The following is a 57,671-nucleotide window of genomic DNA, read 5'->3' as shown; positions in this document are numbered from 1 at the left end:
AAACTTCACTAAATAGTAAGAATTAAGAGTAAGTTAGGAAACGCCTGTTTGATAAAATGAAAAAGTATAAGAATATTAGGAAAGGGGTGAATCAATAGATGAAACGAATGACAACTTTCTTCTTCCTTTTCATTCTATTAGCCATTATAGCTGCAGGATGCAGCTCAAAGCTTGAGGACCAAAGTTGGAAACTAGATAAAAAACATAATCCACTCCCTGATTTTGTATTAAATTCTTCAGAAAAAGTTCAAGAAACTTATATAATGGCATCGACCTATCCAGATGTGGTTGCTCAAGTACCATGTTATTGTGGTTGTGTGGCAGATGGACATAAGAGCAATTTAGATTGCTTTGTTAAGAGTGTTGGTGAAGATAACGCTGTACAACAATGGGATTCACATGGCATATCGTGAGATACTTGTGTCAATATTGCCCGGGAGGCAATAGAAATGCATCTCAACGGTAAAAGTCCTGATAAAATTTATCAATTGATAACTGAAAAGTATGAAGAACTTGGGGAACCAACCCCAACACCTCAGCCGAAGTAGGGGTAACCCATGAAAAAAATATTAATTGGATTTTACATTTTGGTGATAATAGGTATTGTTGTTTGTATCAGTAATAGTAATATATTTGGTCACCGGAATTCACAGGCGATTGCAGCAGGTGAAAAGGTATACAATAAAAACTGTCTAGTTTGTCATGGTGATACTGGAAAAGGTGAAGGGGTAGAAGCTGGAACGGCTTTAAATAATCAAAATTTCCTAAACTCTGTAACGGATAAGAATTTATATAATTATATAAAATTTGGAAGAGTAGGAACTGGTATGCCAGCCTATGGACCTAGATTATCAGAGAAGGAATTAAAAAATATTGTAGCCTTTATCCGTAATTGGCAAAGGGAAAATATTGATTTTAATGTCCCAAAAACCATTGTTGGGGATCCTGCCACTGGAAAAAAACTGTACACTTTATATTGTCAGAACTGTCATATGGAGGCAGGTAAAGGTATGCTGCGAATGGGAACCGCTCTTTCACATCGTGACTATCTATCGTATACAACTGATAAGCAAATTTGGATTAGTACAGCTTATGGTCGAGAAGAGACAAGAATGGGTCCGTCTTTAAAAGGTCTTGACGGTGTCCGTCAACTAAAAGAACAGGAGATTTCAGACATTGTTAGCTATATCCGTTCTTTGGAAGAAAAGAAATAGATTAAATAATAGATTTTTGTAAAACCTGTATCCTGCTATTTTAGGGTGCAGGTTTTTTTTACTATTAATACGATTTCGGAATCCTTCAAATTGCTCAAATAAATCAATGTAATTTTAAAAATGTGAACATTTTGTGGTGGTTTTTTGTCAAAAACTCAAACGTTTCCTCCGTTTAACAAAATGTTCAAGAGTCATTCAACTTTCAAGGTTGTAGAACGGATATATTTATTTCAAAGAGGACTATAGTGAAAATTGAGTGTTTAAGTGAGAGTTTTCGGAAGCCAAGGAGGATAATTATGCTAAAGAAAAAGTGGTTAGCAATGTTCGTTATTACAACATTTTTAACTAGTTTTATAGGTACTAAAATTAGTGCTGCAACTGTATTTCAAGCAGAGAAATTTCCGTTTAAGGAAATGCAGGTACAAGTGATGCCGGAGTTTGATTACCCCGAAGATTGGGGATCAAGGGATGTTCCATCATTATTAGTAGGCAAGTACGGAACCATTACCAATAAAAGTGGCCAAGACTATGATGGGAAAATCGAATTTCCTGTTCCTGCTATGGAAAAGGGATTTGAAGCCTATTTAGTTGCAGAATTTCCAGAAGAAAATAAACCAGAAGTTCAACGTCCCTATGATGTTGATAAGGAAAAGGGAATTGTTTCATGGAAGCCGGCAAAAGCAATTAAGAATAACGAAACCTATCAATTTGTAATTGAATACTACACTAAAACTATAGAAGTAAAGGACCAAAAAAACTTTACATATCAGATGATAAATAACGCTGCAATTGGTCAGTTAGATGTCATTTTTTACGCTCCAATGGATGCAAAAAATATAAAGCTAGTACCCAAAACAGCTAACAATACGAAGAGTGAGTATGGCGAAGAGTTGTATTACTACCAATACAAGAATGTAAAGGCAAAAGAAAATCTTAACTTTTCCTTTTCGTACAAAAAGGATGGAACAGAATCAACTATGGAGGCCATTAATAAACAGCAGCCGCCAAATGATGAAAACCATAGCAGTGTAACAGCAACTGACCAAGTAAAAAAGGGAACATCAAGCAGCAACACTGAAAAGCCGCTTATTGGTATTGGCGGAGCATCGGTCATTGGACTAGCTTTAATCATCGCAAGTGTCTTCGTTTATTTGGGATTAAAAGGTAATGTGCAAACAGGAAGGCGTTCTTCAGCAAAAGGGGCTAATCATAAACCGAAGTCTTCAAAGCATCCAGCTGGGAAAAAAGATCAAAAAACAAGTAATGCCGAAGAAAAGAAGGAACTTCGTAAAAAGCTGTTAACTGGAAAAATTGATCAAGAAATGTACGAGGAAGAAATGAAAAAATTAATCTAATGAGGTGGGTTGAATGAAAAAAAATACGTTAGTGATGGTAGGCGGCTTTATTATTGCAGGTGCTATAGTATTCTTGTTAATGGCTGCGACTCCAGGCTCTAGTGGTGTGGAGCTGACCATGAAAGAACTTTTGGCCACCCAGAACCAGCATAAAGACGATTTTGTAACGGTTGAAGGATTATTAAGGGAAGATACGATTAAATGGAATCCGGACAAAATTCAACTGAAATTTGACGTAAAAGATAACCACGGCAATGTTATGCATGTTATCTATCACGGTACAAAACCTGACAACTTCTCTGAAGGTGTAATTACCATCCTTCAAGGGGCACCAACTAAAAAAAATACGTTTGAAGCAGAATCGGTCAAAACTAGATGTCCTTCTAAATATGAAGGAAAAGATATGAAAAACTATGATCCAGAAAAACATAAACAACTGTTAGATCAACCAGTAAAAGAAAAATAATAGTCAACGTAAGAAGGTGACGAAATGTATTTATTTGCCAACGCAACGATATATATAGGTTTAGCCATAGCAGTCTATTCGCTCCTCATTACAACATTAGGGATTAGCACAAAAAATCAAAAACTCGTCAACAGTGGAAAGGGCGGGATGATTGCTTTATTTGTTTGTGCAGCAATGGCAATGATTTCATTGTTTTCCCTTTTAGCAACTTCTCAATTTCAATATGAATACGTTGCCGATTACACCAGCAGTGAACTGCCAGCAATTTATAAACTGACCGCTTTATGGGCTGGTAATGCAGGATCATTGTTATTATGGACATTTTTCTTAACTCTTTATATGCTCATGATTGCGTATTCCAGAAAGATGAAAGGAAACCCAATGGTTCCTTACATTTCTGCCATTTTAATGGCCAATGCCGTTTTCTTCTTCTTCATCTTAGGATTCGTCGCTAAACCTTTTGTTTTATTGGATACTGTACCGACAGAAGGAAAAGGTCTAAATCCAATGCTGCAAAACCCGGGGATGATTATTCATCCTGTCACATTATACTTGGGCTATGTGGGTCTCTCCATCCCATTCGCATTTGCGATGGCGGCATTAATATTAAAAAACGTAGATGATTTCTGGATAAAGATGACAAGACGTTGGACAATCGTCGCCTGGTTATTCTTGAGCCTTGGAAATATCTTTGGGGGACAATGGGCATATGTAGAGCTTGGCTGGGGCGGTTACTGGGCTTGGGATCCGGTAGAAAATGCGTCCTTTATGCCATGGTTAACAGCAACAGCATTCTTACATTCGGTCATGATTCAAGAGCGAAAAAACATGCTGAAGATATGGAACATCAGCCTAATTATTGTTTCTTATGCGATGACATTATTTGGAACATTTCTCGTGCGCAGTGGTGTTTTAACCTCTGTTCATGCTTTTGCAAACTCAAATCTAGGTTTATATTTCCTAATCTTCATGGGTGTAGCGGTCATTTTATCATTATATGTATTAATGAGCCGCAATAACCTGCTTAAACGCAGTGCCGGGGAATTTAATTCTTTTATCTCAAAAGAAAGCAGTTTCTTAGTGAATAATCTATTACTGGTTGGAGCGGCATTTGCAGTATTTTGGGGAACTATTTTTCCGCTTGTTTCTGAAGCTGTCCGTGGTACGAAAGTAACAGTAGGGATGCCATTCTTTAACAAGGTAGAAGCACCGATCCTATTGTCGATGATGTTTGTAATGGCTGTCTGTCCACTGCTTGCATGGCAGAAATCTACTGTGAAAAATCTTAGAAAGAACTTCATGATTCCAGCGATTCTTGCCGTAATTGGAATGACTTTAATGGTTGTACTAGGCATCCAAAAGGCATGGGCTGTCATTGGTTACGGAGTGATCATTCTATTATTAACTACCCATTTCTTAGAGTTTTATAGAGGTGTAAAAGCTAGAAGAAAGATGACAAAAGAATCCCCAATAGTAGCTTTATATCGGTTAATGATCCGTAACCGCCGCCGTTATGGAGGATATATTGTCCACCTCGGTATTGCCTTTATTACGATGGGGATTATCGGTTCACAAAACTATGATGTAGAAACAATGAAAACTGTTGCTTTAGGACAATCCATTGAACTTAGGGATTACCGGATCAATTATGATCGCCTGGATCAAAAGAAAGAGGGAATTAACGATATCGTCTATGCCGACGTTACTGTATTTAGAAAGGGTAAAAAACTAGGTACCTTCCAGCCGGAAAAGGTATTTTATGGTAATTGGGAACAACCATCTTCAGAGGTAGCGATTATTTCCTCTCTGAAGGAGGACTTATATATTGTATTAAGCGCTTGGGAAGATGATGGGAAAGCAACCTTTGTGGTCAAAGTTAATCCAATGATGGATTGGTTATGGGTAGGTTCTTTTATGATTGTAATTGGTGCACTGTTTGCAGTTTGGAACGGAAAATATGGAAATGTCACTCCGAGATACACAGGGGTACGCAAAGAGGTATCATAAAATGAGAAATAAACTATATCTTGGGCTCCTTTTAATTGCACTTATTTTTCAGGGTTCATTCATTCGAGCGGAAGCAAAAGAGATTGATTATAAATCGGCAGAGTTTAAGGCTGTTGCCCAGCAATTTGCCTGTACATGCGGCTGTGGTCAGGATCATTATGAATGTGATCCTAATACATGTAATCTTACGACTGAGTTTAAGAAAGATTTAGTTGAGATGATGAATAAAGGCTGGGACAAGGATAAAATTCGTCAGTATTATGTCAATATTTATGGTGAAGAAATCTTAACATCCCCTGAGAAAAGCGGTTTTAGTTTAACAGCTTGGGTTCTTCCGTTTGTCGTAATAGGGTTAGCAGCTTTGGCTGTATTCATCATTATCCGTAAGTGGGTGAAGAAAAAAGGTACCGAGGTTGAAATCAATGTTTACGAAAGCACTGCGGATGAAGTAGAGGGAGAAATCCTTACCTCGATGATCGATGAAGAACGCAAAAAGTATCTTTAGGATGTGAAAAAAATGCCTGATATCTCAATCATTTCAATCATTTTTACTGCAGCTTGGGCGTTAATAGTTTTGTTTTTAATATTGGCTCCATTTTTTAAGTTGGATACCTTTATCCAAATTGGTTCAAAGGACCAGGATTTAGTCACAACGAAACAGGCACTTTTAACCACACTCAATGAAATTGAGTTTGAGTACAAAATGGATAAAATCTCACACGCTGATTATAAAAACTTAAAAAAGCAATATGAAACAGAAGTTGCCAAAATTATGAAGGAAGAAGACCAACTAATAGTAGATACAAATATCGATAAAGATTTAATGGCAGAAGTAGAAAAAGAAATTGAGGAACAAATGAATTTCTATGTAAAGAAAAAGGGGGAAGGAAAGTGATCAAAAAAATCACCACATTCTTCCTTGGACTTCTGCTGCTAGTACCATTTCATGGATTAGCAGCAACAGATACAAATATATCCATTGACTTGCACTACCTTGTGGTAAGCCCGGCAGAAGATGGGTCAACTAATATGATGAATATGGTCAATTATACGAATACATCTTCCGTGGAATATAAAGGTGATGGTAAGAGTGACGCTGTTTTAAAAGTGACGCTGCCGGAAAACGCCAAGGATCTTAATTTTTTAGATAGTAAAATCGCCTATAAACAAGTAGATAAAGGGTTTATTACCACAACCCCGGTTGCAGCAAATCAAACAACTGTGCTCCCATACAGTTATCGAATTCCAAAAGGGAAAGAAATCAAGTTAACAATGAATTACCCTGTTGGAATGATGCAAATCCTTGTACCAGAAGGCATGGGCAGTGTTGTAGTGACTGGTGCAGAAGCTACTAGTCAAGGTTTATTTAAATTTGATGACCAAAACTATTTTGGATACAGCATCGAAGGTTTGAAGGAAAACCAGGCATTTACGCTAGTCTACAATAAAGATGTACAACCGCCGTCAGATGAAACAAAACAATCTGCAACAACTACTGATAAAGAAAGCATCAGCGGTGTAACTCATACCGCACCAGCATTTCATAACCCTGGACATCTAAGGATGTGGGCACAATCGCCATTACACAGTTTTAATCCACACATCTTTCTAATTATTATTGGAGCAATCATTATTACTGGTATTTCTTATTTTATCTACTTTAAAAGAAAAGCGAGATTGGAAGAGGAAAGACTAGGGGCTGATAAGGAAGAAAAAGCCTTCAAACAATTAATGGCAAAACAAAAAGCAATTATGGAAAAGATTATTGAACTAGAAGAAACTTTTGGTGAAGGTAACCTCTCAGAAGGTGAGTATCATGCGAAACTTGCTGCCTACAAACAGCATCTAGTACAAGTTAAGCTGAATTTACGGAGTTTTATTGAGTAACAGCTGGGATGGGAGGGACTGCACAATGATTGAATTGAAAAAGTTGACGAAGCAAGCTGATAATAAGCGGATCTTACGTGGCGTAGAACTCTCAATAAAAAAAGGGGAAACTATTGCAATTTTAGGGCCAAACGGTGCGGGGAAGAGTACGCTTCTAAAGGTACTAGCTACCTTAATTAAACCGACATCCGGTCATGTCTTGATTAATGGCATGGAACTCCGAAAAAAACAGATAGAAATAAAAAAATTATTGGGATATTTACCCCATTCCAGCTTACTTTATGATCATTACTCTCCGCTTGAGAATCTCGTATTCTATGGGAATATATACGGGGTGAAAGATGTCGAACAAAAAGCGAGTAAGCTTGTAAAAGATGTTGGATTATCCTTTTTCTTGAACGAGCCAGTCAAAAATTTTTCCCGAGGCATGATTCAACGGATTGCGATTGCAAGGGCTATAATCCATGATCCACAGTTCCTTCTTTTAGATGAACCACACACCGGATTGGACCAAGGGGCCATTTCAATTTTAAACGATGTCGTCTTATCTATGAAAAATAAAGGTACCACAACACTGATGGTTACTCATGATTTTAAACAAGCAGCGGAAATTTGTGACCGGGTAATCATTGTGAAGAATGGAAAAATTGTTGATGACTTTAGGATTCAAAATCACAATCTTGGTTTTGTCACAGAAAAATATGAACTTCTTGTGGAGGGTGTATCATGAACCTTTTTCGAACAGCCCTCTTCTTAGCAAAGAAGGATTTATATTCAGAGTTAAAAACAAAACAAATTCTGACAACACAAATTATTTTTGCCGGACTTGTTATTGTAGTTTTCAGTTTTGCCTTTGACCCCGCTAACAATACAACAAAGGCTGTCATTCCAGGAGTTATTTGGGTCATTATCGTATTTGCCGGAATCCTTGGTCTTAATCGATCATTTATTTCCGAGCAGCGAAATGATACCATGCAGGGTTTGCTGGTAGCCCCAATGGAAGCGGCAAGTATCTATTTAGGTAAATTCCTAGCAAATTTCACGATGATGTTAGTGGTTGAAATCGTATCAATACCCTTTCTGTTTTTGCTATTTGATTTTAAATTTCTTGGCAGTCTCCCTTTTTTCATCTTAGTCGTCTTTTTAGGGAGTTTTGGCTTTATCGCAATTGGGACTTTTTTAGCTGCTCTTGCTGCAAATTCCAAAAGCAGTGAAATGCTGCTGCCATTATTGCTCTTCCCAATCACAACACCAATCTTAATTGGTGTCGTGCAAGCAACAAAGATTATCTTAACGAATATGGAGAAAATCTCAAGTGCAATAGCTTGGATTCAGCTTGTTACTGCCTACGATATTATCTTCTTTGTTGTTTGTTTCTTATTAATAGATTATGTGCTGGAGGTTTAAGTGATGAGTATGAATCTCGAACGAGAGAAAGCAGTACTTCCTGGAGCTGATTTAACTAAAACAAAGACAAACAATATATCGAGTATTTTGTTTGGCGGGACAGTTGCTTCGATGTTAATTGCTCTCTATTTTATTTTTATTTATGCTGCCGAAGAACAAACAATGGGCGCAGCACAAAAAATCTTTTATTTCCATGTAAGCTCTGCATGGCTGGCATTTATGGCCTTTTTCGTTACATTTGTATTTAGTATTTTATTCTTGATTAAGCGAAAAAAAATTTTTGATACTTATGCATATGTGTCTGCAGAGATTGGTATTGTTTTTACGATCATTGTGTTAACGACAGGACCAATTTGGGCAAAATCATCATGGAATACTTGGTGGGTTTGGGAACCAAGGTTAATCACCACGTTAATCTTATTTTTTATCTATATTGCTTACATTATGATTCGCCAAATGGATGGGGTTTGGGATAAAAAAGCAAGACTTGCTGCTGTATTTGGAATTATAGGTTTTGCAGACGTTCCGATTGTATTCTTTGCAATTCGATGGTGGCAGACAAAATTCCATCCAATCGTTTTTGGCAGTGGGCCTTCACAGCAAGGTGGAGGTATAGAGGGAACGATGCTGACGGCATTGTTTGTGTCCCTTGCAGCTTTTACCATTCTTTATTGTTACCTTCTGCAAAAAGGTGTTACCTTCGAAAATATGAAAATTAAGATTGAACTTTATAAAGAAAAATTAAGAGCAGACATGGAAAAATAGGAGGAATGAATCATGGGTTATGAATATATGTACGGTGCTTATTCTGTTGCTTGGGTGGTTATTTTTGCTTACATGTTAATTTTAGGAAAAAGACACACAAAGCTAAAAAAGGAAATTGAGTTTTTAAGGGAACTGGATAAGTGATTTTATGAGGGGCCTGTGAAGAATTTCCAAGTTCTTTATAAAAAAGCCTATCGGTGTCAGGGGGAAGCATGATGAACCAGCGAGTCATCAAATTACTCGTATTAATTCTAATTGTAGGTATGTTTGGTTTTTTTGGTTATAGTCTGATTACTAAAGGTAAAAACACCGATGTTGGCGATCAAGCTTATAACTTCGAACTGCCAAAATATGAGGGGGGTACTGCGAAGCTTTCTGAATACAAAGGAAAAGTGGTTATCATCAATTATTTTGCGAGCTGGTGTGAACCTTGTAAAGAAGAATTCCCAGAGCTGGCAGCATTTCAAAAGGATTATGGAGACAACTATCGATTTCTTATGATAAACCGAGGCGAAACAATCGATCGAATAAAAAAGTCAACCAAAAACAACCAAGAAGGAATGAACTATTTATTTGACTATAATGCCAAGGTTTCAAAAATGTATAATGTAACAGGGCAGCCTGAGACCTTTGTCATTGATAAACAAGGAATCATCAGAGAGCATTTTAATGGCCCTGTCACGGAAATGCAATTATATAACTGGGCAAAGAAATATGATAAATAATTTATACTTACAAAAAAGGATTGAGACCTATATGGTTCAGTCTTTTTTTGTTGTCGGTCATACGGTGGTATGATAGTGGAATTCAGCTGATATAACGGCCTTAACTTTTAGCTGCCCTGGCTCAAGTTGAGTCGAACTAAACCCTTTTGCCAAGGTTTCAGCTGGATAATGGATAGGTTGCACGCTAGAACCGCTCTCAACTACCGAACTAGGTGTCGGATTTAAAGTGACATGAAGTGTTGTTGCAATCGTTTTGGCTTTTTCACTTGCATTGTTAAGTGCAAGTGCTAAGGCTTGTAAATAAAAACCTTCTTTATTTTTTAGGGTAAATTGGATGTTTGAAACATAATTCACCCCATTTTGAACCGCAGTGTCCACTACTTTTCCTACTAAAGATAGATCGTCTATCTTCACATTTAAAAGATGAGTAACTTTGTAACCACGAAAAAGTTGTTTCCCTTGTTGATAATCGTACTCAGTGTCAATTTGATAATCAGACGTTTGGATTGAATTTTGGGGGATACCCAGTGTCTTAAGTGCATTAATCACTTTTTTTATCCCAATAGTATTTTGCTCCTGAGCGGGTATAAGTTCTTTCATTTCTGTTATTACTCCTAAGTTTACCGAAGCCGAATCGGGTGACAGGAGCAGTTCCCCTTCGCCAATCACTTTTATTAAATGACCTTTAGAATGCAGTCCATTTCGAGCTGGTACAGGATATCGATACATTTTACTTTTCCTCCCTTCCTACTTTTCATATGGATTTGACATTGAGAAGTGTCCAGCTCCAGCACCCAGAGACAATTGGACTTCACTAAACGGGCGCTTACACTTTTTCTATATAAAATATGGCTGTCCCCGGATAATGTTCCTCGTATCTTACAATCTAGTACATGCAGTATTTTGTTCTATTAACATCAACTAAAAAATAGAATGAAATTAACAGACGTGCATGTCATATTGTGTCCAAGCAGGCATACATTTTAAATAATGAGAAAGGAAATTTGAGGAGGATGTATACGTGGAAACGATTCTCAACTTTTTACCTAAAACTCTTGCCAGCCTAATCAGCCAAATCCCTCCTAATCAAAAAGAAGAAGTAGAGGAAATTCGCATCCGGATTAATCGTCCAATCGAAATCACTCTAAAGGGTGCTCCGAGGTTTTTATCGTATATTATTCAGCCTGAGGATGCCCAAAATCTTCTGAATAAAATTAGTCAATTCTCCATTTATACATTGGAAGAAGAACTTAAACGCGGTTATATTACCATATCCGGGGGACATCGTATTGGACTAGCAGGAAAGGTCATTCTCGAAGCTGGAAAGGTTAAGGCGATAAGAGATATCTCCTCGTTCAACATTAGAATTGCCAGAGAAAAGATTGGAATAGCGGAGGCGATTGTTCCCTATATTTTTCAAGAAGGTTGGATGCATACCATGATTATTGGACCGCCGCAAACAGGAAAAACCACATTGTTAAGAGATATTGCGAGGATCATTTCATCTGGGAATCATCCAGCTGGAAATAAAGCAAGTAAAGTGGGGATTGTTGATGAACGAAGTGAGATTGCAGGCTGTGTTAATGGAGTGCCACAGTTAACCTTTGGCCATCGTCTTGATGTCTTAGACGCTTGTCCGAAAGCTGAGGGAATGATGATGATGATCCGTTCGATGAGTCCGGATGTATTGATTGTTGATGAGATCGGCCGCCGAGAAGATGCTGAGGCCATTCAAGAAGCAGTACATGCAGGAATAAAACTAATGATGACAACCCATGGATCAAATATAGAAGAAATTAAAAAGCGCCCATCTTTAATGGAAATCATGGAACAAAAGATATTTGAACGGTTTGTAATTCTGAGCAGGGCATCGGGACCTGGAACGATAACCCGCATCGTGGATGCCTACGGCAATGAAATGCCTCAAAAAGTGAGAGTGACATAAATGATTAAGTTAATTGGCGCCATTATTATTATTGTTGCGACTACATGGACAGGGTTTGAAGCGGCACGAAATTTTAGTGACCGCCCTAAGCAGTTAAGGGCTTTACGCTCAGCACTGCAATCACTCGAGGCTGAAATTATGTACAGCCATACACCACTACATGAGGCTGCAAGAAGATTAGCCGCCCAGCTTGCTAATCCGCTGTCAAAGTTCTTTGAAACCTTTGCGAGTAGATTAACGAAAACAGAAACAACGGTAAAAGATGCCTGGGAGACTAGTTTACAAGAGATTTGGAAGTTAACTGCTTTAAAACAGGGAGAATTCGAAATAATGAAGCAGTTTGGGGAAACATTAGGCCGTCATGATCGCATTTCCCAGCAAAAGCATATTTTGCTTACGCTTTCCCATCTTGAAAGAGAAGAAGCAGATGCTGTAGATCGCCAGGCAAAATATGAAAAGATGCTCAAGAGTTTGGGATTCTTATCCGGATTGTTACTGATTATCTTATTATTTTAGGGGGAAATGCAATGGGGTTAGAAGTGGATATTATCTTTAAAATTGCTGGAGTAGGAATCGTTGTTGCTTTTTTGCACACAGTCTTGGATCAGGTAGGCAAAAAAGAATATGCCCAATGGGTAACGTTATTTGGGTTTATCTATATCTTGTTCCAGGTAGCCACCATTGTGGACGATCTTTTCCAAAAAATAAAATCTGTATTCTTGTTTCAATAGAAAGGGGGGCTCAGCTATTGAAATCATCAAAATTGTCGGTGTAGCCCTGATCGCCACATTTCTTGCCTTAATTATTAAAGAGCAAAAACCTAATTTTGCTTTTCTCTTAGTTGTTTTTGTAGGCTGTGTGATTTTTCTCTTTTTAGTCGATAAAATATTTGAAATTATTCATATGCTTGAAAAGCTGGCCGTAAATGCAAAGGTAAATATGGTTTATGTCGAGACAATCCTTAAGATTATTGGAATTGCGTATATTGCAGAATTTGCCACCCAAATTACAAAGGATGCCGGTCAAGGAGCCATTGCTTCCAAGATAGAATTAGCCGGAAAAATCATCATATTAGCCATGGCCATCCCTATTTTAACCGTATTAATCGAAACCATTATAAAACTTATTCCTAGTTGAGGACAGCTCCTAAAAGAGGTGTAGTAATGAAGCAAAAGCTGCAGTTTATTCCTATTATGATTCTCTTATTCTTGTTTTTTTATATTCCAAGTGTACAAGCTGCGGAAGAATCTAAAGACACTCAAGAAACACTCTCGGCTCAGGATTTGGTAGACCAGCAGTTAGAGTCGCTGGATATAAGTGAGCTTCAACAATATTGGGAGGATATTACCAATAAATATGGAGGCTTTCTTCCGGAAAGTCAAAAGGGCAGTCTCTATGATTTTGTAAAAGGAGATAAAAAATTTTCCTTTAAACAATGGGGACAAGGAGTACTTAAATTCGCCTTTCATGAGTTTATTGCGAATGGAAAATTGTTGGGTTCTTTAATCATTTTGACCATTTTCAGCATGTTTCTACAGTCGATGCAAAATGCCTTTGAGAAGAGCACGATTAGTAAAGTAGCATATTCAATCATCTATATGGTCCTTGTCATTTTAGCTCTAAATAGTTTCCATATTGCCATCAGCTACACAAATGAAGCGATTGGAACGATGATCTCCTTCGTCCTGGCCCTTGTTCCTCTTCTGCTCGCCTTAATAGCGGCGTCAGGAGGAGTTGTCTCTGCTGCCTTTTTTCACCCTGTCATCCTATTTTTAATGAATTCAAGCGGATTAATTATGCAATATATTATTCTGCCTCTCCTTTTTTTAGCTACTTTACTGAGTATTGTCAGTACAATGTCTGAACAATACAAGGTGTCGCAGTTAGCGGCGTTGTTACGAAATTGGAGCATCGGGTTAATGGGGCTTTTCTTAACCGTATTTCTTGGTGTGATTTCGGTCCAAGGAGCATCAGCGGCGGTTACTGATGGAGTAGCAATCAGAACGGCTAAATTCGTTACTGGCAATTTTATTCCTGTTATCGGAAGAATGTTTACAGATGCAACAGATACGGTTGTTAGTGCTTCTGTGTTGTTAAAAAATACAGTTGGTATTGCAGGTGTCGCGATTTTGTTAATCATTGTGGCGTTTCCGGCATTAAAAATATTAATGATTTCGTTTATTTATAAATTTGCAGCTGCCATTCTACAGCCATTAGGGGGCGGTCCAGTTATAAAATGCCTTGATATTATCAGTAAAAGTGTCATCTATGTATTTGCAGCCCTAGGGATTGTCTCTCTTATGTTCTTTTTAAGTATTACAGTCATTGTTGCGGCAGGAAATTTAACTATGATGATGAGATAAGGGGGAGAAGTCATGGATTTCTTAAAAGAATGGGTAACTAATATTATCCTTTTTATCCTGCTAGCCACTGTCATCGATATGCTTCTTCCCAACTCGAGTATGCAGAAATATACCAAGATGGTTACAGGGCTTCTTTTAATTGCGATCATTCTTACACCAATCTTTAAGCTTATTTCCAAGGATTTTGAAACAACCATGAGTTCCATCCCGTCATATCAGGCTCCTGGTGAAAAAAATATGAAAAATTCAATAGATTTAAAGAAAAAAGAAATACAAGCCTCCCAACATGCATATATTTTAGAAGAAATGGCTGTCCAGCTAAAAAAGGATGTTAAGGAGGAGTTGATGAATCAATACGGATTGGAGATAGAAAAAATTGACCTAGCAGTTAACGCAGAAAGCGACAAAGCATTTCCTGAAAACCTCCAAAAGGTTACGGTTCTTCTTAAACAGCCAGACAGCGGCGTGAAGACAGTCGAAGCAATTAAACAAATCGAAATAAACACCGAAAAACCTCTTCCATCTGAAGGATCAACAGTAGAAACAGAGAAAATTGCTTCATTTCTGTCACAGAAATGGAATGTAACAGAGGAAACAGTAGAAGTTTCGATTGAAGGGGGGATTAAAAAGAATAATGGATAACAACCAAGGACCGTTATCATGGCTCAAAAAAATATTTAAACCAGAAAATAAGGGCGAAAAAAAACCCGGAAAATATCAGTATATGTTATTAGTCCTGTGTATTGGAGCTGCCTTTATGCTTGTAGGAAATATTGTTTTTAAAGATAATTCGACAACACAAGCAGAGCCTGCAGCGACAAATGAAAAAGTCACAACTGAAGATGTTCCCGCTTTTGGCTTGAAAAAGTCATCTGAGAATAAAGCAATCGCCGATTATGAGGAAAAATATGAAAATCAAATGAAGAAGGCTTTAGAGGCAATGCTGGGTGTTGATGATGTTACCGTGGTAGTTACGATTGATTCCACCGACAAGAAGATACTAGAAAAAAATACAGTGACAAAATCGCAAACAACCGATGAAACAGACCGTGAAGGCGGCCAGCGTAAAGTAGTTGATTCTTCGACTGACGAGCAGCTAGTGATTCTCCGTCATGGAGATAAAGAGGTTCCTATTGTCGTAGAAACTAAGAAACCAGATATCCGCGGGGTGCTAGTAGTAGCCAAGGGCGCAGATAATATTGAAGTTAAAAAGTGGATTAAGGAAGCAGTTACAAGGGCATTGGGAGTACCTAGCCACCGAGTGGCCGTCATGCCTAAAAAATAAAGGGGGAAAAGAATATGCTTTTGAAAAAACAAACAGTATGGTTATTAACAATGTTAAGTTTAGTCGTGGTCTTATCGGTTTATTACATTACATCACCGGAGCAAAAAAGCAACGATCTTGCAGCTGTTCAACAAAAGGCTAAAGATCAAAATCTAGGCAAAACCACAACTGAAACAAAGGAAAATAGTGGGAAAACTGTCGTATCCAGCGTAGCTGGTGATGGAGCATTTGAAGAACTCCGTATGAAGCTTGAAGATCTACGCAGTCAAAAACAGGAAGAGTTAACAAGTCAATTAGCCTCAACTGATCTTACTCCTGATGAAAAAAGTAAGGTGAAAGATCAAATGGATAAACTAAATCAAGTAGCTCAAAGTGAAGAATTGCTTGAAACATTTATTAAAACAATGGGATATGAAGATGTTCTAGTAAGAGCAGATGGACCAAAGGTGATTGTTACAGTAAAAGCCAAGAAGAAGCCATCTGTTTCCGATGCTAATAAGATTATGTTAGAAGTGAAAAAAGAGATTGATGAAACAAATTATGTAGCGGTTGAATATCAGCCTGCAAAGTAAATAACCATAAAAAAAGGAGAGTTAAGCTTTCCTTTTTTTTATGGGTAAATCCCTTATGAGTAGGGAAAAAATCATCATTGGTAAGGAAGTAAGCCGTAAATATTTCTTTTTTTAAGCAAAAAAGATTAATATAAAAGGGACGGCATTCAGCATTTATCAATTTGTCAGGGTCATTTCAATTAAGATGATTGAACTTTTACTAGCTATTATCGTATAGTATTAGTAGTTAGTCCTAATTAAAGTTGTACAAGGAGTGTTACTCAATGTTAAAAGTACAAGAAATTCGCGAATTGATTAAACTGGTTGATCAATCCAGTATCGATGAATTTGTATATGAAATTGATGGTTCAAAAATCCAAATGAAGAAAAATAGTCAAACGACCATTATTTCTCAGCCAGCTTCAGTAACACAGGCAGCTAACGCAGCAGTACAAACTGTTCCTGCGGCACAGCCAGTACCAACTGCTCATGTCCAAGAAGCAGCACCCGAACCAGTGAAAGCAACAGGAAATGAACCAGCAGCAGTGCAATCCAATTTACACAAAATCACTTCGCCTATGGTTGGAACCTTCTATTCTTCACCAACTCCAGATGCTGACAATTATGTGAAAGCAGGAGATCGGGTATCAAAGGATTCAATCGTTTGTATCGTTGAAGCGATGAAATTATTTAATGAAATTGAGGCAGAAGTAGACGGAGAAATTGTTGAAATACTGGTTAAAAATGGCCAATTAGTTGAATATGGACAGCCGTTATTTCTAGTCAAGCCAGAATAAGGAGCGATAACAGGATGATAAAGAAACTGTTAATTGCAAATAGAGGAGAAATTGCTGTCAGGATTATTCGTGCCTGTCGGGAAATGGGGATTGAATCGGTTGCCGTCTTCTCTGAGGCCGACCGTGAAGCCCTGCATGTTCAACTCGCAGATGAAGCCTATTGCATAGGACCAACATCATCAAAAGACAGTTATTTAAACGTTACAAATATAATTAGTGTTGCAAAATTGACCTCATGTGATGCCATTCACCCGGGATATGGCTTCCTTGCTGAAAATGCAGACTTTGCAGAGCTTTGTCGAGAATGTAATATCACTTTTGTTGGACCAAGCCCAGAAGCAATTACAAAAATGGGCACCAAGGACATTGCCAGGGAAACCATGCGCGAAGCTGGTGTACCAGTTGTTCCAGGTTCTAAAGGGATTATTAATGATATTGAGGAAGCACTTGAGCTTGTTAAACAAATCGATTACCCTGTCATCATTAAGGCAACAGCAGGCGGAGGAGGTAAAGGGATCCGTGTCGCCAAAAGTGAGCAGGAATTAATTAAAGGAATCAATATCACTCAGCAGGAAGCGTTGACGGCCTTCGGAAATTCTGGTGTGTACATAGAAAAATATATTGAGGATTTCCGTCACGTTGAAATACAAGTACTAGGTGATAAACATGGAAATACGATACACTTAGGTGAAAGAGATTGCTCTATCCAACGCCGCCTTCAAAAGCTGTTGGAAGAATCGCCGTCACCGGCTTTAGATGGTGAGATTCGTGAGGAAATGGGAACAGCAGCTGTAAAAGCGGCAAAAGCAGTTGATTATTCAGGTGCCGGAACGGTAGAATTTATATATGACTACCGCAATCGCAAGTTTTATTTTATGGAAATGAACACAAGAATTCAGGTCGAGCATCCTGTGACAGAAATGGTCACTGGAACTGACTTGATTAAAGAACAAATCCGAGTTGCAAACGGTGAAAAACTAACCCTTAAACAAGAGGATGTTACTTTTACAGGCTGGGCCATTGAGTGCCGTATTAATGCAGAAAATCCAGAGAAGAACTTTCTTCCTTCAGCAGGAAAAATTAAGATGTATTTACCGCCAGGCGGGTTAGGAGTTCGTATCGATTCAGCGGCGTATCCAGGATATACCATTCCGCCTTACTACGATTCCATGATTGCAAAGGTCATCGCATATGGCAGCACCAGAGAAGAAGCAATCTCAAGAATGAAGCGGGCATTAAGTGAGTTTGTTGTGGAAGGTATCCATACAACGATACCGTTCCATTTAAAATTGTTAGAGCATGAGAAATTTGTGGAAGGCAATTTTAATACAAAATTTCTGGAATTGTATGATGTGATGAAGTCTGTCTAATATCTGGAGGTGTTTAAAATGAGCGAATTTAGTGTCTTGGAAATGGATCAAGGAAACAATGGACATGGTAAAATTGAAATAGCCCCTGAGGTTATTGAAGTGATTGCCGGAATCGCTGCATCCGAGGTGGAAGGTGTCTCCGGGATGCGCGGTAATTTTGCAACAGGTGTTGTAGAGCGTCTTGGGAAAAAGAATCACGGCAAAGGTGTTAAGGTAGAACTTACTGAAACAGGAATTAAAGTCGATGTTTATTGCTTAATGAAGTTTGGTACGTCTATCCCGGCAGTTGCTGGAAAGGTTCAGGATAATATTCGTCAAGCCTTGTTGAATATGACTGCCTTAGATGCAGAAGAAGTAAACATTCACGTAGTGGGGATTGCATTTGAAACCCAAAAGAATGAACAGGAAATTGACACTGAACTTTAAGTTTTTGAGAACCAAAGGTATAGAATCCTTTGGTTCTTCTATTTTCACTATAAGTTTATGAATAACATATTATGGATACAACTTATTACGTATTAATAAAATGCTGGCTGCTCTTTTATAAAATAATAAGACATACCGTGCGATTCCATTTTAGTTATGCTATTATCTTTTTATGTGCAAGCTAGTTTTAAGTGCTTAGTGCCAGTTCATAAACAAAAATTATAAAGAAGCAGTTAAGTTAATATATGACTAAAGGAGTTAACGGTAGAATGAAAAGAAGAACAGCTAGGGAAAAGGCGTTACAAGCACTTTTTCAAATTGATGTTAGTAACACCGAACCATCATTAGCAATTGAACATGTCTTAGAAGGTGAGCCGAGTGATGACTATCTAAACCGGCTAGTTCAAGGGGTCGGCGAACAAAAAGCTGAAATCGATAACCTTATTATCGAAAACCTTGAAAAGTGGACTTTAGACCGATTGGCTACTGTTGATCGGAACTTATTAAGAATGGCCGTATTTGAATTGAAATTTTGTCAGGAAATTCCCGGCAATGTTATATTAGACGAAGCGATAGAAATTGCAAAAATATACGGTGATAATCAATCAAGTAAGTTTATTAATGGCGTTTTATCTAAGATAAAAGATACACTTCAAAACAATTAATTGATATTTTCTAGGGACAGCGGGAGGAAAAGTGATGACAGCACAGATTATTAATGGTAAAGAGATAGCAGCAAAAAAAAGAGTGGAAATTGCTGAAGAAGTTGTGAAATTGAAAAATCGTGGCGTAACACCAGGCCTAGCGGTAATTCTAGTTGGAAATAATCATGCATCTAGGACATATGTGAACAACAAAGAAAAGGCCTGTAAAGAACTAGGCATGAATTCATTATTAATTGAAATGCCAGAAGAAGTCTCCGAACAGGAGCTATTAGCTAAAATTGCGGAATTAAATGAAACGCCGGACATTCACGGTATATTAGTACAGCTGCCGCTGCCAAAGCATATTGATGAAAAGAAAGTAATTGAATCCATCTCTCCGTTAAAGGATGTCGATGGTTTCCACCCAATCAATATTGGTAGAATGATGACCGGGCAGAATGCCTTTTTACCTTGTACACCATACGGGATTATGGTGTTACTGGAGGAGACTGGTATTTCTATTCCAGGGAAGCATGTAGTCGTAGTGGGAAGAAGTAATATTGTTGGTAAACCAGTTGGTCAATTATTCTTAAGTCAAGATGCCACTGTTACCTATTGTCATTCTAAAACAAAAGATTTGCCGTTACATACAAACCAAGCGGATATTCTTGTCGCTGCGGTCGGAATACCGAACTTTATTACGGCGGAGCATGTTAAGAATGGCGCCGTTGTTATTGATGTTGGTATCAACCGGAATGAAGCTGGAAAACTTTGTGGCGATGTGGCGTTTGAAGAGGTTGCAGAAAAGGCAGGGTTTATTACCCCAGTTCCAAAAGGTGTCGGTCCAATGACCATCACCATGCTTATGTACAATACGGTGAAGTCTGCTGCTGAAAGTCATGTCCGAGATTAAGTAAATGATGTCCTTATCTTATACATTTAGGAGCGATTTGTTTTTTACAGACAAAAAATCTCGCTAAATGTATAATAGATAAGGACAGTTTTATTCTTTCTTCAAAAGGAGCTGCACATGCAGGAACAAAGATATTTATCTGTGAATGCTTTAACAAAATATATCAAGCGGAAATTTGATGCTGATCCCCATTTACGAGAAGTCCATGTAAGAGGCGAAATTTCAAATTTTAAGCAGCATTCAAGCGGACATATGTATTTTACATTAAAGGATGAGAAAGCCCGAATTCTTGCTGTGATGTTTGCCGGGCAATCTCGATTTATGAAATTTTCACCTGAAAACGGTATGAAAGTGATTGTTAAGGGTGAAGTCAGTGTCTATGAACCAAGCGGCCAATATCAAATATATATTAGAGAAATGCAGCCTGATGGCATTGGAGAATTATTTCTAGCATATGAACAACTAAAAAAAAGATTAGAAGCCGAAGGGTTATTTGCTCCCGAAACAAAAAAAAACATTCCTCTATATCCAAGAACGGTTGGTGTGATTACTTCCCCTACAGGAGCCGCCATACGGGATGTCATTACCACAATTAAACGACGTTATCCCATTGCAAATATACTTGTGTTCCCTGCTCTGGTTCAAGGAGAGAACGCTGCCCCTTCAATCGTTAAGGCCATCGAAAAAGCCAACAGCATGGAGGAAATTGATGTCTTAATTGTTGGACGGGGAGGAGGTTCTATTGAGGAGTTATGGGCCTTTAATGAGGAAATGACAGCCCGTGCTATTTATTCATCTAAGATTCCGATTATTTCAGCGGTAGGTCATGAAACTGACTTTACAATTGCTGATTTCGTTGCTGATATGCGGGCTCCTACACCAACCGGTGCAGCAGAATTAGCTGTTCCGCATATTGAAGAGTTGATGGATCGAATTTTACAGCGGCAAACTCGTCTGATCCGGGTCATGAGCGGAAGGTTTAATTTTGAAAAAGAACGGTTAAATCGTGTTCAAAAATCATATGCATTTCGATATCCGCACCGGCTTTACGAGCAAAAACTTGAGCAGGTGGATCGGTTAACTGAACAACTGGTACGTGGAACCTCTCGATTAACCGGAGTAAAAAATGACCAGTATGAGATTTTAACAAAACGATTACAGCGTAGACATCCAAACGAGGGACTGCAGGAGGCTAAAAGGCGTTTTGACAGGACGCAAAAGGATCTAACCCGAGCAGTAACGCAGATTTATGTAAAAAAACAGACAGAATTTGATCGGATGGTTTCTACACTACAGGCATTAAGCCCACTTAAAATAATGGAGCGGGGATATAGTTTAGCCTATACAAAGGATAACCGGCTCGTTAAAAGTGTCAATCAGGTAAAAGCGAATGAGCAAGTTCAAATTCAATTAACGGATGGAAGCCTTTTCTGTAAAGTGGAAACTATAAAGGAGAGAGAAAATAGTGACAAATGATAAAACCTTAACCTTTGAAGAGGCCATGACAAAGCTTGAGGAAATTGTTGAGAAGCTTGAAGAAGGCGATGTTCCCTTAGAAGAAGCAATTACTTTCTATAAGGAAGGTATGGAACTTTCAAAACTATGTCATGATAAATTAAAAACGGTGGAGGAACAGCTTACGCAAATTATTACGGAGGACGGACGTACTGAGCGTTTTTCTATTACAGAGGAGGATTAGGCTTGGAAACCAGGGTACTAGACGCATTTAGAAAAGAATATCAACAACTGTTAAATCGGGAACTTCGAGCGCTGGTAGAAAAACTGGATGCCCCTTCCGTAATAAAGGATTCCATGATTTATTCTCTAGAAGCAGGCGGTAAAAGAATACGCCCCTTATTGTTGTTCGCAACCTTAGATGCTTTTGGAATTGACCCTAAAAAGGGAATTCCGGCTGCAGCCGCAATCGAAATGATTCATACCTATTCTTTAATTCATGACGACCTGCCTAGTATGGATAATGATGATTTGAGAAGAGGAAAGCCAACCAATCATAAGGTGTTTGGTGATGCGATTGCGATACTCGCTGGTGATGCTTTATTAACCTATAGTTTTGAAGTAATAAACATGCTTTCCGAAGATTTTGCTCCACCTACTGTAAAAACGAAGTTGGTAATAGAAATGGCAAAAGCAGCCGGAGCTGAAGGAATGGTAGGCGGACAAGTAGCTGACATGGAAGGGGAGAACAAAATTCTATCCCTTGATGAACTAGAGTATATACATATTCACAAAACAGGTAAGCTGCTAAAATTCAGTGTTGTTGCAGGAGCCATTATGGCTCATGCAAATGAAAGCTTATTACAAAACCTATCGTCTTTTGCACATCACCTTGGACTTGCTTTCCAAATACAGGATGATATTCTAGATTTGGTAGGCAATCAACAAATAATTGGAAAGCCAGTTGGCAGTGATACCGTTAACCATAAAAGCACCTATCCACAATTATTATCCTTGGAAGGGGCAAGAGCCGCCCTTCAGAAACAGATTATGCTGTCCAAAGAATACTTAAAAAAGACAGAGTTAAATACTATTTTTCTTAACGAAATAACGGATTTAGTGGCATCAAGGGATCACTAGCGTGCTTTTAGGCTGAGTATTAGTATGTTCTAATTGTTCTCATTGTAGAGGAGTTGTTAATTGCCGTTATCACTTACTGTGTTAGCGGCTATTTTTTCAGATGAGATAGAAATACTAGGAATAATATATGTAGAACGAAAAAGAATGAAAGTGAGTGGTCCAGAAATGGATTTATTATCAATAAAGGACCCATCCTTCTTAAAAAGGATGTCGAATCAGGAGCTTGAGGCTCTTAGTCAAGAAATTCGTGAGTTTTTAATTCAAAAATTATCTGTAACGGGAGGGCATATCGGGCCAAATTTAGGTGTGGTGGAACTAACGCTCGCATTACATAGATGTTTTGATAGTCCGAGGGATAAAATTATTTGGGATGTTGGTCACCAATCCTATGTTCATAAAATTTTAACTGGCAGGGCCAGTGAATTTGACACGTTAAGACAATTTAAGGGGTTATGCGGTTTTCCGAAACGGGAAGAAAGTGCGCACGATGTTTGGGAGACGGGACACAGCTCCACTTCTCTTTCAGCTGCTATGGGTATGGCAATTGCAAGGGATCTGAAAAAAGAGAATTCCTTTGTAGTCCCTGTAATTGGCGACGGTGCCTTAACGGGCGGAATGGCACTTGAGGCCCTAAATCATATTGGACATGAGAAAAAAGATATGATTGTAGTCCTTAATGACAATGAAATGTCCATTGCTCCCAATGTCGGTGCACTTCATAATATTTTGGGTCAATTACGGACGGCTGGAAAATATCAATGGGTAAAAGATGAACTTGAAGTACTGTTAAAGAAAATTCCCGCTGTTGGCGGAAAACTGGCTGCAACGGCTGAAAGAGTAAAGGATAGCCTGAAGTATTTAGTGGTTTCCGGTATGTTCTTTGAAGAGCTGGGCTTTACTTATTTAGGACCGATTGATGGTCATAATTTTGATACTTTATTTGAAAGCCTCCAATCAGCAAAAAAGACCGACGGACCTGTGATTCTCCATGTTATTACAAAAAAGGGGAAGGGGTTTAGACCGGCTGAAAGTGACAAGATTGGTACTTGGCATGGAACGGGACCATATAAAATGGATACAGGAGATTTTGTCAAACCAACAAAAAAGCAACCGCCTGCATGGAGCAGTGTTGTCAGCGAAACGGTCCGTAAGCTTGCAAGGAGTGACGAGCGAATTGTTGCAATTACCCCAGCAATGCCGGTAGGTTCGAAGCTAGAAGGTTTTGCCAGCGAGTTCCCAGACCGAATGTTCGATGTGGGGATTGCCGAGCAGCACGCTGCAACTGTTGCAGCAGGATTGGCCACTCAAAATATGAAGCCTTTTTTGGCCATTTATTCAACCTTTTTACAACGAGCCTATGACCAAGTGCTTCATGATATTTGCCGGCAAAATTTAAATGTTTTTATTGGAATTGACCGTGCTGGTTTAGTAGGTGCGGACGGTGAAACGCATCAAGGAGTATTTGATATAGCTTTTTTAAGGCATATCCCCAATCTGGTCTTAATGATGCCTAAGGACGAAAATGAAGGTCAGCATATGGTTTATACCGCATTAAATTATAATGATGGACCGATTGCTATGAGATTTCCACGCGGTAATGGATTAGGGGTAGAGATGGATGAAGACCTCCAGAACATTCCGATTGGCACTTGGGAGACCATAAAAGAAGGAACAGATGCGGCGATCTTAACCTTTGGTACCACCATTCCAATGGCAATGGAGGCCGCACAAAGTCTTGAAAAACAAGGATTATCCATTAGAGTTGTTAATGCTAGGTTTATTAAGCCGATTGATGAAATAATGCTAACGGAGCTTCTTGATAAACAAATCCCTATCCTGACGATTGAGGAGGCTGTTTTGCAAGGTGGGTTTGGCAGTGCAATCCTTGAGTATGCGGGATCCCAGGGATATCACGATGCATTTATTGACAGAATAGGGATTCCAGATCGATTTATTGAACATGGTGATGTAGATTCCTTACTTGAGGAAATCGGTTTAACAACAGAAGAAGCAGTAAAGAGGACTTCTATTTTAGCGCAGGCCAGAAAAAAACAACAAAGGGCATAAATATGAAAAACAAAGAACGTTTAGATGTTTTATTAGTTGAAAGAGGACTCATTGAGACCCGGGAAAAGGCAAAAAGAGCGATTATGGCAGGTTTAGTTTATACAAATGAGGAACGACTAGATAAACCTGGTGAGAAGGTTAAAGTAGATATACCCTTAAATATAAAGGGGAATGTACTTCCATATGTGAGTCGTGGTGGATTAAAGCTGGAAAAGGCATTAAAGGTCTTTGATGTGAATGTCGAAAATAAGGTTTTATTGGATATCGGTTCTTCCACTGGTGGGTTTACAGATTGTGCATTGCAAAATGGTGCAAAGATGTCCTATGCCCTCGATGTAGGTTATAATCAGCTGGCATGGAAACTGAGGCAGGATGAACGTGTAATTGTAATGGAAAGAACCAATTTTCGTTATGTCACACCAGCAGATTTAAGTCGTGAAATGCCAAACTTTGCCACCATCGATGTATCGTTCATTTCATTAACATTGATTTTACCAGTTCTAAAAACATTATTAATTCCTGGCAGTGATATTATTGCTTTGGTTAAGCCGCAATTCGAGGCTGGACGAGAGCAAGTCGGTAAAAAAGGAATTGTACGTGATGAAAAAGTACATCTACAGGTTATTGAAAAAATTATTAACTTTTCCATCAAGGAAGGCTATATTGTTAAAAACTTATCCTACTCCCCTATTACAGGAGGAGACGGAAATATTGAATTTTTGCTTCACCTAAGATGGGAAAATGAACGAGAAGCGGGGATTAATCAACTGCAAATTCAGCCTGCTGAAATTGTCGAGCAATCCCATAAGGAATTTCACACAAAACGGGATGAAGGGTAGGCAAATAGCCTATCCCTTTTGTATGTGAATGTATTTTTATGAGAAAAAAATGTACATTCCTTTGGAAATGGGCTAACATATTGGTAGATAGGACATACACTGATGTTCTTTTATTAGATTCAAAAGTAAAAAGCTTTTAACTTTGAGAATTGTCTAGCTCCAGTGCCTAGCCCCTCGATGGTCTACAGCCTCGTCCAAAAGGTTAAAATTAACCTTTCGGCCGGCTTGTCTTATGCTTGTCGGGGGTGACCAAGGCGCTTGCGCTTTTCTTATGAGATAAGAAAGTATAAAAGTTTTTGACTTTGAGAAATGTCTAGCTCCAGCGCCTAGCCCCTCGAGGTCATAAGTCAATCCGTCCAAAAGGTTAAAAAGCAACCTTTCGGCCGGCTCGTCTTATGCTTGTCGGGGCTGACCAAGGCGCTTGCGCTTTTCTTATAACGAGGTGAAAAAATGAATAAAGGTCAACGCCATATTAAAATAAGAGAAATTATTGCCAGCAACGATATTGAGACGCAAGATGAATTAGTAGATGAATTAAAGAGTGCAGGATATAATGTAACGCAGGCAACCGTCTCTAGAGATATTAAAGAATTGCACTTGGTTAAAGTTCCATTAACAGATGGACGCTATAAATACAGCTTGCCTGCGGACCAACGCTTTAACCCTTTGCAAAAATTAAAACGATCGCTTATTGACGCTTTTGTCAGAATTGATTCCGCGGGTCATTTACTCGTCATGAAATGCCTGCCTGGTAACGCTATGGCAATAGGTGCATTAATTGATAACCTTGACTGGGATGAAATACTGGGAACAATTTGTGGTGATGATACCATGTTAATTATTTGTCGAACACCGGAAGACACTGAGGTCATTACAAACCGGTTCCTTGACATGCTTTAAATGGGGGGAAGTACCTTGTTAGCAGAATTATCAATAAAAAACTTCGCCATTATTGAGGATTTGTCGATCTCGTTTGAAAAAGGGTTAACGGTTCTAACGGGTGAAACAGGTGCTGGTAAATCCATTATTATCGATGCCATCCATTTATTAGTGGGTGGCAGAGGGTCTGCTGAATTTGTCCGTCATGGTGAAGAAAAAGCCATTATTGAAGGGTTATTCCAAATAGATGATCCTAACCATCCAGTTAAGTCAAAAGCGTATGAATTTGGGATTGAGATTGAAGAGGGCATGCTGATTTTACGGCGTGATATTGCCCGGACTGGGAAAAGTGTTTGCCGGATCAATGGAAAACTGGTGACTATTTCAATTCTCAGAGAAATAGGTGCAACACTTGTAGATATACATGGTCAGCATGAACATCAGGAGCTTATGGATGAAACAAGACACTTGACATTACTTGATCAATTCGGGGCAGAGTCAATTTATCCTGCTCAGAATGAATATTCACAGGTATTTCGCCGTTTTGAGCAAACACTACATAAACTTAAATCCTTGAGCGAGAACGACCAGCAGACAGCACATCGGCTGGATCTAATTCAATTTCAGTTAGATGAAATCCAAAAGGCAGATTTAAAACCAAATGAAGATGAAGAATTGTCTGAGGAAAAAAGAAAATTAGGGAATTTCGAAAGGGTATTCGAGGCCATTCAAACTGGATATAACGCTCTAAAGGGAGAACAAAAGGGACTAGATTGGATTGGGATGGTCATGGGCTCCCTTGAAGAGGCTGCTGCACTTGATTCTACCTATCAAGACTTATCTGATTCAGTTTCAAATAGTTTTTACCAATTAGAAGATGCCGCACATACATTAAGAAATGAATTAGATGGTCTTGAATATGACCCACAGAGATTAAACGAAATTGAAGGTCGTTTGAACGAAATTAATCAGCTTAAACGGAAATACGGGAAAACCATTACGGAAATATTAGAATACGCTGCCAAGATTGAAGAAGAAATTGAAACATTGCAAAACAAAGAAACGCATATCGGAGAACTCGAAAAGGAATTAACATCTATCAAAAAAGACTTGGTGCTTGAAGCACAACAATTAACGGAACTTCGCCATAAATGGGCAAACAAGCTGACAAAATTAATTCATAAAGAATTAAAAGAACTGTACATGGAGAAAACTATTTTTGAAATAAGATTTGAATCCGAACGGCATCATTTTGCAAAAAATGGTGTCGATCATATAGAGTTCTATATTTCAACTAATCCTGGAGAACCCCTAAAACCATTGTCAAAAGTGGCATCGGGTGGAGAATTGTCACGAATTATGCTGGCATTAAAAAGTATATTTTCTAAACATCAAGGGGTAACATCGATTATTTTTGATGAAGTAGATACCGGTGTCAGCGGTAGAGTCGCTCAATCGATTGCTGAAAAGATATATAAGGTCGCAGCAGGTTCTCAAGTTCTTTGTATTTCCCATTTACCGCAAGTGGCAGCAATGGCAGATACTCACTTGTTTATTGCAAAAATTATAAAGGGCGGACGTACCAAGACATCTGTTACACCATTAAAGACAGAAGAGAAAATAAAAGAAATAGGTCGAATGATTTCTGGTACGGAAATAACCGATTTAACGAAGAAACATGCAGAAGAATTATTGCAATTAGCTGGTAAAAATAAGATAAAATGAAATGCTATCCAAATTGGGTAGCTTTTTTATGTTGAACGAAGTTATAAATGATTGTCAAGGAGGCAAAATTATAGATGTAGCCATTTTTATAAGTGCAATGAAAAGAAGCGAGGAGAGTGAAGGATTTGAAGTTAGAAATAATTAGAAAGATTATTGGTGGAATTCTCCTTGTTTCATTAATTAGCCTTATTTTTTTTCAGCCCTTACAGCAATACCTTTCAATACCAAAGTCAATAACCGTTTTTGAAGGACAAGATTACACGTTCCAAAAGGCTGCACCGGTAACAGCCGCCATAGCTTCTCACAATTCAAATATCACACTTAATCAGGAAAAAAAGTCGGTATCAGTTAAAGCAATTGAACACGGCAAAAATGAAATGCTTCTAGAGTATGCAGGGATTCCCATTAAAAAGGTTGATGTACGTGTCTTAAAAGATTTCCGTGTCTTACCCGGAGGTCAATCAATTGGTGTAAAACTAAATACAGTTGGTGTGTTAGTGGTTGGTCACCATTTAATTAACACAGAAAATGGAAAAAAGTCTCCAGGTGAAATTGCAGGAATTAAAGTTGGAGATATCATAACAGAAATCAATGGCAGTAAAATTGAGAAAATGACAGACGTAGCCCCTTTTGTTCAATCGGCAGGACAAGATGGTAAAGCCCTTGATTTAGTCATAAGCCGAGAAACTGGAAAATTTACCACCAAACTAACTCCTTTGAAAGACAAGGGAGAGAACACTTATAAGCTTGGACTATATATCAGAGATTCTGCAGCTGGTATTGGAACCATGACCTTTGTTCATCCACAATCTAAAAAATATGGTGCCCTTGGGCATGTAATTTCAGACATGGATACAAAAAAACCAATCGTTGTAGAAGATGGGCAAATTGTCCGTTCTACTGTAACATCGATAGAAAAAGGAAGTAATGGAGATCCAGGTGAAAAGCTTGCTCGTTTTTCTTCGGATCATGAAATTGTTGGTAACATTCAAAAGAACAGCCCGTTTGGAATTTTCGGGGAATTAAACCGTGAATTAAAAAATGGTATATTGGATAAACCACTTCCAATTGCCCTATCTGATCAGGTAAAAGAAGGACCTGCAAAAATTTTAACAGTGGTTGATAGTGATCGAGTAGAAGAATTTGATATCAAAATTGTTAGTACAATCCCGCAAAAGTTTCCGGCAACAAAAGGCATGGTTATAAAAGTAACCGATCCAAAGCTGCTTGAAAAGACAGGAGGAATTGTACAGGGGATGAGTGGCAGTCCGATTATTCAAAACGGTAAGCTTGTCGGAGCTGTAACACATGTCTTTGTCAATGATCCTACATCCGGCTATGGAGTCCATATTGAGTGGATGCTAAATGAAGCTGGAATTAATATATATGAAACGCCAAAAGAAAAAGCAAGTTGAATTCCAAGCAAAATAGGTGCAATGACCTATTTTGCTTGTTTTTTTTATAAGGAAAATTCGACAAAAGGCAGTAATAAATTGGTAATGATGCGTTTTACGTCGAATAAGGAAGTAAAACAAAGAAAAGATAAGATTTTATCACTATTTTAACAAATATTTAAAAAATGAAAGGAATTTTTGTTGCATTGTCGAATTTCTAATTTAGAATAGAATTAAGAGAAAAAAAACGATTTGAATGTTCGATTGAAAATAGAGACACGATTTGTATGAGGGAGGAACAGGATTTGAAAAAGATAAAGGTATTTGTTGTTGATGATAATAGAGAGTTAGTAGGATTATTAGAGGACTATATTTCCTCCCAAGAAGATATGGAAGTTGTCGGTATAGCACACAACGGTCAAGAATGTTTAGATATGCTTGCTTCCGTAGACCCAGATGTACTTGTGCTGGATATCATTATGCCGCATCTTGACGGATTAGCTGTTCTTGAGCGTTTACGTGATGTAAAAAAAGGAACGATTCCAAATGTTATTATGCTAACTGCATTTGGTCAAGAGGATGTTACCAAAAAGGCGGTTGAACTTGGTGCTTCCTACTTTATCTTAAAACCTTTTGATATGGAAAATCTCGGCAGCCATATTCGTCAAGTTAGCGGTAATGCGAATACTTTTACTAGGAAGGCTCCTAGTGTAAGTTATCGGTCTCAGTCTGAACAAAAACCAAAAAATCTTGACGCAAGCATCACTAGTATTATTCATGAAATAGGCGTTCCAGCGCATATTAAAGGATACTTATATTTGCGTGAAGCCATTTCAATGGTATACAACGATATCGAACTTCTAGGTTCGATCACAAAAGTACTATATCCGGATATCGCTAAAAAGTATAATACAACAGCAAGCCGTGTAGAGCGGGCCATTCGTCATGCAATTGAAGTGGCTTGGAGCCGGGGGAATATTGACTCCATTTCCTCTCTATTCGGTTATACAGTCAGTATGACGAAAGCAAAGCCTACTAATAGTGAATTTATTGCCATGGTAGCAGATAAATTACGCCTTGAACATAAGGCTTCTTGAAAAATCACTAAAGCAGCGAAGGCCTTCATTCCAGTGAATGAAGGCCTTTATTAGTTTTTTATCGATTAATTTTTTTCCTTCTTTTCTAATTCCATAAGTTTTTGTAATAGAATATGTTGAGGTAAAATGCATAAGCTGTTCTAACGGTATTTTAATCCACGAAATAGCTTTAGGCAGTTTTTGTTAATAATTGTAATGGTTACAAGTCTATTCCTCAATTTAAATGTTGGGAAGTGAAAATATGACACAAATATTTGCACATCGTGGATATTCCGCTTTATTTGCTGAAAATACGATGGGCGCTTTTATAGAAGCTGAAAAAGCTGGTGCCGATGGACTAGAACTGGATGTACAGTTAACGAAGGATGGTGAAATAGTCGTAATCCATGATGAAAAAGTGGATCGAACAACCACCGGAAGCGGGTTTGTTAAGGATCTCTTATATAAAGATATTAGAAAATTAAATGCCAACAAAAAAGGGTTAAGGAAAGAACAGATCCCATCCTTAATAGAAGTATTGGAATGGCTCCAAACCAACAAATTAATCTGTAATATTGAGTTGAAAAATGGACTCATTCCCTATGATGGAATGGAAAAAAAAGTAGTCCAATTAGTTAGAAACTATGGGCTGAGTGATCGGATTATTATATCGTCCTTTAATCATTATAGTATAGTTTACAGCTACAGGATTGCACCAGAGATTGAAACAGCACCACTGTTTATAGAAGGAATTTATATGCCTTGGATTTATTCTCAATCAATACGTGCAAAAGGGATTCATCCTAAACACTCTGCTATGTCCGATAGTATACTTATTAATACCATGGATAATGGTATTGCAGTACGCCCCTATACAGTTAACAAAGATATAGATATGAACCGGTTTTTTAAAATTAATTGTACAGCTATAATAACAGATGATCCCGCTAAGGCTCTTCGGATTAGAAAACAATATGTGGACAAATTGTGACGAATCGATCTGCTAATTGAAAAGGAGAGGGCTGTTCAGTAGAACGGCCTCTCCCTTTTAAGTTACGAACGAATCATCATTTCTTAAACTTAGGCTGGACTTTATTGCGCTTACGGTCACGGTGAAAAATAAATCCGGCAACAAATCCAAGACCCCCGATAAAAAAAATCAATCCTGTTAAGAATTGCAATAATAAATTTGGAAATGGCGTTTGCAGAATTCCGAATGTCATATCACGCATTAATTTAATGCCTAAAGCCGCTAATGCACCTGGAATGACTAAAATGATGAGAGCGATAATACGTATCATAAATAAATCCTTCCAATTACTAGATAATTTTCTGACTTCTATATCATTATATCTCAACAAAATATTTTTTTATAGATGAAAATTGTCAAGATGAGTCTTTTAGTTATAAAATTGGTAATGAAGAGAATTGCAGAGATTCTTCTTTGGTGAATGCAAAAAATTTCCTAATACCAAAAGGGGTAAAATAAATGCAGAACATTATGATTGTTGGAGCTGGTAAAGGTGGAACGGCAATCTTAGAAATTCTAAAAGAATCCGAAGTGCTTAACGTTCAAGTTGTTATTGATCGAAACGAAAATGCACCCGGGATTATCCTCGCTCGCAAAGAGGGAATTAATACAGGGACAAGCTGGCAGACGTTTTTAAATGAGAATATTGATATCATTATTGAAGTGACAGGAAATGATGAAGTTTTTCATGAAATTCGAAATGCCAAAAATAAGCAAACGGTATTAATTCCCGGGAGCGTTGCCTTCTTGGTATCAAAGCTTATGGAAGAAAAGGAAGAACTTGTGGCAAAGCTCCAAAATGATTCATATAAGCAGGAACTAATTTTTAACGCTGCCAATGATGGTATGGTGGTAATCGATAATCATGGAAAAGTAATTCTTTTTAATAAAAGAGCTGAAGAAATCATGGGTGTTAACAAAGAGCAGGCAGTTGGTAAGGATGTTCTAGAAGTTATTCCGACGAGCAGGCTTTTATTAATTTTGAAAACAAGAAGAGTGGAATCTAATCAGGAAATGGAATTAGGTAATGGACGGAAAATTATTACGACCCGTATTCCGATCGTTGAAGAAAATGGAACATTGATGGGGGCATTTGCTGTTTTTAAGGATATAACAGAAGTGGTCAATTTAGCGGAGGAAATCACTAATTTAAAGGAAATTCAAACTATGCTTCAGGCCATTATTCATTCGAGTGATGATGCCATCTCCGTTGTTGATGAGAATGGCCGTGGAATCCTTATTAATCCAGCTTACACCAGACTAACTGGCCTTACCAAAGATCAAGTCATTGGAAAGCCTGCAAATGCTGACATTTCTGAAGGTGAAAGTATGCATATGAAGGTTTTACAGACAAGAAGGGCTGTACGTGGTGTCCCAATGAGGGTAGGCCCCAATAAAAGGGAGGTAATTGTGAATGTAGCCCCGATTATTGTAGAAGGGAAATTAAAAGGCAGTGTCGGTGTGATCCATGATATGTCAGAGATGAAATCGTTAAGCAGAGAATTGAATCGGGCTAGACAAATCATCCGGACTCTTGAAGCAAAATACACATTCGAGGATATTATCGGCATATCAGAGGAAATGGTGATTGCCATTGAACAGGCAAAGCTGGGGGCAAAAACTCCTGCAACTGTACTGCTGCGAGGCGAATCGGGAACAGGGAAAGAGTTGTTTGCCCATGCCATACATAATGCAAGTGATCGAAAATACAATAAATTTATTCGTGTAAATTGTGCCGCAATTTCTGAATCGTTATTAGAGAGTGAATTATTTGGCTATGAGGAAGGTGCCTTTTCAGGTGCACTAAGGGGAGGAAAACGCGGTCTTTTTGAGGAAGCGAACAACGGCAGTATCTTTCTTGACGAGATAGGGGAATTGTCTGCCAATACCCAGGCAAAGCTCTTAAGGGTACTGCAAGAAGGTGAAATTATCCGCGTGGGTGGTACAAAGCCTATCAACATAAACGTCCGAATCATTGCTGCAACAAATGTAAATCTGGAAAAGGGTATTGCTAAAGGTTCGTTTAGGGAAGACTTATATTATCGATTAAACCGCATGCCAATTCAAATTCCACCGCTCAGGAAGCGTAAAGAGGAGATCCCTGTTTTATGCAGCAGGCTGATAAATAAAATTAATCGGGATTATGGAAGAAATGTCGAAGGAGTAACGAAAAAAGCACTAGTTCAAATAATGGAATATGACTGGCCGGGAAATGTGAGAGAATTAGAAAATATCCTTGGCAGAGCGATTATTTTTATGAATTATAACGATACCTTCATCGATATTAACCATCTTCCGGAATTAAGAAACAATACGATAAGGATAGAATCTTCTGGAATGAAATCCCGAGAACCCTTAAATTTAGAAAAGACCTTGCCAGAAATGGTGGAGGAATACGAAGCAAGGATTATCCAGGAAACTCTTTTACGTTTACACGGAAATAAAACAATGACAGCTAAAACATTAGGTTTATCAGTAAGAAACCTTTATTATAAACTAGAAAAATACAATCTTGAAAAAAATAGCATGCAATAAATTTCATGGTCTGAAATTTATTGCATTGTTCTGATGATTAAAATAAAACGTTTACATAAAAGAGATATGGCATAAAACTTGCATATTTTTAAGTGGGATTGAGGAAGAGAGGAAAGGGTTGATGACAGCTTGTTGCTAGACTCACTGATAAATCAAGCAACACGCAATGGCCATCATACGGTTGCTGTAGCCGCTGCAGACACGGCAGAAGTCATTGAGGCCGTACTTAATGCGTTAAATCGAAATCTTGCTGAATTTATCCTTTATGGTGATCAGGAAAAAATCATTTCACTGATTAAATTGCAAAAGCAGGAGCTCTTGAATAATCATAAATTAAAAATTGTTCATTCTGATTCTGTAGTCAGTGCCGCAGAATCCGCGGTTCAAGCGGTTTCCAACAAACAAGCAAATGTATTAATGAAAGGAAATATTCCATCCAATACCTTTTTAAAGGCGGTTTTAAATAAGGAGTATGGACTCAGAACTGGGAATGTTTTATCACATACAGCGTTCTTTGAAGTCCCTGGTTATAGTCAACTACTCTTAATTACAGATGCAGCTATGAACATTGCTCCTAACTTAGAACAAAAAGTGCAAATTATAAAAAATACGGTTGTACTTGCCAAATCAGTCGGGATCGAAATGCCTAAAGTAGCGGTTATTGCTGCTGTTGAAGCAGTTAATCCCGATATGCAGGCCACCCTTGATGCTGCTGCATTAACAGTGATGAATAGACGGGGGCAAATTTCCGATTGCATTGTTGATGGGCCACTTGGCCTTGACAATGCCATTTCTGAATTAGCTGCTGAACACAAAGGGATTATCAGCGACGTAGCAGGTAAAGCAGATATTTTATTGGTACCCACAATCGAGGTTGGGAATGTGTTATATAAATCATTAATTTATTTTGCTAAGGCAAAGGTAGGCGCTGTCCTTGCGGGAGCAAGCGCTCCAATAGTGCTAACATCAAGAGCTGATACAGCAGAAAGCAAGCTGTATTCACTAGCGTTAGCTCTATGTTGTGTAAATAAATAGGTTTTTACCCATTTGAGGAGGAAATTTCATGGAAATCTTCAAGTATTTAGAGAAATATGATTATGAGCAATTAGTTTTTTGTCAAGATAAGCAATCAGGTCTAAAAGCTATTATAGCTATTCATGATACAACACTTGGTCCGGCGTTGGGTGGTACCCGCATGTGGACTTATGCCTCTGAGGATGCAGCGATTGAAGATGCTCTTCGTCTAGCTAAAGGGATGACCTATAAAAATGCAGCTGCAGGTCTAAATCTCGGAGGAGGAAAAACCGTTATCATTGGCGATCCTCGTAAAGATAAAAGTGAGGAATTATTCAGAGCTTTCGGCCGTTACGTCCAAGGTTTAAATGGCCGATACATTACAGCTGAAGATGTGGGGACAACTGTGGCGGATATGGATTTAATCCACGAGGAGACAGATTTTGTTACAGGTATTTCTCCGGCATTTGGATCTTCTGGTAATCCGTCTCCAGTCACTGCCTTTGGTGTATATCGCGGCATGAAAGCAGCGGCAAAGGAAGCCTTTGGTACGGATTCACTTGAAGGAAGAGTGGTTGCAGTACAGGGAGTTGGCAATGTAGCGTATACACTTTGCGAATACCTGCATAAAGAAGGGGCGCAGCTTATTGTAACCGACATTAACAAAGAAGCAGTAAATCGTGCCGTTCAAGCATTTGGTGCTCGTGCAGTTGATCCGGATGATATTTATGGAGCTGAGTGTGACATCTATGCTCCTTGTGCCTTAGGGGCAACGATTAATGATGACACAATCCCTCAATTGAAGGCTAAAGTAATTGCAGGTTCTGCTAATAATCAATTAAAGGACGCTCGTCATGGAGATATCATTCATGAAATGGGCATTGTATATGCTCCGGATTATGTAATAAACGCTGGCGGCGTTATCAATGTGGCAGATGAGCTTTATGGATATAATCAAGAACGTGCAATGAAAAAGGTTGAACAGCTATATACAACGATTGAAAAGGTCATTGAAATTTCGAAGCGGGATGGCATCCCAACCTATGTTGCTGCTGATAGAATGGCTGAAGAAAGAATCGCACGAATTCGTAATTCAAGAAGCCAATTTTTACAAAATGGCCATCATATCTTAAGTCATCGGATTTCAAGATAATACAAGGCCCTTACGAGGAAAATGATGTTAAGGCAGAGCGCTGAATTGGATTCAGCGCATTTGCCTTTAGATAGATCTTTTAAGTGGAGGATACGACGTTGCCAGATTATAAAGATCGGATACTTACCATTAACCCAGGATCAACATCCACTAAAATTGGTGTTTTTGATAACGAAGTTTCTATTTTTGAAACAACTATCCGTCATGATGTGGAAATTATTACTACTTTTACTACTATTATTGACCAACATCAATTTAGAAAGGCTGTAATTTTGGAAACACTGGATAATGAAGGAATTAACATATCAAAATTATCAGCTGTTTGCGGACGTGGCGGCTTACTTCGTCCTATTGAAGGGGGAACATACCAGGTCAATGATTTAATGTTAAAGGATTTAAGATCTGGCTATGCGGGGCAGCATGCATCTAATTTAGGTGGGATTATAGCCTACGAAATTGCTTCAGGTTTAAATATCCCTGCCTTTATTGTCGATCCAGTTGTTGTTGACGAACTCGCCCCAATTGCTAGGATCTCCGGTTTTTCCTTAATTGAAAGAAAAAGTATCTTTCACGCCTTAAATCAAAAAGCAGTTGCTAGGAGAGTAGCAAAGGAGCTGGGAAAGGAATACAGTGAATTAAATTTGATTGTTGCCCATATGGGCGGTGGCATTACGGTCGGTGTCCATCAACAAGGAAGAGTTGTTGATGTAAACAATGGTTTGCACGGTGATGGACCTTTTAGTCCTGAACGGGCTGGGACTGTGCCTGCAGGGGATTTAATTGCCCTTTGTTTTTCAGGCGAATATTATCGGGAAGAAATGATGAAGAAACTTGTAAGGCATGGTGGACTTGTCGGATACCTTGGAACAAACGATACAGTAACGGTAGAAAAGAGAATTGCTGCAGGCGACAAAGTGGCAGAGTTAATCTATGAAGCAATGGCCTATCAGGTAGCTAAAGAAATAGGGGCTTGCAGTGCGGTTGTTTCTGGCAAGGTGGACGCTATCATCTTAACAGGCGGACTCAGCTTTGCAAATGGATTGGTGAAATCAATTAGCGATCGAGTCAATTGGATTGCGGATGTCATTGTTCAACCCGGGGAAAATGAACTTCAAGCCTTGGCAGAAGGGGCACTTCGGGTTTTAAGCGGTGAAGAAGAAGCAAAGGTATATCCGGGGAATTATTCTACTGCAAAAATCTAACGACTATGGGGAGGAAACATAAGTGGCACAAGAATATGATTTGGTCATTCTTGGAGGTGGAACAGGCGGCTATGTGGCAGCTATTCGCGCTTCTCAGCTTGGCTTAAAAACAGCCATTGTAGAAAAAGGGAAATTGGGAGGTACCTGCCTCCATAAGGGCTGCATCCCAAGCAAGGCCTTATTAAGAAGTGCAGAGGTTTTTGCAACAACAAAGCGCGGTGAGGATTTTGGTGTTATCACGAGCGATGTTTCATTAGATTTTGGAAAAGTTCAAGCTAGAAAAAATAAGATTATTGACCAGTTACATAAGGGCGTCCAACATCTAATGAAACAGGGGAAGATTGATGTCTATGAAGGGATTGGACGAATCCTCGGACCTTCGATTTTTTCACCGATGTCGGGTACTATTTCTGTTGAAATGAACAACGGAACGGAAAACGAAATGCTGATTCCAAAAAATGTGATTGTGGCCACTGGTTCAAGACCAAGAACGCTTCCAGGGCTAGAAGTCGACGGTCAGTTGGTAATATCATCTGATGAAGCGTTACAGCTTGAAACTTTGCCAAAATCAATCATTATTGTTGGAGGCGGTGTTATCGGAATAGAATGGGCTTCCATGCTTTCTGATTTTGGAATAAATGTAACAGTTATTGAGTTTGCTGACCGTATCATTCCAACAGAGGATAAAGATATTTCTAAAGAAATGCAGCGGGTCTTGAAAAAGAAGGGGATAAACCTTGTTACCGGTGCTAAGGTGCTTCCTGAAACAATTGTAAAAGATCAAGAGGTTAGTATTTCAGCAGAGGTTAAAGGGGTCCTTAAACAGTTCAAGGCTGAAAAACTCTTAGTCTCAGTTGGCCGCCAAGCAAATCTAGAGGGAATAGGACTTGAAAATACTGATATCCAAGCTGAAAATGGCTTTATCGTGACCAATGAATTTTATCAAACGAAAGAGTCCCATATTTATGCGATAGGTGACGTTATAGGCGGTTTACAACTTGCACATGTTGCCTCGCATGAGGGAATTATTGCAGTTGAGCATATAGCAGGAGAAAAACCATCGCCAATGAATTATAACTTAGTATCCAGGTGCATCTATAGTAACCCGGAGGTCTCCAGTGTAGGAATAACTGAGGAGCAGGCAAAAGAAAAAGGCCATAAATTGAAAATAGGTAATTTTTCCTTCCGGGCAATCGGGAAAGCTCTTGTTTTCGGCGATTCAGATGGCTTTGTAAAAATTGTTGCAGATTCCGAGACTGATGATATTCTAGGGGTGCATATGATTGGTCCACATGTAACTGACATGATCACAGAGGCAGGGCTGGCCATGGTATTAGATGCAACACCGTGGGAAATTGCCCATACCATTCATCCACATCCCACTTTGACAGAAGCCATTGGGGAAGCAGCTTTGGCAGTGGATGGGAAGGCCATTCATTCATAATAAATGTAACGTATTAGCTTTTGATAATTTGTTAGTATTTATCGAACAATTGGGAGGTAAGAAATAAATGGCAGAGAAGCGTCATGTAGTTTTAGGATTAAGCGACCAAAAGGTATTGGAAATGTATGAGACAATGCTTTTGGCCCGACGCATTGATGAGCGGATGTGGTTATTGAATCGTGCTGGGAAAATTCCATTTGTTATTTCATGTCAAGGCCAAGAAGCTGCACAGGTGGGAGCGGCTTTTGCTCTGGATCGGGAGAAGGATTATGTACTTCCCTACTACCGAGACATGGGGGTTGTGTTAACCTTCGGGATGACACCAACAGAATTGATGCTTTCCGGTTTTGCTAAAGCGGAGGATCCGAACTCAGGAAGCCGGCAAATGCCTGGCCATTTTGGGCAAAAGAAAAATAGAATCGTAACGGGTTCTTCACCTGTTACCACACAAGTTCCCCACGCTGTAGGAATTGCTCTTGCAGGAAAGATGGAGAAAAAAGATTTAGTAACATTTGTTACGTTTGGAGAAGGTTCTTCTAACCAAGGGGATTTCCATGAAGGGGCAAACTTTGCAGGTGTGCATAAACTTCCGGTTATATTCATGTGCGAAAATAATAAATATGCTATTTCAGTCCCAATTGAAAAACAATTAGCATGTGAAAGGGTGTCAGATCGTGCGATTGGATATGGGATGCCAGGTGTAACTGTTGATGGTAATGATCCTCTCGAAGTGTATAAGGCTGTAAAAGAGGCGGCTGACCGGGGCCGCCGTGGCGAAGGTCCAACCCTTGTTGAAACAATTTCTTACCGGCTTACTCCACATTCTTCGGATGATGACGATCGTTCGTACCGTGCACCGGATGAAGTGGCAAAAGCAAAAACAAAGGATCCGTTAATGACCTTTGGAGCCTATTTGAAGGAAACAAATGTCTTAAATGATGACCTAGAAAAAGAAATGAATGATCGTGTGATGAAACTGGTGAATGAGGCGACAGAATATGCAGAAAATGCTCCTTATTCTGCACCAGAAGATGCATTGAAATATGTTTATGCGGAAACGGAAGAGTAAGGGGGAAGTAAAATGGCGATTATTTCATATATTGATTCAATCACAATGGCGATGCGTGAAGAAATGGAACGCGATCCCAAGGTGTTTATCCTTGGTGAAGATGTAGGGGTGAAAGGCGGAGTATTTAAAGCAACCCAAGGCTTATACGAACAATTTGGTGAGGAACGGGTCATTGATACGCCACTTGCAGAGTCAGCTATCGCAGGAGTAGGAATAGGGGCAGCGATGTACGGGATGCGTCCAATTGCTGAGATGCAATTTGCTGATTTTATTATGCCTGCTGTAAACCAAATTATTTCTGAGGCTGCAAAAATTCGCTATCGTTCTAATAATGATTGGAACTGTCCAATTGTTATTCGTGCCCCTTACGGCGGAGGAGTCCATGGAGCACTCTATCATTCTCAATCAGTCGAAGCGGTTTTTGCTAATCAGCCGGGGTTAAAAATAGTAATGCCCTCAACACCATACGATGCGAAAGGACTATTAAAAGCTGCTATTCGCGACAATGACCCGGTTCTCTTTTTCGAGCACAAACGGGCATATCGTTTAATCAAGGGTGAAGTCCCAGCGAATGATTATACACTGCCAATCGGCAAAGCGGATATAAAACGCGAAGGCGATGATATTACAGTTATTACTTATGGTCTATGTGTTCATTTTGCCCTTCAAGCGGCAGAAAAATTAGCCCAAGATGGAATTTCTGTTCATATCCTTGATTTACGAACTGTGTATCCGCTTGACAAAGAAGCAATTATTGAAGCAGCTTCTAAAACCGGCAAGGTGCTGCTAATAACAGAGGACAATAAGGAAGGAAGTATAATAAGTGAAGTCTCAGCCATTATAGCGGAATATTGCTTATTTGATTTAGATGCTCCTATTATGCGGCTCGCTGGACCAGATGTCCCGGCCATGCCTTATTCTCCTACCATGGAGAAATTCTTTATGGTTAATCCGGACAAAGTCGAAAAGGCAATGCGCGAGCTTGCGGAATATTAAGGAGGTATGGAACTAGTGGCAACTGAACAAATTAGAATGCCTCAATTAGGGGAAAGTGTAACCGAAGGTACTATTAGTAAGTGGTTAGTAACTGTAGGTGATATGGTAAATAAATACGACCCGCTGGCCGAGGTAATGACCGATAAAGTAAATGCAGAAGTCCCGTCCTCCTTTACTGGTGTGATTAAAGAGCTGATTGCTGAAGAAGGAGAGACACTAGCCGTAGGGGAGATTATTTGTACAATTGAAGTTGAGGATAGCAGTACAGAGGACCCTTCTCTGGCGGTGAAGACAAATACGGAGGAAACAAGTAGGATAGAATCGGCACCTGCAGCAGGTCAAGAAAATAAAGCACGCTATTCACCAGCGGTTTTAAAAATTTCTCAACAACACGGCATTGATTTAACGAAAGTGTCAGGCACCGGTGCGGGAGGAAGGATTACTAGAAAGGATCTATTGAAATTAATTGAATCTGGTAATATTCCAACTACCGAACACAAGGTTGATCCCTTAAATGAATCAGTACAAAGTCCAGAAGTCAAACATGATGCAGCACAAGCTATCCCTAGTCAGCCCGCAGCGCTTTCGACCCCGGCAGCAGTTCCTGTGAAAACAGGAGACATAGAAATCCCTGTAACGGGGGTGCGTAAAGCGATCGCAGCTAATATGCTTCGCAGCAAACATGAGGCACCACATGCCTGGACCATGATAGAAGTGGATGCCACTAATCTTGTGGAATATCGTAATGGTTTAAAAGATGAATTTAAGAAGAAAGAGGGTTTCAATTTAACTTTTTTCGCTTTTTTTGTAAAAGCTGTTGCCCAAGCCTTAAAAGAATTCCCACAAATTAATTCTATGTGGGCGGGGGATAAAATTATTCAAAAGAAAGACATCAATATTTCTATTGCTGTGGCAACCGAAGATGCTCTTTACGTTCCAGTCATTAAAAATGCAGATGAAAAGACCATTAAGGGAATTGCCCGAGAAATCTCAGAACTAGCAGTTAAAGTGAGAACAGGAAAACTAAAATCAGAAGATATGCAAGGCGGTACATTCACGGTAAACAACACGGGTTCCTTTGGTTCCGTTCAATCAATGGGAATCATTAATTATCCACAAGCAGCAATACTTCAAGTGGAGTCAATCGTTAAAAGACCTGTTGTCATAAACAACATGATTGCAGTCCGTGATATGGTGAATCTATGTATGTCACTGGACCACAGGGTATTGGACGGATTAGTTTGCGGCCGTTTCTTACAACGAGTGAAAGAAATCCTTGAAAATACATCAAAATCAACCACAACTATTTATTAGCAATAAATTACCGCTGCCTGTACGGACAGCGGTTTTTATTATTAAAGTTATTAAGGACAAGATGAAGAAATTGATTAACCTACTTTTTACAATGGTTTTCATTGCTTGAAATCTATTTGTACCATAAAATAGAAATAAGTAGAATTAATTGAATTTTACTGCAATTCGGAAGAAAGGGGAGATGGAGTTGGAAAATATAAGAAATCAATCTTTTTTACAGAAAACAATTGATGACTGGAAGGCTAAAGCAGAAGCCTCTCTAAAAGGGAAAAAGATTGAATCCTTACATCGGCATACATATGAAAACATTTTTTTGAAACCGCTTTATATCCGAGGGGATGAGCATCCAGTTCCTAACTATTCAGGAGGCTCTGATTACCGGCGAGGGATTTATCCGCTCGGATATTTGACAAATTCGTGGAAGGTAGCACAGCAGTTATCTTACCAATCACCTGGAGAATTAAAAGAGAAACTTCATGCAGCCCTAGAAAATGGGCAAACTGCTATTTCCTTTAGGGTATCGGAAGCATTAATTGAAACAAATGACAGCCTTACGAGTGTTCTGGCAGGCCTCTATCATCAATATCCATTAGCGCTTAATACAAAAGGGTGGCATTCAGTGATTCTCAATGTATTAGCAAAAATGGCAGAGGACGAAAATATGACTGATAAAATTACAGGTTATATGGGTTCAGACCCGATTGCCCTATTTGCGGAGGAAGGGGCTGTTTCACGGGAGTTTATCGAGGAATGGAAGAAAGATATAAACAAGTTTAGTCAAAGGTTTCCACACCTTAACACCATACTCATTGATATAACCCCTTATCATAATGGTGGAGCAAATGCCGTTCAAGAGCTGGGAATTGCCATTGCGGTAGGGGTACATTATCTTGATATCCTTCAGGATGGTGAAATGGACCTTAATTTAATTTTTAAAAAAATGGTCTTCCAATTCTCTATTGGAAATAACTTCTTCATGGAAATTGCTAAACTTCGGGCAGCGCGGATACTTTGGAATCGTATAACTGAACTTTACAGTGCCAAAGATGAAGCCCGAGGGATGGTCATTTCTGCCGAAACCTCTACGTTTACAAAATCCTTACATGACCCCTATGTCAATCTTCTGCGGGCCGGCAATGAAGCATTTGCAGCCGTTATCGGAGGGGTTCAATATTTACAAGCTACTCCTTTTGACAGTCTTACAGTTACCACACCATTTTCAGAAAGAATTGCTAGAAATATCCAACTGCTCTTGAAACAAGAGGCACATCTAGAAAAAGTCATTGATCCAGCTGGCGGCTCTTGGTATGTGGAAGAGTTAACGATTCAGCTCGCTGAAAAAGCTTGGGAATTCTTCCAGCAAATTGAGGGCCAGGGCGGTATATTGAATGTTTTAAAATCAAATTGGCTCCAGAAGGAAATAGAAGCAACTTTTCTAAAAAGAAATCTAGATATTCAAACTAGGAAGCAAAGCATGATTGGAACAAATGTTTATGCCGATATAAATGAACCTGAACCAAATCCCAAGCCGAGGAGCATAAACAGTTTTTTTACAAATGGAACCTATTCATTAAGCAAAATAGAAGCCATACCAGCACGGAGACTTACGGAACCCTTTGAAAAGCTGCGAAGAAAGGCAAAGAAGCTCGAAGGGAAAATAGGCACCATTCCATCAGTAGGGATGATATGTCTTGGCGAAATAAAGCAGCATAAACCAAGGCTGGATTTTATGAAAGGCTATCTAGCTGCTGGTGGTTTGAAAGCAGTGGATAGCAACCCAATCTTAACTTTAGAAAATGCGAAACAATTTGTCTTAGAAACACCTACTCCCTATTTTTGTTTTTGTGGAACAAATGAACAGTACGAGTTAGCTGGTAGAAACATTCTAACAGCTTTAAAATCTGAATTTCCTGAACGTATATATTTCTTGGCTGGGCTCCCTGAAGTAGAAAAACAGCCCCAGTGGCAGAGTCTGGGTATTAAGGAGTTCATTCATGCGGGGACTAATTGCTATGAAACTCTATTAGATATCCTTACTGATATGGAGGTGAACACGATTGAAGAAACGAAAGCCTGATTTTCAAAGTATCCCATTGTTTTCTGACCAAAAATTCATGACAAAAGACGAGTGGGAAGTGAAAGTTAATCATGAAATTTCTTCTTCCATTGAAGATTTGCTGTTTGAAACAAATGAGCAAATATACCTTAAGCCTATTTATACAAAAGAGGATCGTGCAGGTTTAGAGCATATTGATGACCTTCCTGGACTGCCTCCCTATACGAGAGGACCGTATCCGACCATGTATGTGAATCGGCCCTGGACGGTCAGGCAATATGCAGGCTTTTCAACTGCTGAAGAAAGTAATGCTTTTTACCGCCGAAATCTTGCAATGGGGCAAAAGGGATTATCAGTAGCCTTTGATTTAGCTACCCATCGCGGTTATGACTCCGATCATCCTCGTGTAGTTGGGGATGTTGGGAAAGCTGGTGTTGCCATAGACTCCATACTTGATATGAAGACACTTTTTGCAGGAATACCCTTGGATCAAATGTCTGTATCGATGACAATGAACGGGGCTGTCTTGCCGATTTTAGCTTTCTTTATCGTAACGGCAGAGGAACAGGGAGTAAGCCAAGAAAAGCTTTCGGGCACCATCCAAAACGATATACTTAAAGAATATATGGTTCGTAATACGTATATTTACCCTCCTGAAATGTCGATGAAGATTATTGCGGATATCTTTGAATATACGTCCAAATATATGCCAAAGTTTAATAGTATTAGTATTTCTGGCTACCATATGCAAGAAGCGGGGGCTCCGGCCGATTTAGAATTAGCTTACACACTTGCAGATGGCTTAGAGTATGTCCGGACAGGTCTTAAAGCAGGCATCGATATCGATTTATTTGCACCAAGATTGTCCTTTTTCTGGGCAATCGGGATAAATTACTTCATGGAAGTCGCCAAAATGCGGGCTGCGAGATTCATTTGGGCCAAAATGATGAAGTCTTTTCAGCCGAAGAATGAAAAATCATTAGCGTTACGGACTCATTCACAAACGTCAGGGTGGAGTTTAACCGAACAGGATCCATTTAATAATGTTACGCGAACACTAATTGAAGCACATGCCGCGGCGATGGGGCATACCCAATCACTACATACGAATGCCTTAGATGAGGCAATAGCTTTACCAACAGATTTCTCAGCCCGGATTGCTCGAAACACTCAGTTGTTTTTACAGGAAGAAACAGGGATTACCGATGTAATCGATCCTTGGGGAGGCTCTTATTATGTAGAAAAACTGACAGATGACTTAATAAAAAGGGTTTGGACACACATTGAAGAAATCGAAGGGCTTGGGGGTATGGCTAAGGCCATAGAAACAGGTCTTCCCAAAATGAGAATCGAAGAAGCAGCAGCTAGAAGACAGGCGCAAATCGATTCTGGTAAAGAAACCATTATTGGTGTTAATCGCTACAGGCCTGAAAAGGAAGAAGCGATCGATATATTAGATATCGATAATACGGCCGTCCGTTTAAAGCAAATGGAGAAATTAACGGCTTTAAAAGCAGCTCGAGATAATCAAAAAGTGGAAGCGGCACTTAATCAATTAACAAAAGCTGCTGAAACAGGGAATCAAAATCTATTAGAACTTGCTGTTAAGGCAGCCAGAGTAAGAGCAACGCTTGGTGAAATATCTGACGCTATTGAGCGTGTGGCCACAAGGCATAAAGCCGTCATTCGTTCGATTAGTGGTGTGTATAGTACAGCCTTTAGCAATGAGGAAGAGATCATTGAAGTGAAGAAAATGTCAGATGATTTTCTTGAGAATGAAGGGAGAAGGCCAAGGATCCTTATTGCGAAAATGGGTCAGGATGGTCATGATCGGGGGGCAAAGGTCATTGCCACTGCTTTCGCGGATTTAGGGTTTGATGTAGACATTAGTCCGCTGTTCCAAACGCCAGAAGAAACGGCTATTCAAGCGGTTGAAAATGATGTTCATGTTGTGGGCATGAGCTCACTTGCAGCAGGTCATAAAACATTGCTGCCTCAACTTGTGGACGAACTAAAAAAAATGGGCCGAGAGGATATTCTGGTTGTCGTCGGCGGTGTCATCCCTTCCCAAGATTATCAATTTTTATATGACCATGGTGCAGCGGCCATTTTCGGACCGGGAACCATCATTCCTGTTGCTGCTCAAAAAGTGATTAGGGAGATTTATATAAAACTAGGTTATGAGGAAGTGTCGCCATAAATGGGGAAGGATCATAAACCGGAATGGAGTGACCCTAATAATCCTGACAGCTGTCAAAGCATCGTGCGACGAGGCAAGGAGCTTGAAAGTCAAACTGTCTCTTTTAAAAAAAATGTACGCTTTCAAAAACGAAATTCCACAGAACCATCCATTGACGTTCTTTATGATGGGGTGCTGAAGGGTGACCGAAGCCTGCTTGCTCGAGCGATTACACTTGTAGAAAGTAATGCTGATCAGCATTTTCAAAAAGCTCAGCAGCTGTTGAAGATGCTCCTGCCCAAAACGGGTAAATCCATTCGTATCGGTATAACCGGTGTACCAGGTGCAGGCAAGAGTACCTTTATTGAGGCTTTTGGTATATATTTGTGCAACCTAGGGTATCGGGTTGCAGTATTGGCTATTGACCCAAGTTCAAGTATCTCAGGCGGCAGTATTCTTGGCGACAAGACAAGAATGGAACAGTTATCAAGAAATAAGAACGCTTTTATTCGTCCGTCGCCAACAGGAGGAAAACTTGGCGGTGTACACAGAAAAACAAGAGAAGCGATGTTAATGTGTGAGTCGGCAGGATTTGATATTATTTTAATTGAAACCGTTGGTGTGGGCCAAAGTGAAGTAATTATCAGAGATATGGTTGATCTTTTCATTTTGCTTGTTTTGACAGGAGCGGGCGATGAACTTCAAGGAATGAAAAAAGGGATTATGGAACTAGCTGATATCATCCTTGTTCACAAGGCTGATGGAGCGAATAAACAGATAGCTGAACAAACAAGACAGGAATATAACCGAATTCTCCACTTCCTTCAGCCAGCTACAAAAGGTTGGAATACAAAGGCATATACTTGCTCTTCGATAACTCTTGAGGGAATTAACGAAATCTGGGGTGTTATTCAATCCTTTGCTGAAACTGGAAAGTCTTCAGGAGTTTTTGAGGAAAGAAGAAGAATACAAGCCAGGGAATGGTTTTATTCAATGATTACGGATCAGCTCCAATTTCTCTTTTATCGTCATAAAGAGGTTAAAAGTGCTCTTCCTAAGCTTGAAAATGAAGTGATTTCTGGAGAAATGACTGTAGCAGCAGCTGTAGAGACATTATTTGAAACCTTTTTATCAGAAACAAAAAGTTAACTTTACTAGTGAAAAAATTCTGGTACAGGAATTGGTATGTGCAAACAGTTCACATGCTTTGCCCAATAGATTTCATTTCATTTGGAGAAAATGCATTTTAACTGTTATTATGTAGTTATATACGGAATATAAGGAGTGTTTTTTGATGAGTATGAATTTTAATTTTTTCATGAATGATGTAGTTAACCAGGCACGTCAAGAAATTGCGGCTGCTGGGTATAAAGAACTTAAAACACCTGCAGAGGTAGAAGATGCCTTTGCTCAAAAAGGAACCACATTAGTGATGATTAATTCAGTGTGCGGATGTGCAGGCGGCATTGCACGCCCTGCAGCAGCACATGCGCTTCATAATGATAAACGCCCTGACCATCTAGTTACAGTATTTGCCGGGCAGGATAAGGAGGCAACCGAAACAGCTAGAAGCTATTTCACAGGTTATCCGCCTTCCTCCCCATCTTTTGCTTTGTTAAAAGACGGTAAGATACTGACTATGATTGAAAGACATCAAATTGAGGGCTTTGACCCTGCTACTGTAGTGGCAAAGCTTCAAAGTGAATTTGATCAGTATTGTGAAGAAGTATAAGGGTAAAATAAAAAAGGTCAAATCGTAAAATGATTTGATCTTTTTTTATTGTCTAAATACCATTTTTAGTGTATATTCATTAATTATTTTGTAACTTTAATCATAAAATCAGAGGTGTTTTGACATGAAGGAATTATTTAAAAATAATTTACTAGCTATACAAAACAAATTATGGGAGATTAATGATACCTTGTATTATCAACCAGAGCTGGGTGATGAAGAATTTGAATCTATGAAACTTTTAGTGGAATTCCTCGAGCAGCATCAATTTTCTGTCGAAAAAGGTATCGTTGGCCGTCCTACAGCCTTTAAAGCAGTTTATGATAGTAAGAAGGAGGGACCTACTATTGCCTATTTGTCTGAATATGATGCCTTGCCAGAGGTTGGACATGGGTGCGGTCATAATATGATTGGGACTATGAGTACTGGTGCAGGAGTTCTCTTAAGTAAAGTCGTAGATGAAATTGGCGGCCGTGTGGTTGTATTAGGTACACCTGCAGAAGAAACAAATGGCGCTAAAGTACCGATGGCGGAACAAGGAGTATTTGACGACATTGATGCAGCGATGATATTGCACCCGGCGGATGAATCCTATGAGAGTGGTGATTCGTTAGCCATGGATGCTATTCAATTTGACTTCCGCGGCAGAACGAGTCATGCAGCGGCATCGCCAGAAAAGGGAATTAATGCATTGGATGCCGTTATTCAATTATTTAACGGGATCAATGCTCTGCGTCAGCACGTTACTTCAGATGTTAGAATCCATGGGATTATTAAAGAAGGCGGTGTAGCTGCCAACATTGTTCCAGACAAAGCTATAGCTCAATTTTATGTTCGGGCAAAGGACCGAAACTACCTAAATGATGTTGTTAAAAAGGTAATTAGTATTGCGGAAGGTGCATCATCAATGACAGGTGCAAAAGTTCACATTGAAAACTATGAGCTGAGCTACGATAATATGGTTACGAACCAAACCTTATCCCGATTATTTACAAGGAATCTATTAACAACGGGTGTTAAACAGGTGAAGAAAGCGAAGGAATCTTATGGTTCGATTGATATGGGAAATGTTAGTCACGTCGTTCCAGCCATACACCCCTATATTGGTCTTGAATCGCCTGGGCTGATTGCACATACGAGGGAATTTGCTGACTTAACAATCACTGACAACTCTCACGAAATTCTAGCTAGAGGTGCTTTGGCCCTTGCGCTTACAGGATATGATTTAATCACAAATAAAGAAGTTTTTGAAAAGATGAAAAAAGAATTTCGTCAAGCATAGGTAATGGAAACATGACCTCTAAAGTACCTCTTCTTTAAGTGGTGCTTTTTTGGTGGATGAAATAATATTGGCATACCATATTTTTAGAATATTTTTATATTTAAAAAACATCTTTTCAAAATAAACAGGATGTGTTATTATTCACTTTGTTGAATAAAAATCCATTTTTAAATAACTATATATTTATATAACACAGGGGGTTCCACCATGAAAAAAACTATTTTATTTTTAACATTTATTCTTACATTAGTTGTTATGGCTGCTTGCGGTCAGAGTAATAAGGACGGGGCAACTGGGGAAAAAACAGCTGACAAGAAGGTATTAACAATGGCAACATCAGCTGATTTTGCTCCATTTGAATCAAGAGATCCATCAGGAAAGGTTGTTGGATTTGATATTGACCTTGCTAATGCCATTGCAGATGAATTAGGTTATAAACTAGAAATCAAAGATATGAAGTTTGATGGTCTTATCGGTGCATTACAAGCGAAGCGAGTAGATATGGTACTTGCTGGTATGTCGGCAACTGAAAAGCGCAAAAAAAATGTGGATTTTTCTACAGCTTATAACCATTCTGGTGAAATGTTCTTAACGAAAAAAGGTTCTACAATTAAAACGATTGATGATCTAAAAGGAAAAACCGTTGCAGTACAGCTAGGAACTATTCAGGAAGAAGGGGCTAAAACACTTCAGAAAAAAGTGGATTTTACGCTTAAACCTTTAGATAATTCAACAACGTTGATTCAAGAACTAGTAACGGATCGTGTTCAAGTAGCATACTTAGATAAATCAGTCGCAACAGGATACATGAAGGAACAGGGATTAGCTGGTTTTGATGATCCAACATCTAGTTCTCCAGGGATGGCTGTAGCTTTTCCAAAAGGCAGCAACTTAGTTGGTGATGTAAATAAAGCACTTCAAAAACTTGAAGAGAACGGAAAACTTCAAGAATTGAAGGATAAATGGTTAAAGGATCAACAATAATTAGTTAAGACCAAATTCATTAGTTCGTTTTGATGAAGGTAAAGAAAATATTGAAGTGAGGTGTAAGGCATGAATTTGGATTTTAGCCAAATTGTGCCTTATATTCCTTTTATTTTAGAAGGAATATGGGTTACATTAAAATTTGTTATTATTTCCATTATTTTAGGTTTTATCCTTGGTACTATTCTAGCGTTATTTAAAATTTCGCGTATTAAGGCTTTAAATTGGTTTGGTGACGCTTATACATCTATTTTTCGTGGTACACCATTAATTTTGCAATTAATGCTAATCTATTTTGCGATTCCGCAATTAACAGGTTATGACATATCACCATTTTTATCTTCAATTTTAGCTTTTGGTTTGAATTCATCAGCCTATGTTTCAGAAATCATCAGGGCAGGAATTCAAGCAGTTGATAAAGGTCAAACTGAAGCGGCCCAAGCGCTGGGAGTTCCTTATCGTCTTATGATGAAGGACCTTATATTGCCTCAAGCATTAAAAAATATTTTACCAGCTCTTATGAACGAATTTATTACCCTAACGAAAGAATCGGCACTTGTATCCACGATTGGATATTTAGATTTGATGCGCCGTGCGCAAGTGGTGGGAGCTGATACTTATCGGAATTTTGAACCACTTATATTTGTTGGATTAATTTATTGGATTTTAGTAATGGTGCTTACGCTGGCTGGTAAATGGGTTGAAAGGAGGATGAAATTCAGTGATTAAAGTTGAAAACCTCTATAAACAATTCGGGGAAAATGAAGTCCTAAAAAATATTTCTACTAGTATAGATAGCGGTGAAGTAGTTTCTATCATTGGACCTTCAGGTTCGGGCAAGTCAACTTTTCTTCGTTGTTTAAATTTGTTAGAGACACCGACGAAAGGAAAAGTGTGGATTAATAATCAAGAGATTACCGATAAAAAAACGAATATAATGAAAGTTCGAGAACAAATCGGAATGGTTTTTCAGCACTTTTATTTATTCCCACATTTAACTGTTTTAGAGAACTTAACATACGCCCCAATGAAAGTTAAAGGGGAATCCCGTGATACAGCTGAAGCAAAAGCTCGGGAATTACTTGCTAGAGTGGGTCTTACTGAAAAAGAAGCTGCTTATCCAAATAACCTGTCAGGTGGTCAGAAGCAGCGTGTAGCGATTGCACGTGCTCTTGCAATGGAACCAAAGTTAATGTTATTTGATGAGCCTACATCAGCGCTTGACCCAGAAATGGTAAAGGAAGTATTAACCGTTATGAAGGACCTAGCCCAATCAGGAATGACGATGGCTATCGTCACACATGAAATGGGATTTGCTCGTGAGGTTTCTGACCGTATAATCTTCCTTGATGAAGGGAAATTATTAGAAGAAGGCTCACCAAATGAATTTTTTAATAATCCTCGTACAAGCAGAGCAAAGGACTTTTTAGAGAAAGTATTGTAAAAAGTGAACCTTACATGTTTTTTTTTTTGCAAAGCAATTTTTCTTGAAAAACCTGTTTTAATAGGGATATGCTAAAGATGGTCTTTATGATCATCTTTTTATTTTTAGATAAGAGGGTATAAAAGTTTTTGACTTTGAGAATTGATAGCTCCAGCGCCTAGCCCCCCGAGGTCACAAGCTTATCCAGCTGTGGCTCCTTGGGACTGAAGTCATAAGCCACCCCCTGAAGAAGGCAAAGAACGCCTTCTTACAGGGTGCGTCTTATGCATTCGTCCCAGAACAGTCGCCTCCACATTTAAATCAATCCGTCCGAAAGGTTAAAAGGCAACCTTTCGGCCGGCTTGTCTTGTGGTTGTCGGGGCTGACCAAGGCGCATGCTCTTTTCTTATTCTAATCTAGGAGATAATTTATGAAATTTCGCATCGGTTATCGGACTATTAAAACGGCAGTAGGAACAGCTTTTTCCATCTTAATTGCACAGCAGCTAGGATTAAACAACTTCGCGTCGGCAGGGATTTTAACAATTTTATGTATCCAAGTTACAAAAAGAAGGTCACTTCGTACTGCGTGGGATCGTTTTTTAGCATGCGCATTAGCAATGCCTTTTTCGGCACTTTTTTTCGAGGGAATTGGTTATCATCCGATTGTTATTGGGGTAATGCTGCTCTTCTTTATTCCGATAATTGTTATGTTGAAGGCGCCTGACGGAGTAGTAACCAGCAGTGTCATTATTTTACACATTTTTATGGCTCACCATATATCATGGGCACTATTCTTTAATGAACTAGGAGTAATTACAGTTGGTATAAGTGTTGCACTACTCATTAACCTTTACATGCCGAGTGCTGATAAAAAACTTAGAGAATATCAAATGAAGATCGAAGGAAATTTTAAAATTATCTTTTGTGAAATGGTGAGGTACTTAAAAGAAGGCGAGAGCAGCTGGGACGGAAAAGAAATTACAGAAAGTGCCAAGCTGCTTGATGAGGCAAAAATGCTTGCGTTAAGAGATTTTGAAAACCATATACTCCGTGAAGAAAACCTATACTTTGAATATTTTAAAATCAGAGAAAAACAATTTGAAATCATCGAACGCGTTTTACCAATCGTCACTTCACTTACTAGTACGTTGGTCCAGGGAAAGATTGTAGCTGCATTTCTTGAGGAACTTTCTGAAAATATCCATCCTGGCAACACAGCCTATATCTATATCGATAAATTAAGAGGGATGAAAAAAGAATTCGAGGAAATGGAACTGCCTAAAACTAGAGAAGAATTTGAAGTCCGGGCATCTCTGCTGCAATTAGTTAAAGAAATGAATGATTATCTTATTATCAAAAGTTCTCTTTATGTAAAAGAAGTAATTGTGCATGATTCAAACAAGGTAAAGGCATACTAGGGGAAAAAAGGCAGGTGGCTGGATTGATTAAACTATTATCGCCTCTCCTCATGACTTTTTTTCTCTCACCACTTTGGCCATTAGGGTCAAATCCTATGCCTGGTGACCCCTTCCTCATTGTAAATAAAACAAAAAATGAACTAGCGCTTATCAATGATAATAAAGTGCAAACGATTGTCAGTGTTGGCACCGGCAAAACGCAAGAATTAACGCCGGAGGGGCTGTTTACGATTACAGTAAAGGCGAAGAATCCTTATTATCGTAAGAAGAATATTCTAGGAGGAGATCCCCAAAATCCTCTTGGATCTAGATGGATTGGTTTTGATGCAAAAGGAACAGACGGCCGTATGTATGGTATCCATGGAACCAATCGGCCAGCTTCCATCGGTAAATATGTCTCCCAAGGCTGTATCCGCACCCAAAATGAGGTGGTATCCTCACTTTTTCCATTAATCCCGCTTGGAACAAAAATATTGGTTACTTCCTCCAATAAATCATTTGAAGTTTTAGCAAAAGAAAATGGAGCAATAAAATAAGAAGGGGCTGTTCGATTTCGAACAGTCCCTTCTTATTTTTTAAGAGATAAGTAAAAAGTTTTTGACTTTGAGAATTGTCTAGCTCGAGCGCCTAGCCCCTCGATGGTCTACAGCTTATCCAGTTGCGGCTCCTTGGGACGCAAGTCTAGCCCTCCCCTGAGGAAGGCAAAAAGCGCCTTCTTGCAGGGTACGTCTTAGCCTAGAGTCCCAGGACAGTCGCCTCCACATTTAGGAAATCTGTCCAAAAGGTTAAAAAGCAACCTTTCGGCCGGCTCGTCATATGCTTGGCTACAGAAAGCTATCACTTTCTGTACGCATTAAGGGCGACTAGTCTTTGACCCTGCTTTCGCCGCAAGTCGATAAGTCGCCCTATATCGGCGCCTTGCACTTTTCTTATGATAAATAACTTGCAATACCTAATAGGAGGGTTGAGGCCAACATAGCAAAAAGCATTAGATAGACGATAATTTTTCTTGTTTTCTTTTTAGACAATTTAAGAACCTCCTTCTTTATGAGATTAGAAAGAAAAGTTTTTGACTTTGAGAATTGTCTGGCTCCAGTGCCTAGCCCCTCGATGGTCTACAGCTTATCCAGTTGCGGCTCCTTGGGACGCAAGTCTAGCCATCCCCTGAAGAAGACAAAAAGCGCCTTCTTGCAGGGTACGTCCTAGCCTAGAGTCCCAGGACAGTCGCCTCCACATTTAGGACAATCCGTCCAAAAGGTTAAAAAACAACCAATCGGCCGGCTCGTTATATGCTTGGCTACAGAAAACTATCGCTTTCTGTACGCATTAAGGGCGACTAGTCTTTGACCCTGCTTTCGCCGGCAAGTGCGCTTTTCTTACTTTCATAAGCTTTATTCTTATTTTACTAGGAAAAGCCCAAATGAACAACGGAACTACTAAGCAAAATAGGAAGGATTTATGAAATATGTAACGAATAAGGTAATTATCTGATTTATTTTAATTTTGGAACAGAGGGGAAATCATGATTAAAAAAGTCGACCATATTGGAATTGCTGTAAAGTCTCTTGAGCAAACGCTGCCATTTTATACGGATATCCTAAAGCTTTCGTTGTTAGGGGTCGAAGAGGTTGACAGCCAAAAAGTCAAAGTGGCTTTTCTAAAAGCTGGTGAAACCAAAATAGAGCTTCTAGAACCAACCACAGAGGAAAGCCCGATTGCAGCATTTATTGCCAAACGTGGTGAAGGAATTCACCATATAGCTCTTGGTGTAACGTCCATTGAAAAAAGAATAGCTGATATTAAAGAACATGGGATCAGGATGATTGATGACCAGCCGCGATTAGGGGCTGGAGGGGCACAAATTGCTTTTATGCACCCGAAATCAACTGCTGGTGTGCTTTTTGAGCTTTGCGAGAAAAAGGGGATGAAGGAGCAATGATCGACATTTATGAAAAAATCAATGAATTGTATGATAAACGCAGGGAAGTAGAACTTGGCGGCGGGGATGAAAGAATTGATAAGCAGCATGAAAAAGGGAAATTGACAGCCCGCGAAAGAATTGACCTGCTAGTAGACAAAGGCAGTTTCATTGAATTAAATCCTTTTATTGAACACCGAACCAACGACTTTGGCTTGGATGAACAAAAGGGTCCAGGCGATGGGGTTGTAACAGGCTTTGGTAAAGTAAATGGCAGGCCGATCTACTTATTCTCACAGGACTTCACTGTTTTCGGCGGTGCATTAGGAGAAATGCATGCCAAAAAAATTGCTGCCGTTATGGATTTAGCAGCTAAAAACGGTACACCCTTTGTCGGTTTAAATGATTCCGGCGGAGCGCGCATACAAGAAGGTGTTGTATCACTTGATGGGTATGGACATATTTTTTATCGAAATGCCATATACTCAGGAGTGATTCCACAAATTTCTGTCATCATGGGACCTTGCGCAGGTGGTGCTGTCTATTCTCCAGCAATTACTGATTTTGTCTTTATGGTTGAGAAAACAAGTCAAATGTTTATTACAGGTCCAAAGGTAATTGAAACAGTAACCGGAGAAAAGATTTCCCCAGAAGACCTTGGAGGGGCAAATGTTCATAATTCTATTAGTGGCAACGCCCATTTTCAAGCCGCTACAGAAGCAGAGGTCTTGGAAAATGTGCGCAGAGTCTTGAGCTATCTTCCACAGAATAATGGAGAAAAGCCGCCGGTGCTAGAAGTGGCAGAAGAGAACGATTACCGTCCTGATTTAATGGATGTTGTCCCATTTGATGCCGTCCGCCCTTATGATGTTAGAAAGGTGATCGAACAAGTAGTTGATGGTGGCTCTTTTATGGAGATTCATCAAAACTTTGCAAAAAATATTGTTGTTGGATTTGCACGTATTAAAGGTGAATCCGTCGGACTTGTCTGCAATCAGCCAAAAGTAATGGCGGGGGGCCTGGATATTGATTCATCCGATAAAGCGGCAAGGTTTATTAGGACCTGTGATTCTTTTAATATCCCCATAATTACATTCGAGGATGTCACGGGTTTCTTCCCTGGGGTTAAACAGGAACACGGCGGAATTATTCGCCATGGGGCCAAAATTTTATTCGCTTACTCCGAAGCAACTGTGCCAAAATTGACGGTTATTTTAAGAAAAGCCTATGGCGGTGCATATGTGGCGTTAAATAGTAAATCAATTGGTGCAGACCTAGTATTTGCTTGGCCAAATGCCGAAATCGCCGTGATGGGTCCACAAGGGGCAGCTAATATTATATTCGCAAAAGAAATTAGCAGTAGTAAAAATCCTGAGCTAACAAGGCAGCAAAAAATTGAAGAGTACCGTCAAAAATTTGCGAACCCCTATGTCGCTGCAAGCAGAGGTATGGTCGATGATGTGATTGATCCCCGCGATACGAGAATAAAAATTATTCAAGCATTGGAAATGCTAAAAACAAAACAAGAGTCCCGGCCAGCCAAAAAGCATGGTAATATCCCGCTCTAAATTACCATTTATCTCTTTCATTTGATGATATAACAAATAAAGAGGTATACTGATATAAGAATAGTGGAAGCTCCTTGACCAGGGGCTTTCAGCTAGATATTAGTGAGTACATAATTGGAGGGGCATAAATGGTTAATCAGGAACGTCTTTTGAATGAATTCTTGGAGCTTGTCCAAATTGATTCAGAAACAAAATTTGAGACTGAAATTGCGAAAGTATTAAAGCAAAAGTTTACTGAATTAGGTCTCGATGTTTTTGAGGATGATACAACGGCTATTACGGGGCATGGAGCAGGTAACTTAATTTGTACACTGCCTGCTGTGAAAGAAGGAGTAGACCCTATTTATTTCTCCTGTCATATGGATACCGTTACACCTGCAAAGGGAGTTAAACCTTCCATAAAGGACGGCTATGTTGTTACAGATGGTACGACCATTCTTGGTGCTGATGATAAATCGGGTATAGCTGTGATGCTTGAAACAATCCGTCTGCTAAAGGAACAAAATATTCCACATGGTTTAATACAGTTTGTCATCTCAGTCGGTGAAGAGTCAGGCTTACATGGTGCAAAAGCAATGGATCCATCATTAATAAAAGCAAAATATGGCTATGCTCTTGACAGCGATGGCTTGGTCGGAAACGTGATTGTAGCAGCTC

General features: G+C 39.1%; 61 protein-coding genes (1 of these 61 only partly in view). 57 read left to right on the top strand and 4 right to left on the bottom strand.

The window, feature by feature from the left end; genetic code table 11:
• The first annotated feature begins 98 nt into the window (after nucleotides 1-98).
• From M3226_RS02430 to M3226_RS02370, 13 genes are all read left to right on the top strand, one after another.
• Nucleotides 99-548 carry a PCYCGC motif-containing (lipo)protein gene (locus M3226_RS02430; RefSeq protein WP_308211921.1) on the top strand — a complete coding sequence of 150 codons (450 nt, stop codon included), beginning with the start codon at nucleotides 99-101 and terminating at the stop codon, nucleotides 546-548.
• A gap of 9 nt (nucleotides 549-557) precedes the next feature.
• Nucleotides 558-1,214, top strand: a complete 657-nt coding sequence (locus M3226_RS02425; protein ID WP_251562200.1) for a c-type cytochrome — start codon at nucleotides 558-560, stop codon at nucleotides 1,212-1,214.
• Between the two features lie 296 nt (nucleotides 1,215-1,510).
• A complete protein-coding gene (locus M3226_RS02420; protein ID WP_251562198.1) occupies nucleotides 1,511-2,569 on the top strand; it encodes a hypothetical protein in 1,059 nt (352 codons plus the stop codon).
• Nucleotides 2,570-2,582: 13 nt separating this feature from the next.
• Nucleotides 2,583-3,035, top strand: a complete 453-nt coding sequence (locus tag M3226_RS02415; RefSeq protein ID WP_251562196.1) for a cytochrome c maturation protein CcmE — start codon at nucleotides 2,583-2,585, stop codon at nucleotides 3,033-3,035.
• 24 nt (nucleotides 3,036-3,059) lie between these two features.
• Nucleotides 3,060-5,042 (top strand): heme lyase CcmF/NrfE family subunit, encoded by a 1,983-nt coding sequence (locus M3226_RS02410; RefSeq protein WP_251562194.1) that lies wholly within the window; start codon nucleotides 3,060-3,062, stop codon nucleotides 5,040-5,042.
• 1 nt (nucleotide 5,043) lies between these two features.
• The gene (locus M3226_RS02405; RefSeq protein ID WP_251562192.1) at nucleotides 5,044-5,547 is read left to right on the top strand and encodes a cytochrome c-type biogenesis protein; all 504 of its coding nucleotides are present in this window, start codon (nucleotides 5,044-5,046) and stop codon (nucleotides 5,545-5,547) included.
• A 12-nt stretch (nucleotides 5,548-5,559) separates the two neighbouring features.
• Nucleotides 5,560-5,937, top strand: coding sequence for a hypothetical protein (locus tag M3226_RS02400; protein WP_251562191.1), 378 nt, complete (start codon nucleotides 5,560-5,562; stop codon nucleotides 5,935-5,937).
• Nucleotides 5,934-6,929, top strand: coding sequence for a hypothetical protein (locus M3226_RS02395; protein WP_251562189.1), 996 nt, complete (start codon nucleotides 5,934-5,936; stop codon nucleotides 6,927-6,929). Before M3226_RS02400 ends, M3226_RS02395 begins: the two co-directional genes overlap by 4 nt.
• Before the next feature lie 25 nt (nucleotides 6,930-6,954).
• Nucleotides 6,955-7,659, top strand: a complete 705-nt coding sequence (gene ccmA, locus M3226_RS02390; protein ID WP_251562187.1) for a heme ABC exporter ATP-binding protein CcmA — start codon at nucleotides 6,955-6,957, stop codon at nucleotides 7,657-7,659.
• Nucleotides 7,656-8,336, top strand: coding sequence for a heme exporter protein CcmB (locus M3226_RS02385; RefSeq protein ID WP_251562184.1), 681 nt, complete (start codon nucleotides 7,656-7,658; stop codon nucleotides 8,334-8,336). Before ccmA ends, M3226_RS02385 begins: the two co-directional genes overlap by 4 nt.
• A gap of 3 nt (nucleotides 8,337-8,339) precedes the next feature.
• Nucleotides 8,340-9,101, top strand: a complete 762-nt coding sequence (locus M3226_RS02380; protein WP_251562183.1) for a cytochrome c biogenesis protein — start codon at nucleotides 8,340-8,342, stop codon at nucleotides 9,099-9,101.
• 12 nt (nucleotides 9,102-9,113) lie between these two features.
• Complete coding sequence (locus M3226_RS02375; RefSeq protein ID WP_251562181.1) at nucleotides 9,114-9,245, top strand: CcmD family protein; 132 nt, start codon at nucleotides 9,114-9,116, stop codon at nucleotides 9,243-9,245.
• Between the two features lie 68 nt (nucleotides 9,246-9,313).
• On the top strand, nucleotides 9,314-9,826 hold the full coding sequence (locus M3226_RS02370; protein WP_251562178.1) for a TlpA family protein disulfide reductase: 513 nt from the start codon (nucleotides 9,314-9,316) through the stop codon (nucleotides 9,824-9,826).
• 57 nt (nucleotides 9,827-9,883) lie between these two features.
• Here M3226_RS02370 and M3226_RS02365 read toward each other — a convergent pair whose 3' ends face one another.
• Nucleotides 9,884-10,555, bottom strand: coding sequence for an SIMPL domain-containing protein (locus M3226_RS02365; RefSeq protein WP_251562176.1), 672 nt, complete (start codon nucleotides 10,553-10,555; stop codon nucleotides 9,884-9,886).
• A gap of 292 nt (nucleotides 10,556-10,847) precedes the next feature.
• On the opposite strand from M3226_RS02365, the gene spoIIIAA reads away from it, so the two are divergent.
• From spoIIIAA to spo0A, 22 genes are all read left to right on the top strand, one after another.
• Nucleotides 10,848-11,771: a stage III sporulation protein AA gene (gene spoIIIAA, locus M3226_RS02360; RefSeq protein ID WP_251562174.1), complete on the top strand. Its 924-nt coding sequence runs from the start codon at nucleotides 10,848-10,850 to the stop codon at nucleotides 11,769-11,771.
• Nucleotides 11,772-12,287 carry a stage III sporulation protein SpoIIIAB gene (spoIIIAB, locus tag M3226_RS02355; protein ID WP_251562172.1) on the top strand — a complete coding sequence of 172 codons (516 nt, stop codon included), beginning with the start codon at nucleotides 11,772-11,774 and terminating at the stop codon, nucleotides 12,285-12,287. It abuts the gene before it with no gap.
• An 11-nt stretch (nucleotides 12,288-12,298) separates the two neighbouring features.
• Nucleotides 12,299-12,502 carry a stage III sporulation protein AC gene (gene spoIIIAC, locus M3226_RS02350; protein ID WP_026572556.1) on the top strand — a complete coding sequence of 68 codons (204 nt, stop codon included), beginning with the start codon at nucleotides 12,299-12,301 and terminating at the stop codon, nucleotides 12,500-12,502.
• A 16-nt stretch (nucleotides 12,503-12,518) separates the two neighbouring features.
• Nucleotides 12,519-12,908 carry a stage III sporulation protein AD gene (spoIIIAD, locus tag M3226_RS02345; RefSeq protein WP_172800905.1) on the top strand — a complete coding sequence of 130 codons (390 nt, stop codon included), beginning with the start codon at nucleotides 12,519-12,521 and terminating at the stop codon, nucleotides 12,906-12,908.
• Nucleotides 12,909-12,934: 26 nt separating this feature from the next.
• Nucleotides 12,935-14,134 carry a stage III sporulation protein AE gene (spoIIIAE, locus tag M3226_RS02340; protein ID WP_251562170.1) on the top strand — a complete coding sequence of 400 codons (1,200 nt, stop codon included), beginning with the start codon at nucleotides 12,935-12,937 and terminating at the stop codon, nucleotides 14,132-14,134.
• Between the two features lie 12 nt (nucleotides 14,135-14,146).
• A complete protein-coding gene (gene spoIIIAF, locus M3226_RS02335; protein ID WP_251562168.1) occupies nucleotides 14,147-14,776 on the top strand; it encodes a stage III sporulation protein AF in 630 nt (209 codons plus the stop codon).
• On the top strand, nucleotides 14,769-15,419 hold the full coding sequence (gene spoIIIAG / locus M3226_RS02330) for a stage III sporulation protein AG (RefSeq protein WP_251562167.1): 651 nt from the start codon (nucleotides 14,769-14,771) through the stop codon (nucleotides 15,417-15,419). The genes spoIIIAF and spoIIIAG overlap by 8 nt, the downstream gene beginning before the upstream one ends.
• Before the next feature lie 14 nt (nucleotides 15,420-15,433).
• The gene (locus tag M3226_RS02325; RefSeq protein ID WP_251562165.1) at nucleotides 15,434-15,991 is read left to right on the top strand and encodes a SpoIIIAH-like family protein; all 558 of its coding nucleotides are present in this window, start codon (nucleotides 15,434-15,436) and stop codon (nucleotides 15,989-15,991) included.
• A gap of 263 nt (nucleotides 15,992-16,254) precedes the next feature.
• A complete protein-coding gene (gene accB / locus M3226_RS02320; RefSeq protein ID WP_251562163.1) occupies nucleotides 16,255-16,767 on the top strand; it encodes an acetyl-CoA carboxylase biotin carboxyl carrier protein in 513 nt (170 codons plus the stop codon).
• 14 nt (nucleotides 16,768-16,781) lie between these two features.
• A complete protein-coding gene (gene accC / locus M3226_RS02315; protein ID WP_251562161.1) occupies nucleotides 16,782-18,137 on the top strand; it encodes an acetyl-CoA carboxylase biotin carboxylase subunit in 1,356 nt (451 codons plus the stop codon).
• Between the two features lie 18 nt (nucleotides 18,138-18,155).
• Entirely contained in the window at nucleotides 18,156-18,563 is a 408-nt protein-coding gene (locus M3226_RS02310; RefSeq protein WP_098530070.1) for an Asp23/Gls24 family envelope stress response protein, read from the top strand.
• A 269-nt stretch (nucleotides 18,564-18,832) separates the two neighbouring features.
• A complete protein-coding gene (gene nusB / locus M3226_RS02305; RefSeq protein WP_251562159.1) occupies nucleotides 18,833-19,228 on the top strand; it encodes a transcription antitermination factor NusB in 396 nt (131 codons plus the stop codon).
• Between the two features lie 34 nt (nucleotides 19,229-19,262).
• A complete protein-coding gene (gene folD / locus M3226_RS02300; RefSeq protein WP_251562157.1) occupies nucleotides 19,263-20,120 on the top strand; it encodes a bifunctional methylenetetrahydrofolate dehydrogenase/methenyltetrahydrofolate cyclohydrolase FolD in 858 nt (285 codons plus the stop codon).
• Between the two features lie 117 nt (nucleotides 20,121-20,237).
• A complete protein-coding gene (gene xseA / locus M3226_RS02295; protein WP_251562155.1) occupies nucleotides 20,238-21,596 on the top strand; it encodes an exodeoxyribonuclease VII large subunit in 1,359 nt (452 codons plus the stop codon).
• Nucleotides 21,586-21,819, top strand: a complete 234-nt coding sequence (locus M3226_RS02290) for an exodeoxyribonuclease VII small subunit (protein WP_098530074.1) — start codon at nucleotides 21,586-21,588, stop codon at nucleotides 21,817-21,819. Before xseA ends, M3226_RS02290 begins: the two co-directional genes overlap by 11 nt.
• A 2-nt stretch (nucleotides 21,820-21,821) precedes the next feature.
• Nucleotides 21,822-22,715 carry a polyprenyl synthetase family protein gene (locus tag M3226_RS02285; protein WP_251562153.1) on the top strand — a complete coding sequence of 298 codons (894 nt, stop codon included), beginning with the start codon at nucleotides 21,822-21,824 and terminating at the stop codon, nucleotides 22,713-22,715.
• A 165-nt stretch (nucleotides 22,716-22,880) separates the two neighbouring features.
• Nucleotides 22,881-24,782, top strand: coding sequence for a 1-deoxy-D-xylulose-5-phosphate synthase (gene dxs / locus M3226_RS02280; protein ID WP_251562363.1), 1,902 nt, complete (start codon nucleotides 22,881-22,883; stop codon nucleotides 24,780-24,782).
• A gap of 2 nt (nucleotides 24,783-24,784) precedes the next feature.
• Complete coding sequence (locus tag M3226_RS02275; RefSeq protein WP_251562151.1) at nucleotides 24,785-25,621, top strand: TlyA family RNA methyltransferase; 837 nt, start codon at nucleotides 24,785-24,787, stop codon at nucleotides 25,619-25,621.
• Nucleotides 25,622-26,071: 450 nt separating this feature from the next.
• On the top strand, nucleotides 26,072-26,521 hold the full coding sequence (ahrC, locus tag M3226_RS02270; protein WP_098530077.1) for a transcriptional regulator AhrC/ArgR: 450 nt from the start codon (nucleotides 26,072-26,074) through the stop codon (nucleotides 26,519-26,521).
• Nucleotides 26,522-26,536: 15 nt separating this feature from the next.
• Nucleotides 26,537-28,225 (top strand): DNA repair protein RecN, encoded by a 1,689-nt coding sequence (recN, locus tag M3226_RS02265; RefSeq protein ID WP_251562149.1) that lies wholly within the window; start codon nucleotides 26,537-26,539, stop codon nucleotides 28,223-28,225.
• A 125-nt stretch (nucleotides 28,226-28,350) separates the two neighbouring features.
• Nucleotides 28,351-29,640 (top strand): SpoIVB peptidase, encoded by a 1,290-nt coding sequence (gene spoIVB, locus M3226_RS02260; RefSeq protein ID WP_251562147.1) that lies wholly within the window; start codon nucleotides 28,351-28,353, stop codon nucleotides 29,638-29,640.
• A gap of 284 nt (nucleotides 29,641-29,924) precedes the next feature.
• Complete coding sequence (gene spo0A, locus M3226_RS02255; RefSeq protein WP_251562145.1) at nucleotides 29,925-30,716, top strand: sporulation transcription factor Spo0A; 792 nt, start codon at nucleotides 29,925-29,927, stop codon at nucleotides 30,714-30,716.
• Between the two features lie 65 nt (nucleotides 30,717-30,781).
• On the opposite strand, the gene M3226_RS32470 is transcribed toward spo0A, so the two are convergent.
• Nucleotides 30,782-30,829, bottom strand: a complete 48-nt coding sequence (locus M3226_RS32470; RefSeq protein WP_251562361.1) for a hypothetical protein — start codon at nucleotides 30,827-30,829, stop codon at nucleotides 30,782-30,784.
• Between the two features lie 128 nt (nucleotides 30,830-30,957).
• Between M3226_RS32470 and M3226_RS02245 the strand changes: the two genes are divergently transcribed.
• Nucleotides 30,958-31,686 (top strand): glycerophosphodiester phosphodiesterase, encoded by a 729-nt coding sequence (locus M3226_RS02245; RefSeq protein ID WP_251562142.1) that lies wholly within the window; start codon nucleotides 30,958-30,960, stop codon nucleotides 31,684-31,686.
• 76 nt (nucleotides 31,687-31,762) lie between these two features.
• Here M3226_RS02245 and M3226_RS02240 read toward each other — a convergent pair whose 3' ends face one another.
• Entirely contained in the window at nucleotides 31,763-31,996 is a 234-nt protein-coding gene (locus M3226_RS02240) for a DUF2627 domain-containing protein (protein ID WP_098530082.1), read from the bottom strand.
• Nucleotides 31,997-32,184: 188 nt separating this feature from the next.
• On the opposite strand from M3226_RS02240, the gene M3226_RS02235 reads away from it, so the two are divergent.
• The 18 genes from M3226_RS02235 to M3226_RS02150 all read left to right on the top strand — a co-directional run bounded on the left by M3226_RS02235 (nucleotide 32,185) and on the right by M3226_RS02150 (nucleotide 54,064).
• Nucleotides 32,185-34,260, top strand: a complete 2,076-nt coding sequence (locus M3226_RS02235; protein ID WP_251562141.1) for a sigma-54 interaction domain-containing protein — start codon at nucleotides 32,185-32,187, stop codon at nucleotides 34,258-34,260.
• A gap of 129 nt (nucleotides 34,261-34,389) precedes the next feature.
• Nucleotides 34,390-35,295 (top strand): phosphate butyryltransferase, encoded by a 906-nt coding sequence (gene yqiS, locus M3226_RS02230; protein ID WP_251562139.1) that lies wholly within the window; start codon nucleotides 34,390-34,392, stop codon nucleotides 35,293-35,295.
• A 28-nt stretch (nucleotides 35,296-35,323) separates the two neighbouring features.
• Nucleotides 35,324-36,427, top strand: a complete 1,104-nt coding sequence (gene bcd / locus M3226_RS02225; RefSeq protein ID WP_251562137.1) for a branched-chain amino acid dehydrogenase — start codon at nucleotides 35,324-35,326, stop codon at nucleotides 36,425-36,427.
• A gap of 98 nt (nucleotides 36,428-36,525) precedes the next feature.
• The gene (gene buk / locus M3226_RS02220; RefSeq protein ID WP_251562135.1) at nucleotides 36,526-37,629 is read left to right on the top strand and encodes a butyrate kinase; all 1,104 of its coding nucleotides are present in this window, start codon (nucleotides 36,526-36,528) and stop codon (nucleotides 37,627-37,629) included.
• Nucleotides 37,630-37,651: 22 nt separating this feature from the next.
• Entirely contained in the window at nucleotides 37,652-39,073 is a 1,422-nt protein-coding gene (gene lpdA / locus M3226_RS02215; protein WP_251562133.1) for a dihydrolipoyl dehydrogenase, read from the top strand.
• Nucleotides 39,074-39,140: 67 nt separating this feature from the next.
• Complete coding sequence (locus M3226_RS02210) at nucleotides 39,141-40,142, top strand: thiamine pyrophosphate-dependent dehydrogenase E1 component subunit alpha (RefSeq protein WP_251562130.1); 1,002 nt, start codon at nucleotides 39,141-39,143, stop codon at nucleotides 40,140-40,142.
• Nucleotides 40,143-40,154: 12 nt separating this feature from the next.
• A complete protein-coding gene (locus M3226_RS02205; protein WP_251562128.1) occupies nucleotides 40,155-41,138 on the top strand; it encodes an alpha-ketoacid dehydrogenase subunit beta in 984 nt (327 codons plus the stop codon).
• A gap of 15 nt (nucleotides 41,139-41,153) precedes the next feature.
• Nucleotides 41,154-42,452 (top strand): dihydrolipoamide acetyltransferase family protein, encoded by a 1,299-nt coding sequence (locus M3226_RS02200; protein WP_251562127.1) that lies wholly within the window; start codon nucleotides 41,154-41,156, stop codon nucleotides 42,450-42,452.
• Between the two features lie 181 nt (nucleotides 42,453-42,633).
• The gene (locus M3226_RS02195; protein ID WP_251562125.1) at nucleotides 42,634-44,529 is read left to right on the top strand and encodes a methylmalonyl-CoA mutase subunit beta; all 1,896 of its coding nucleotides are present in this window, start codon (nucleotides 42,634-42,636) and stop codon (nucleotides 44,527-44,529) included.
• A 37-nt stretch (nucleotides 44,530-44,566) separates the two neighbouring features.
• On the top strand, nucleotides 44,567-46,708 hold the full coding sequence (scpA, locus tag M3226_RS02190) for a methylmalonyl-CoA mutase (protein WP_251562360.1): 2,142 nt from the start codon (nucleotides 44,567-44,569) through the stop codon (nucleotides 46,706-46,708).
• A complete protein-coding gene (gene meaB, locus M3226_RS02185; protein ID WP_251562123.1) occupies nucleotides 46,709-47,836 on the top strand; it encodes a methylmalonyl Co-A mutase-associated GTPase MeaB in 1,128 nt (375 codons plus the stop codon).
• 145 nt (nucleotides 47,837-47,981) lie between these two features.
• Nucleotides 47,982-48,419 (top strand): BrxA/BrxB family bacilliredoxin, encoded by a 438-nt coding sequence (locus tag M3226_RS02180; protein ID WP_098530093.1) that lies wholly within the window; start codon nucleotides 47,982-47,984, stop codon nucleotides 48,417-48,419.
• 124 nt (nucleotides 48,420-48,543) lie between these two features.
• Nucleotides 48,544-49,701: a M20 family metallopeptidase gene (locus M3226_RS02175; RefSeq protein ID WP_251562121.1), complete on the top strand. Its 1,158-nt coding sequence runs from the start codon at nucleotides 48,544-48,546 to the stop codon at nucleotides 49,699-49,701.
• A gap of 207 nt (nucleotides 49,702-49,908) precedes the next feature.
• Nucleotides 49,909-50,685: a transporter substrate-binding domain-containing protein gene (locus M3226_RS02170; protein ID WP_251562119.1), complete on the top strand. Its 777-nt coding sequence runs from the start codon at nucleotides 49,909-49,911 to the stop codon at nucleotides 50,683-50,685.
• Between the two features lie 69 nt (nucleotides 50,686-50,754).
• A complete protein-coding gene (locus tag M3226_RS02165) occupies nucleotides 50,755-51,414 on the top strand; it encodes an amino acid ABC transporter permease (protein WP_098530096.1) in 660 nt (219 codons plus the stop codon).
• Entirely contained in the window at nucleotides 51,407-52,129 is a 723-nt protein-coding gene (locus M3226_RS02160; RefSeq protein ID WP_251562117.1) for an amino acid ABC transporter ATP-binding protein, read from the top strand. Before M3226_RS02165 ends, M3226_RS02160 begins: the two co-directional genes overlap by 8 nt.
• A gap of 409 nt (nucleotides 52,130-52,538) precedes the next feature.
• Nucleotides 52,539-53,528 (top strand): aromatic acid exporter family protein, encoded by a 990-nt coding sequence (locus tag M3226_RS02155; RefSeq protein ID WP_251562115.1) that lies wholly within the window; start codon nucleotides 52,539-52,541, stop codon nucleotides 53,526-53,528.
• A gap of 50 nt (nucleotides 53,529-53,578) precedes the next feature.
• Nucleotides 53,579-54,064: a L,D-transpeptidase gene (locus M3226_RS02150; RefSeq protein ID WP_251562358.1), complete on the top strand. Its 486-nt coding sequence runs from the start codon at nucleotides 53,579-53,581 to the stop codon at nucleotides 54,062-54,064.
• A gap of 393 nt (nucleotides 54,065-54,457) precedes the next feature.
• Here M3226_RS02150 and prli42 read toward each other — a convergent pair whose 3' ends face one another.
• The gene (prli42, locus tag M3226_RS02145) at nucleotides 54,458-54,556 is read right to left on the bottom strand and encodes a stressosome-associated protein Prli42 (RefSeq protein WP_176541180.1); all 99 of its coding nucleotides are present in this window, start codon (nucleotides 54,554-54,556) and stop codon (nucleotides 54,458-54,460) included.
• Nucleotides 54,557-55,050: 494 nt separating this feature from the next.
• Here prli42 and mce point away from each other — a divergent pair, with 494 nt between their 5' ends.
• The 3 genes from mce to M3226_RS02130 form a co-directional block, all read left to right on the top strand.
• Nucleotides 55,051-55,467 carry a methylmalonyl-CoA epimerase gene (gene mce, locus M3226_RS02140; protein ID WP_251562113.1) on the top strand — a complete coding sequence of 139 codons (417 nt, stop codon included), beginning with the start codon at nucleotides 55,051-55,053 and terminating at the stop codon, nucleotides 55,465-55,467.
• Nucleotides 55,464-57,014 (top strand): acyl-CoA carboxylase subunit beta, encoded by a 1,551-nt coding sequence (locus M3226_RS02135; RefSeq protein ID WP_251562111.1) that lies wholly within the window; start codon nucleotides 55,464-55,466, stop codon nucleotides 57,012-57,014. Before mce ends, M3226_RS02135 begins: the two co-directional genes overlap by 4 nt.
• A 128-nt stretch (nucleotides 57,015-57,142) precedes the next feature.
• A protein-coding gene (locus M3226_RS02130) for a tripeptidase T (protein ID WP_251562109.1) crosses the window boundary here: on the top strand, nucleotides 57,143-57,671 show its 5' end (the start). The gene runs 593 nt beyond the window's last position; 529 of the gene's 1,122 nt are visible here — the first part of the coding sequence; the start codon lies at nucleotides 57,143-57,145; the stop codon falls past the right edge of the window.

This window comes from Neobacillus cucumis (assembly GCF_023715505.1).
The sequence above is the reverse complement of the archived record's forward strand: the minus strand, read 5'-3'. Positions and strand labels throughout refer to the sequence as shown.

Excerpts from the sequence above, each read along its gene's own strand:
- M3226_RS02155 (WP_251562115.1), top strand. The coding sequence starts at position 52,539 with ATGAAATTTCGCATCGGTTATCGGACTATTAAAACGGCAGTAGGAACA.
- M3226_RS02310 (WP_098530070.1), top strand. The coding sequence starts at position 18,156 with ATGAGCGAATTTAGTGTCTTGGAAATGGATCAAGGAAACAATGGACAT.
- ccmA (WP_251562187.1), top strand. The coding sequence starts at position 6,955 with ATGATTGAATTGAAAAAGTTGACGAAGCAAGCTGATAATAAGCGGATC.
- M3226_RS02210 (WP_251562130.1), top strand. The coding sequence starts at position 39,141 with ATGGCAGAGAAGCGTCATGTAGTTTTAGGATTAAGCGACCAAAAGGTA.
- M3226_RS02415 (WP_251562196.1), top strand. The coding sequence starts at position 2,583 with ATGAAAAAAAATACGTTAGTGATGGTAGGCGGCTTTATTATTGCAGGT.
- M3226_RS02375 (WP_251562181.1), top strand. The coding sequence starts at position 9,114 with ATGGGTTATGAATATATGTACGGTGCTTATTCTGTTGCTTGGGTGGTT.
- M3226_RS02175 (WP_251562121.1), top strand. The coding sequence starts at position 48,544 with ATGAAGGAATTATTTAAAAATAATTTACTAGCTATACAAAACAAATTA.
- M3226_RS02385 (WP_251562184.1), top strand. The coding sequence starts at position 7,656 with ATGAACCTTTTTCGAACAGCCCTCTTCTTAGCAAAGAAGGATTTATAT.
- M3226_RS02195 (WP_251562125.1), top strand. The coding sequence starts at position 42,634 with ATGGAGTTGGAAAATATAAGAAATCAATCTTTTTTACAGAAAACAATT.
- meaB (WP_251562123.1), top strand. The coding sequence starts at position 46,709 with ATGGGGAAGGATCATAAACCGGAATGGAGTGACCCTAATAATCCTGAC.
- ahrC (WP_098530077.1), top strand. The coding sequence starts at position 26,072 with ATGAATAAAGGTCAACGCCATATTAAAATAAGAGAAATTATTGCCAGC.
- M3226_RS02170 (WP_251562119.1), top strand. The coding sequence starts at position 49,909 with ATGAAAAAAACTATTTTATTTTTAACATTTATTCTTACATTAGTTGTT.
- accC (WP_251562161.1), top strand. The coding sequence starts at position 16,782 with ATGATAAAGAAACTGTTAATTGCAAATAGAGGAGAAATTGCTGTCAGG.
- xseA (WP_251562155.1), top strand. The coding sequence starts at position 20,238 with ATGCAGGAACAAAGATATTTATCTGTGAATGCTTTAACAAAATATATC.
- scpA (WP_251562360.1), top strand. The coding sequence starts at position 44,567 with ATGACAAAAGACGAGTGGGAAGTGAAAGTTAATCATGAAATTTCTTCT.
- dxs (WP_251562363.1), top strand. The coding sequence starts at position 22,881 with ATGGATTTATTATCAATAAAGGACCCATCCTTCTTAAAAAGGATGTCG.
- M3226_RS02180 (WP_098530093.1), top strand. The coding sequence starts at position 47,982 with ATGAGTATGAATTTTAATTTTTTCATGAATGATGTAGTTAACCAGGCA.
- M3226_RS02245 (WP_251562142.1), top strand. The coding sequence starts at position 30,958 with ATGACACAAATATTTGCACATCGTGGATATTCCGCTTTATTTGCTGAA.
- M3226_RS02235 (WP_251562141.1), top strand. The coding sequence starts at position 32,185 with ATGCAGAACATTATGATTGTTGGAGCTGGTAAAGGTGGAACGGCAATC.
- folD (WP_251562157.1), top strand. The coding sequence starts at position 19,263 with ATGACAGCACAGATTATTAATGGTAAAGAGATAGCAGCAAAAAAAAGA.
- spoIIIAB (WP_251562172.1), top strand. The coding sequence starts at position 11,772 with ATGATTAAGTTAATTGGCGCCATTATTATTATTGTTGCGACTACATGG.
- M3226_RS02425 (WP_251562200.1), top strand. The coding sequence starts at position 558 with ATGAAAAAAATATTAATTGGATTTTACATTTTGGTGATAATAGGTATT.
- M3226_RS02365 (WP_251562176.1), bottom strand. The coding sequence starts at position 10,555 with ATGTATCGATATCCTGTACCAGCTCGAAATGGACTGCATTCTAAAGGT.
- accB (WP_251562163.1), top strand. The coding sequence starts at position 16,255 with ATGTTAAAAGTACAAGAAATTCGCGAATTGATTAAACTGGTTGATCAA.
- M3226_RS02240 (WP_098530082.1), bottom strand. The coding sequence starts at position 31,996 with ATGATACGTATTATCGCTCTCATCATTTTAGTCATTCCAGGTGCATTA.
- M3226_RS02400 (WP_251562191.1), top strand. The coding sequence starts at position 5,560 with ATGCCTGATATCTCAATCATTTCAATCATTTTTACTGCAGCTTGGGCG.
- M3226_RS02370 (WP_251562178.1), top strand. The coding sequence starts at position 9,314 with ATGATGAACCAGCGAGTCATCAAATTACTCGTATTAATTCTAATTGTA.
- bcd (WP_251562137.1), top strand. The coding sequence starts at position 35,324 with ATGGAAATCTTCAAGTATTTAGAGAAATATGATTATGAGCAATTAGTT.
- M3226_RS02205 (WP_251562128.1), top strand. The coding sequence starts at position 40,155 with ATGGCGATTATTTCATATATTGATTCAATCACAATGGCGATGCGTGAA.
- nusB (WP_251562159.1), top strand. The coding sequence starts at position 18,833 with ATGAAAAGAAGAACAGCTAGGGAAAAGGCGTTACAAGCACTTTTTCAA.
- mce (WP_251562113.1), top strand. The coding sequence starts at position 55,051 with ATGATTAAAAAAGTCGACCATATTGGAATTGCTGTAAAGTCTCTTGAG.
- M3226_RS02135 (WP_251562111.1), top strand. The coding sequence starts at position 55,464 with ATGATCGACATTTATGAAAAAATCAATGAATTGTATGATAAACGCAGG.
- spoIIIAF (WP_251562168.1), top strand. The coding sequence starts at position 14,147 with ATGGATTTCTTAAAAGAATGGGTAACTAATATTATCCTTTTTATCCTG.
- M3226_RS02420 (WP_251562198.1), top strand. The coding sequence starts at position 1,511 with ATGCTAAAGAAAAAGTGGTTAGCAATGTTCGTTATTACAACATTTTTA.
- M3226_RS02405 (WP_251562192.1), top strand. The coding sequence starts at position 5,044 with ATGAGAAATAAACTATATCTTGGGCTCCTTTTAATTGCACTTATTTTT.
- spoIIIAC (WP_026572556.1), top strand. The coding sequence starts at position 12,299 with ATGGGGTTAGAAGTGGATATTATCTTTAAAATTGCTGGAGTAGGAATC.
- spoIIIAG (WP_251562167.1), top strand. The coding sequence starts at position 14,769 with ATGGATAACAACCAAGGACCGTTATCATGGCTCAAAAAAATATTTAAA.
- M3226_RS02150 (WP_251562358.1), top strand. The coding sequence starts at position 53,579 with ATGACTTTTTTTCTCTCACCACTTTGGCCATTAGGGTCAAATCCTATG.
- M3226_RS02165 (WP_098530096.1), top strand. The coding sequence starts at position 50,755 with ATGAATTTGGATTTTAGCCAAATTGTGCCTTATATTCCTTTTATTTTA.
- M3226_RS02325 (WP_251562165.1), top strand. The coding sequence starts at position 15,434 with ATGCTTTTGAAAAAACAAACAGTATGGTTATTAACAATGTTAAGTTTA.
- M3226_RS02380 (WP_251562183.1), top strand. The coding sequence starts at position 8,340 with ATGAGTATGAATCTCGAACGAGAGAAAGCAGTACTTCCTGGAGCTGAT.
- M3226_RS02410 (WP_251562194.1), top strand. The coding sequence starts at position 3,060 with ATGTATTTATTTGCCAACGCAACGATATATATAGGTTTAGCCATAGCA.
- M3226_RS02275 (WP_251562151.1), top strand. The coding sequence starts at position 24,785 with ATGAAAAACAAAGAACGTTTAGATGTTTTATTAGTTGAAAGAGGACTC.
- spoIIIAE (WP_251562170.1), top strand. The coding sequence starts at position 12,935 with ATGAAGCAAAAGCTGCAGTTTATTCCTATTATGATTCTCTTATTCTTG.